The following is a 57333-nucleotide window of genomic DNA, read 5'->3' on the forward strand; positions in this document are numbered from 1 at the left end:
CCGGGAGGACACCGGCTCCGGGGTGGAGCCGGTGGCGGCGGGCGGGGCGGTGAGGGTCATGGCGGCGGTGCCTCCTTCACCCACAATTATAGCCCCAAAAGCACATAAAAACGATAGAATCTCAGTAATTTGCTGATATCAATTTAGATTGAATTCTGCTTTGTAAAGTGCTGCGTGTCGGTGATGAGAACTGGGTGATGAGAACCGGGTGATGAGAACCGTTTGTCGCACGTGCTCATATCTCAACTTCACTTGGTCTAACACCGCTCCACCCTTCCCGCGACCCTGAACCGCCGCTCGAACCAGGATGTCCTGAACCGCCGCTCGCACCAGGATGTCCTGAACGCAGCAAATCGTCGTGTCGCCGCTGGCAACCGTGAAGGAGAACATCCGCCGAGTCGTGCACGGGCAGCCGAAGTCTCGAGGTATGACGTCACCACTTCGCGGATCGCTGCACCACGTTGAACTGCGGGTGACAGACCTCCACACGGCGCTTCCAGCCTGGCAATGGCTCCTGGCCGAGTTCGGTTATGACGAGTTGCAATCCTGGGCTGACGGCACGAGCTGGAAACTTGGCGCCACCTGTATAGTGCTGGAGCGCAGCGCGCATCCGCTCAGACACGATCGACGCCAGGCCGGCCTCAGCCATCTGGCTTTTCACGCCCGGGATCGTCGCCGGGGAATCGTGAGTACACACCGTGGGAGAGCGGATGTCGGCGCGCGCGTAAGGTAGACGGGTGCCTACACGTCTCTCCAACTACTTTCTCCGCACTCTCCGCGAGGACCCCTCCGACGCCGAGGTGACCAGCCACCGTCTGCTCGTGCGGGCCGGCTACATCCGTCGCCAGGCGCCGGGCATTTTCGCCTGGCTGCCGCTCGGCCTGCGGGTGAAGGCCAAAGTGGAGCGCATCATCCGTGAAGAGATGCACGCTGCCGGCGCGCACGAGGTGCACTTTCCGGCCCTGCTGCCGCGCGAACCCTACGAATTGACCGGCCGCTGGGACGAATACGGCGAGGGACTGTTTCGCCTGAAAGATCGTAAGGGCTCCGACATGCTGCTCGCACCGACCCATGAAGAGGTCTTCGCGCTGCTCGTCAAAGACCTCTACAGCAGCTACAAAGACCTTCCGCTGTCGATCTACCAGATTCAGGACAAGTACCGCGATGAGGCCCGCTCGCGCGGCGGACTGTTGCGCGGACGCGAGTTCACCATGAAGGATGCCTACTCCTTCGACTACACCGACGCCGGCCTCGACGTGAGCTACCAGTTGCAGCGCGACGCCTACGAGCGCATCTTCACCCGCTTCGACCTCGACTACGAGATCGTGCAAGCTGATGCCGGCGCGATGGGTGGCTCCAAGAGCGAAGAATTTCTGCACCCCACCCCCGTCGGCGAAGATACTTTTGTGCGCAGTGCCGGCGGCTACGCGGCCAACATTGAGGCGTTCCGCACCCTCGTTCCGGCTGACAAAGATTTCAGCGCACTGCCCGCCGCGCAGGTCTTCGACACCCCGAACACCCCGACCATTCAGACGCTGGTCGACAAGGCCAACTCCGAGCACCCTCGTCCCGATGGCCGCGAGTGGACGGCAGCCGACACGCTCAAGAACGTCGTGCTCGCGGTCACGAGCCCGGGCGGAACGCGTGAGCTCATCGCGATCGGTGTTCCCGGCGACCGGGAGGTTGACCTCAAGCGCGTCGAGGTTGTCTTCGCTCCCGCCGAGGTCGAGGCCGCCAATGAGGGCGACTTCGCCACGAACCCCGGTTTGGTCAAGGGCTACATCGGCCCGTGGAGCGAGAACGGCGCGGTGCTCGGCGCGGGCTCGACCACCGGCATCCGTTTTCTGGTCGACCCGCGTGTGGTCGCCGGCACCGAGTGGATCACCGGCGCCAGCGAAGACAACCGCCACGTGTTCGGCCTCGTCGCCGGCCGTGACTTCGGGGTCGACGATGTGGTCGAGGCCTCCGACGTGCGCGCCGGCGACCCGGCCCCCGACGGCTCCGGCCCGGTCGAACTCATTCGCGGTATGGAGATCGGGCATGTGTTCCAGCTCGGCCGTAAGTACGCCGAGGTGCTCGGCCTCAAAGTGCTCGACGAGAACGGCAAGCTGGTCACGGTCACGATGGGCTCCTACGGCATTGGCGTCACCCGCATCCTCGCGGTCATCGCCGAGCTGAACAACGACGCAAAGGGACTCATCTGGCCCGAATCGGTCACCCCGTTCGACGTGCACGTGATCGCCACCGGCCGTGACGAGATCGTCTTCGACACCGCAGAGGCCGTCGTCGCCGCGATCGAGGCCACCGGCCGCGATGTGCTCTACGATGACCGCCGTAAGGTCTCGCCCGGCGTCAAGTTCGGCGACGCCGAACTCATCGGCGTACCGCGGATCGTCATCGTGGGCCGCGGCGCCGCCGACGGCATCGTCGAACTGTGGAACCGCCGCACCGGCGAGCGCGAGCAGATCGACGTCGCCGACGTTGCCAAGCACTTCGTCTAACCCGATATTTCGAGAGCGGATGCTGCCGACTGGCTGAGCCGGCAGCATCCGTTCTGTGAAGACCCCGCCCATCTTTTCGCGCACAGGCGAGTGGGTGACGGGGCGCCGCAGATTCGGGTACCGTAGTATTCAGCCCGCTGCGCGGTTTCGCGGCGGCAAGATCTGAATAGAGGAGGCCGGCCATGGACATCGACCTCAGTGTTTTGCGGCTACTGGAGCGCGAAAAAGAGATTCCCTTCGAGGAACTCGTGCAAATCATCGAACAGGCGATTCTGACCGCCTATGTCAAGCACATCCAGCAGGACGTCACGAAGCTTGAAGCTTCGAAGATTGCTGACGCCAAGCACGACATCCAGGATGTCCCCGAAGCGCGCGTCGTTCTCGACCGCAAATCCGGGCACGTGGACATTTACATTCCCGAGCACGACGAAGAGGGCAATGTCATCGGCGAAGCCCTCGACAACCCGACCGACTTCGGTCGTATCGCGGCGTTCGCCGCCAAGCAGGTCATTAACCAGCGTCTGCGCGACCTGGCCGACGACGCGGTGCTCGGTCAGTTCAAGGGTCGCGAGGGTGACATCATCGCCGGAATCATTCAGCAGGGTCCCAACCCGCGCATGATTCACGTCGACCTCGGCACCATCGAAGCGATCATGCCCCCCGAGGAGCAGGTTCCCACCGAAAGCTACGTGCACGGCGCGCGCATTCGCGTGTTCGTCACGGCTGTCGGACGTGGACTCAAGGGCCCGCAGATCACCGTGTCGCGCACCCACCCGTCGCTCGTGCGCAAGCTGTTCGCACTCGAGGTGCCCGAGATCGCCAGCGGTGTCGTCGAGATCGTGTCGCTCGCCCGTGAAGCCGGCCACCGCACCAAGATCGCCGTGCGCGCGACCGAACCCGGCGTCAATGCCAAGGGTGCCTGCATCGGCGAACTCGGACAGCGCGTGCGCGCCGTGACCGTTGAACTCAACAATGAGAAGATCGATATCGTCGACTTCTCGCCCGACCTCGCGACCTTCGTCGCAAGCGCCCTGTCGCCGGCCAAGGTGACCAGCGCCTACGTGATCGATCAGTCGATCAAGGCGGTGCGTGCCCTCGTACCCGACTATCAGCTCTCGCTCGCGATCGGTAAAGAGGGCCAGAATGCCCGCCTCGCAGCCAAGTTGACCGGTGCGAAAATCGACATTCAGCCCGACAGTATTCTGGAGGATGCCGAATAGGGGGTACGATGAAGTCCGTAAGAACGTGTATTGGCTGCCGTTCGCGCGCCCCTCGATCCTCACTTTTGCGGATCGTTGCTGGGAAATCAGAAATTGTGGTGGATGAAACCGCCACAATCCCCGGTAGAGGTGCGTGGCTGCATGCCCGCGACTCGTGCTTTCAGGATGCCGTAAGGCGACGCGCTTTCGGGCGTGCCTTTCGCGTGACCAGGTCACTGGACGCGAAACAACTAGAGAACAGGCTGAATTGGCTTATGGATAACTAATGAGCGGCTCGAAATGAGACCCGTCCGTTACTAACGGTCTGCCCCTTTCCGGGTGCAGACCCGGAACAGGAGAATTGTGGCTGCGAAACCACGCGTACACGAGATCGCTACCGAGCTCGGAGTCGACAGCAAGGTAGCCCTTGCTAAATTGAAAGAAATGGGCGAGTTCGTCAAAGGACCGTCCAGTAGCGTTGAACCGCCCGTAGCCCGTCGCCTACGCGCCGCTCTTGAGACGGAAAGTGCCGCCGCGAAGGCTGCAACGCCCGCGCCCACCGCTGGTGCTGCCGTCACGGCACCGCCCGCACGTCCGAGCCACGGCGCCAAACCGGGCGCTCGCCCCAGCCCGAAGCCCGTCGCTGCACCGGTCGCCACCGTTGTTGCCGAGTCTGCACCGACCTCGGCAGTGGATGCCGCGCCGCTTCCGGTCGCACCGCTCACCGTCGCCGAGCGCCAGACCCAGGCCGCCGAGAAGGCTGCCGCTGCACAGAAGGCTGCTGCTGCCGACCGGGCTGCCGCAGCTGATGTCGCCGACAAGCCCAGCACCGACACCCCAGAAGCGAAGACTACGGCAGGATCGGCTACGCCGGTCAAGCCGGGGATGCCTCGCCCGGGAGCAGCACGACCGGGCAACAACCCGTTCGCCAGCAACCAGGGCATGGGCCAGCGACCCGCCCAGCCGCCGCGTCCGGGCAACAACCCGTTCGCGAGCGCGCAGGGCATGGGCCAGCGTCCCGCAACACCCACACCGAGCAACATTCCGCGCCCTCCGGCGCCTCGTCCCGGCGCTCCGCGCCCCGGCGGACCCGGCCAGGCTGCACGCCCAACCGGTTTCGGTCAGCGTCCCGGCGCCTTCCAGCGCCCCGGCGGCGCCCCGGGTGGAGCCGGTGGAGCACGCCCCGGATTCACGCGTCCGGGCGCTCCGGCCGGAGCCCCCGGCTTCGGCCCGCCCCGCCCCGCCGGTGGTGGCGGTGGAGCCGGTCGCGGTCGCGGCCCGGGCGGTGGCACCGCTGGTGCCTTTGGTCGCGGTGGCGGCAAGAACAAGGCGCGCAAGTCGAAGCGCACGAAGAGAGCAGAGTTCGAGCTGCGCGAGGCCCCGTCGTTGGGTGGAGTATCCGTACCCCGCGGCGACGGTGGAACCGTTGTTCGTCTCCGTCGGGGGGCATCCATCACCGACTTCGCCGACAAGATTGACGCGAGCCCCGGAAACCTCGTTACCGTACTGTTTCACCTCGGTGAAATGGCCACGGCAACGGAGTCCCTCGACGAGGCCACGTTCGACGTGCTCGGCAGCGAGCTCGGCTACAAGATTCAGATGGTCTCTCCCGATGACGAAGACCGTGAGCTGCTGCTCGCGTTCGACATCGACATTGACCAGGAACTCGAAGACGAAACCGATGAAGACCTCGAGATTCGTCCTCCCGTCGTCACCGTTATGGGCCACGTCGACCACGGTAAGACCGCGCTTCTTGACGCGATCCGTAACGCCAAGGTCGCCGAGGGTGAGGCCGGTGGAATCACGCAGCACATCGGTGCGTACCAGATCATCACCGAGCACGAGGGTATCGATCGCGCGCTGACATTCATCGACACACCGGGTCACGAGGCGTTCACCGCCATGCGTGCTCGTGGTGCGCAGGTCACCGACATCGCCATTCTTGTGGTAGCTGCCGATGACGGCATCAAGCCGCAGACGATTGAGGCGCTCAACCACGCCCAGGCCGCCAACGTGCCGATCGTGGTCGCAGTCAACAAGATTGACAAGCCCGGGGCCAACCCGCAGAAGGTGCGCCAGCAGCTCACCGAATTCGGCCTCGTCGCCGAAGAGTACGGCGGAGACGTCATGTTCGTCGACGTGTCGGCCAAGAACAGGACCGGCATCAAGGAAATCCTTGACGCCGTGCTCCTGGTCGCTGACGCCGGACTCGACATGCGTTCCAACCCGAACAAGGATGCCCGTGGTGTCGCCATCGAGGCACGCCTCGACAAGGGCCGCGGCGCGGTGGCAACCGTTCTCATCCAGTCCGGAACGCTGCATGTTGGAGACTCCATCGTCGCCGGAACGGCCTACGGCCGCGTTCGTGCGATGGCCGATGAAAACGGTGTTGCCGTTCTCGCCGCCACGCCGTCCCGCGCGGTTCAGGTCCAGGGTCTGTCGAGCGTTCCCCGCGCCGGCGACACCTTCCTCGTCATCGAGGAAGACCGCACCGCACGTCAGATCGCCGAGAAGCGTGAAGCTGCCGAGCGCAACGCCCTGCTGGCCAAGGCCCGCAAGCGCATCAGCCTCGAAGACTTCACCCGTGCACTCGAAGAGGGCAAGGTCGAGTCGCTCAACCTCATCATCAAGGGTGACGTTTCCGGTGCCGTTGAGGCCCTGGAAGAGTCGCTGCTCAAGATCGAGGTCGACGATTCGGTTCAGCTGCGCATCATCCACCGCGGTGTCGGTGCGGTCACGGAGAGCGACGTCAACCTCGCCACCGTCGACAACGCCATCATCATCGGGTTCAACGTTCGTCCCGACACGAAGGCCCGTGAGCGTGCAGCTCGCGAAGGCGTCGACGTGCGGTTCTACTCCGTTATCTACTCCGCCCTCGAGGACATCGAGAATTCCCTCACGGGAATGCTCAAGCCCGAGTACGAAGAGATCCAGAGTGGTATCGCCGAAATTCGCGAGGTCTTCAGTTCGTCGAAGTTCGGAAACGTCGCCGGTGTCATCGTGCGCTCAGGTACCATCACCCGAAATGCCAAGGCTCGCGTTATTCGCGAGGGCATCGTGGTGGGGGACAACCTGGGCATTGAGTCGCTGCGTCGCTTCAAGGACGATGTCACCGAGGTCCGCACGGACTTCGAGTGTGGTATCGGACTGGGCAAGTTCAACGACATCCGGATTGGCGATGAGATTGAAACCATCGAAATGAAGGAGAAGCCGCGCGTCTAACGACTCGCAGGTTTCGGGGTAGTGGGTCTTCGCCAAGCGGGGGCCCACTACCTCATTACCGCCGCACGGGCAGGTAGGCACAATACGAGCGCGAGAGCGTTCTCGATAAGGAGTAAGTCATGGCAGATCCGGAACGCGCGAGAAAGATGGCGGACCGTATTAAGGTCATCATCGCCAAGCGACTGGAACGCGGCCTGCGCGACCCGCGGCTCGGGTTCGTGACCATCACCGATGTGAAGGTGACCGGCGATCTGCAGCACGCATCCGTTTTCTACACGGTCTATGGTTCGATCGAGGAGCGCACCGACAGCGCGGCCGCGCTCAAGGCCGCGACCGGGCTCATGCGCAGCGAGGTCGGCAAGAACATCACCGCACGGCTCACCCCGTCGATTGAGTTCATCGCCGACGGAATCCCCGAGAACGCCGCGCTCATTGATGATCTGCTGCGCGAAGCGCACGATCGCGACAGCGCAACCAACGACAGTAAGGGTGCAGCCACCTACGCCGGCGACGCCGACCCCTACAAGAAACCGCGCGACTACGATCTCGAAGACGACGATTCAGAAGAGTCCGATGGCTCCGATGAGTCCGACGAATCCGACGAGTCCGGCGAATCCAGCACCAAAAACTAACAGCGGTAGCAGTACCTCGCACCGGGCCCGGGCCCGGTGCACTTTGAGGCGCGATTTGCGACTCGGGGTCAGCTGGTGGGGGCCCGCTGGTATCGTACGAAACGGAACGGCAGGCCGGCGCTGGAGCGCAGCCATCCGGTTGTCGAGCCCGTCTCGACGTTGTTCCAACCGGTAGTGATCGTGGGAGCGAAGGTGTCACCGGTAATCACCGCGTCGATCTCCGTCACCTCAAGAATGTCGGCGTAGGGCAACGCGAGCCGATAGATTTCGGCGCCGCCGATCACCCAGACTGGCCCCTCGGTTTGCGAGAGAGCATCTTCCAGGCTGTGCGCAACGGATGCCCCCTCCGCGGCCCAGTCCCGCTGCCGTGTGACCACGACGTTCTGCCGGCCGGGCAGCGGGCGATAGCGCTCCGGAAGTGAATCCCAGGTGCGCCGGCCCATGATGACGGCGCCGCCGTGGGTGACGGAACGAAAATGGGCGAGATCTTCGGGCAGGTGCCAGGGCATGAGCCCGTTGGCACCAATGACGCCGCCCAGGGTCTGGGCCCAGATCAGGCCGATCATCAGACGGCAACCCGGCCGCGGATGGCGGGATGGTGCTGATAGTTCTCCAGCACGAGGTCGTCGTAGTCGTAGTCGAACAGGCTGGTGCGGCCCGGCTTGATGCGCAGGGTGGGGGAGGTGAACGGGGTGCGCGAGAGCTGCTCGGTGACCTGCTCGACGTGATTGTCGTAGATGTGGCAGTCCCCGCCGGTCCAGACGAACTCGCCGAGTTCGAGGCCGGCCTGCTCGGCGACGAGCTGGGTGAGCAGTGCGTAGCTGGCGATATTGAACGGCACGCCGAGAAAGAGGTCGGCGCTGCGTTGATAGAGCTGGCAGGAGAGCTTGCCGTCGGCGACGTAGAACTGAAACAAGGCGTGGCAGGGTGCGAGCGCCATGTTCGGCAGATCGGCCACGTTCCAGGCGGAGACGATCATGCGACGGGAGTCCGGATCGGTGCGCAGGGTGTCGAGCACCTGGCTGATCTGGTCGATGGTGTCGCCACCGGGGGTGGGCCATGAACGCCACTGCACCCCGTAGACGGGGCCGAGCTCGCCGTTCTCGTCGGCCCACTCGTTCCAGATGCGTACGCCCTTCTCTTGGAGCCAGGTCACGTTGGAGTCGCCGCGCAGAAACCAGAGGAGCTCGTAGGCGATCGACGCGAAGTGCACCCGTTTGGTGGTGACGAGCGGAAAACCGGCGGCCAGATCGAAACGCAGCTGGCGGCCGAACACGCTTCGAGTGCCGGTTCCGGTGCGGTCGGCCTTCCTGGTGCCGTTTTCGAGGGTGTCGCGTAGCAACGCCGAGTACTGGCTATCAGCATCGGGTATGGGGGCGAAGGAAGCAGCCGGAGAAGTTGTTGACGTCACCGGTCAATCGTACTCGGCGAAGCCAGCTCGTCCGGCAGGATGTACCCATCGGGCGCCGGTCTGGCCAGTCCATCGGCGATGAGGCTGGCCAGCGCGCGCTGCAGCTGCGCCGCATCCGGCCAGAGCGTGGCGAGCTCGGCATCCGTTACCGAGCGGTGGGTGGAGCGCAGCTCGGCCAAGATCAGGCCGCGCACCTGCCGGTCGCTGCCCGCGAACTTCTTCTGCACGGTCTTGCGCGTTCCGGTGTATTCGGGGTAGCCGGCGGCCCGCCAGGCGCACACATTCCGAATCGGGCATACATCGCAGTGCGGGGTGCGGCTGGTGCAGACGACCGCACCGAGTTCCATGATCGCGGCGTTGAACAGTGCAGCCTCGTGCACGCTCTCCGGCAGCAGCAGGCCCATCGCGTGCAGGTCCCGGCCGCGACTGGGAGGAGACGGTTCACCCGCGCCGGCGATGGCGCGGGCGATCACCCGACGTGTGTTCGTGTCGACGACCGGATGCCGATGGCCGTACGCAAACGCGGCCACCGCCCGCGCGGTGTAGTCACCGATCCCGGTCAATGCCAGCAGATCGTCGATGTCGGAGGGCACGATGCCGCCGTGTAGATCGGTGATCTGTACCGCTGCGGAGTGCAACCACAGCGCGCGTCGCGGGTACCCGAGGCTGGACCAGGCCCGCACCGCCTCGCTCGGCGGCACCGCGGCGAGGTCGGCGGGGGTGGGCCAGCGCGCCAGCCACTCCTCCAACCGGGGAATGACCCGGTTCACCGGTGTCTGCTGCAGCATGAACTCGCTCACCAAAATGCCCCACGCCCCAAAACCGTCGCGGCGCCACGGCAGGTCGCGCGCATTGGCGACGAACCAGGCGTTGAGTGTGGCGGTGACGGTGGTCGCTTGCCTGCGCGCGGCGTGATTGGAGGGTGTGGCGTTCATCTGTTCTAACCTAAGCTCGATTCATGAAGCTGGTCTCCACTTTGCGCATCAACTTTCTGCGCACCCTCGCCGCCGAGATCCTGCACAATTACGGCCGCGGTCGCACGATCGTTGCCATCGATGGAACGGATGCCGCTGGTCGCGCAGCCTTCGCCGACGACCTGGCCGCGGTGTTCCGCGAAGACGAACGGCACGTGTTCCGGGCGAGCCTGCGTTACTTTCAGCGCTCACGCGCCGAACGGCAGCGGCTCGCGCCGGAGCTGCCCGATTCCCGCAGCGCCGATTCAAGAAGCGCCGATTCAAACAGCGCCGATTCAAAGAGCGCCGATTCAAGCGACCATCCGTACCGGGTCGGCTACGACGACTCGGCCCTGCGCCGGGTGCTCGTCGAGCCGTTTCGCATGGGCGGCAGCACCGGATTCGTCACCGAAGAATTTGATCCTGACCGGGACGCCTGGATTCAACCGACCTGGCAGACCGCTCCCGCTGATGCCATTCTGATCATCGACGGCGACTACATCAACCGTCCCGAACTGCACGGACTCTGGCTGTACAGCGTGTTGTTGGAGGGCGCACCCGGAACCGAATCCGATCCGCGCTACCTCGCCGAGGTACACCCACGCGACATCGTGTCGGCCGTTGTCGACACGACGAACCAACAGGCCCCGCGCCGCGTGCTGACCGACCGCTGCTGACCGACCGCTGCTGAGCGAGCGAGCAAGCTGCTGCGCATCCGCTTGGCCGCGCCTGCCGGGCTACCGAAACCGGGCGCAAACCTCGGCCGGTGCGAGAAAAGCACCACTGCGTTCGACCTCGTGCACGAGCTCGGTCAGCAGCGCGTTCACGGGCGCGACCACGCCGGCTGCTGCTGCAGCACGCACGACCGCCCCGTTCAGAAAATCGATCTCGGTGCGCTGGCCACGATGCAGGCTCTGCAGGGTCGAACCCTGGTTCAACACCGTACCCATGCGCGAGCGCATCGACAGTGGCAGCACTTGGCCCGCCCAGATCGGCGCCAGCGCAAAAACACGCAGTCGCCGGTGGGAGAGGCCCTGCAGCGAGCCAAACAGCACCCCCCTGCCGAGGCCGACCCGCACGGTTTCGCGCATACTCCGGGTCATCAACAGGCGCAGGCCCGCCTGCCCGATCACCTCCTGCACGCTGCGCCCGGTGATAGCAGGCAGGGCATTGAGCATGTTGACGACGAGTTTGGTCCACTGGGCGCCGACGAAGTTTTCGAGGGCCAGAGTGGGCGCGGCGGCGCCCAGCACCGCCTGCCAGCGCAGCGTCCCCGCATCGACCGGGCCGATGCCGCGGCCGAGATAGCTGGGCGCCGTCGTCGTCACTCGTACCCGACCGGGCCCCTCATAGTGGGCCGCAATGATCGTGATCAGCCCAAAACACTCGGACTGCGGCAGCAGCCGCTGCGCGGTCGTGACCCCGTCGAGCCCGTTCTGCACGACGATCACCGGGGTGCCATCAAGCACGGCGGCGTTCTCGGCGATCGCGGCGGCAGCATCCTGCGCCTTCGTGCAGATCAGCGCGAGATCGCACGGTTCAATCAGCCGTTCAACGGCCAGCGGCCGCGCGAAGCGGTCACCGTAGCCACCCGTCAAGCGAATACCGTCGGCCAGCACCGTGGGCAGGGCTGCCCCGCGCATCGTCACGACCAGATCGTGCCCCTGCGCAGCGAGCAGGCACGCAAACGTACTGCCCAGGGCGCCCGCACCGATCACCGCGATTCTCACGGCTCACATACTACGGGGCCGCCGTGGGTCCACAGCCCGCACCCGATTCGGACCGCGGCCCCAGTCGCACGCTGGTACCCTCAGGGAGTGACCAGCGGCCTTCTACTCATTGACAAGGCGCAGGGCTGGACCAGTCACGACGCTGTCGCCCGAACCCGGCGTCTGGCCGGAACCCGCAAGGTGGGCCATGCCGGCACCCTCGACCCGATGGCGACGGGGCTGCTCGTGCTCGGCATCAACAGCTCGACCCGGCTGCTCACCTACATCGTCGGCCTCGACAAGGAATACCTCGCGACCATTCGCCTCGGCCAGTCGACCACAACGGATGACGCGGAGGGCGACGAACTCACCCGTGCCACGCCCGAGCAGGTTGCCGCCATCACCCCCGCCGCCGTCACCACCGGGATCGCCGACCTCACCGGCGACATCAGCCAGCAGCCGAGCGCGGTCAGCGCCATCAAGGTCGACGGCAAACGCGCGTACGCCCGGGTGCGCGCCGGTGAAGATGTGCAGTTGCCGTCCCGCCCGGTGACTGTGAGCGAATTCGAACTGCGCTCGAGCACGCACCGTGACGGTTTTCTCGACCTCGATGTGCGCGTGGAGTGCGCCTCCGGCACCTATATTCGGGCCCTGGCCCGAGATCTCGGGTTCTCCCTCGGCGTCGGCGGGCACCTCACCGCACTGCGCCGCACCCGCATCGGCCCGTTCCGCCTCGAGAACGCCGCCACGCTGGGAGAACTCGATGTCGCCGCGCACCTTATTTCACCAGCGGATGCCGCCACCCGGCTGCTCCCACGCCTCGACCTGTCGACAGAGCAGGCGATCGACCTCGGCCATGGCAAACGCATCACCGTGCTGAGCGCCGTGCAGGCGGGTGCCACCGGACCGGTCGCTGCCATTGCACCCAACGGCCGCCTGGTCGGCCTGGTCGAATACCGCGGCGACCAGGCCAGGTCGCTGCTGAACTTTCCGCCAGACGAACCCGAACCGAGCGAATCGACGCCCGCCTCATGATCGACTGGTTCACCTGGCTGCAACTGGCCATCGCCGTGCCCGGCGGACTGCTCAGCGTCTTCCTCGGACTCTTCGGGCGTAAACCCACCGACCTCACGATGGGGGTGACCGCGCTTGTTGAACTGCTGTTGATCGTGCAGCTCGCGGCCGCGATCGCGGCGCCGCTGGCCGGTAACGACGCCACGGGCAGCCTGCTCGAGTTCTACACCTACCTGGTCAGCGCCATTCTGCTGCCGGTCGCGGCTGGATTCTGGGCCCTCGTCGAACGCAGCCGCTGGAGTACAGTCATTCTCGGCGTGACCTGCCTGTCGGTCGCGGTCATGCTGTATCGAATGAACCAGATCTGGAACGTGCAGGGCAGCTGACCCGGTTCCGGGTGCGGTGCGGATGCTGCGATAATTACCGAGCAATGATGATGGCCGAGCTCTAATGAATGCCGAGTGATGACAGATTCCCAGACCCAAGTGCACGCCCCTTCCAGTCGGGTGAGCGGCATCGGCCGACTCCTTATCGCCGTTTACGGTGTGCTGGCCCTCGCGGCCACGGGGCGTTCGTTCGTGCAGATCGTGCGGGCATTCGATGAGGCTCCGCTGGCGTACTCCCTCTCCGCTCTCGCCGCCGTGGTCTACATCGTCGCGACGGCCGCACTGATCAAGCGCAGCGCACGCTGGTATCGCATCGCCTGGGTCACCATCAGCTTCGAACTGCTGGGTGTGCTCGTTGTCGGAACACTGAGCCTCGTCGACCCTGCCCTGTTTCAGCACGCCACCGTGTGGTCGATCTACGGCGTTGGATACATCTTCATACCGCTCGTGCTGCCGTTGCTCGGCATGTGGTGGCTCGCGCGCCACCCGGTGTTGTCCGCCGCATCCCGCACGGCGGCCGGTACGGGCCGCGCATGAACACCCTCTACGGGGTCGACTCGGTACCGAGCGGATGGCCCGCCTCCGCCGTCAGTATCGGCAAGTTCGATGGCGTGCATGCCGGGCATCGGGCGGTCATCACCGAGCTCCAGGCCATTGCCGCGCGAGAGCAGCTCGCGGCCGTCGTCGTCACGTTCGACCGGCATCCGCTTGCCCTGCTCTCGCCGGCCACCTGCCCGGGCACGCTGGTCAGCGCCGAGCAAAAGCTCAAGCTCATCGCCGAGACCGGGGTCGACGCCACCCTGCTGCTCGAATTCAACCACACCCTGTCGAGCCTGCCGCCGCGGGAATTCATCGAGCGCATCTTGGTCACCGCCCTGCATGCCCGCTTCGTGCTGGTCGGTCGCGATTTTCGGTTCGGGGCTGGGGGCGGGGGGGATGTTGCCCTGCTTCGTGATCTCGGCGTCGAGTTCGGCTACGAGGTGCGCATAATCGACGACGTGAAGCCGAACGGCGAACGCCGCGTGTCCTCAACCTGGATTCGCGAGCTTCTGGGAACGGGCGACGTGACCGCGGCGGGAGAACTGCTCGCACACCTGCCGACAGTGCGCGGCCTCGTCGTTCACGGTGCCGCTCGCGGTCGCGAGCTGGGCTTTCCCACTGCCAACCTGTCAGCCGACTCCGAGGGCCTGATTCCCGCCGACGGCGTATATGCGGGCTGGCTGACGGATGCCGGATCTCGCTACCCGGCGGCGATTTCGGTGGGTAACAACCCCACCTTCGACGGCGTCGCCCAGAAGCAGGTGGAAGCGTACGTGCTTGACGAGGTCGACCTGGACCTCTACGACCACGTCGTCGACGTATCGTTCGTGGAACGCATTCGCGGCATGGTCGCCTACTCGGGTATCGACCCGCTGATCGAGCAGATTCGCGATGACGTCGAACGGGTCCGCGCGATCCTGGGTAGTCAGTCGGCACAGTCTTAAACATCTGGTGCTGTTTGCCCATCATGACAGCTACGGTGGTCAGATGCCGCGGCTGGTCCGCACGCTTCTGATTGTGGGAGCCGGCCATGTACTTTGCCGTGACCCCTCGGATCACTGTCTTGGTCTGCGACGCGTTCAACGCGCTCCGGGCCAAGCTCGTGCCCGAAGAGCGCATCCACCGAGTTGATCACTTTCTTTGGCGCTCAACCGTCTTCAACCTGCCTGGGTTGCGCCTTGCCAATCGCATTTTCGAACCGCTGTGAAACAACAATCACATCGAAGGGGTCGATATCGTCTACGACGAGCAGCTCGGCCTGGGTTCGTGCGTGATCCAGAGGAAGAACTATTCTCACTGGGCGACAGTGGGACTGGCGTCTGGTTATGACCAGAATCGAGTCGAGGTGTCCTCGGAACAGATCGGCCAGTCGTGAAGGATGCCGACATTGCCAACGACGGGACGACGTGCAGTCCGGTCGCCAACGACGAGGTGACCGGTCCGGACGGTTTCGTCGATGGCGGTCAGAGCGCCGCAGAGTCACCCGCGGGAACCATCGTTCATTCCACGCCCCGGCGCGGCGCCAGGGTCACTTCGGGATCAACGATCACCACGCAGAATGCTTATTGTATAGCCACAAAGAAGGGGTGCACTCTCCAGCATGTCGGCCCGGGGCAGAGACGCGCACAGGTACGCTGGGATCTGGTTGATTGTCCTGGGGGTTCCATGCCACAACAAGCACGAGCGATAGAAACGCGCGCGGCGATAATTCGCGGCGCTGCGGCGGCCTTTGAACAACGCGGGTATGGGAGTACGTCCCTCGCGCAGGTCAGTGCCGCCGCCGGTGTCACCAAGGGCGCGCTGTACTTTCACTTCGATTCCAAGGAAGCCCTCGCGGTCGCCATTATCGATGCCCAGCACGAGCAATCGGTTGGTGCCGGTCGTCAGCTGCTCGAAAACAATGTGCCCGGGCTGCGTGCCCTCGTCTCGATGTCGTATGAACTGGCTCGCCAGCTGCGCGATGACCTCATCGTCAGTGCCGGGGTGCGCCTGACCATCGAAGCCGTCAACTTCGCAACACCGGTGTCCGCGCCCTATCTGGACTGGATGGTCACCTGCGAGGAATTCCTGCGCCGGGGAATAGCCGACGGCGATGTGGATCCAGCGGTCGACGTGAGCGGTGCGGCACGCTTTTTCACGGCCGCCTTCACGGGAGTACAGGTGGTCTCCGACGTGCTGACCAGACGCGGCGACATCGACCAGCGGCTGACCGAGATGTGGGCGCTGCTGCTCCCCGGCCTCGTCACACCCGGGCGCTGGGACGACCTGAAAAATTTGGCCACCGACGTGCAGCGGGAACGGGTCACGGCTCGGTCCTAGACTGACCGAGTGAATACCGCCGTCTCCCGCCGACTGTGGGCGGGACGAGGCCTCGCGCTTCTGGGAATCATCCTGGTCGCGGCAAACCTGCGCAACGCGGTCGCCGCCCTGTCACCGATCGTGACCGAGATCAACGTCGACATTCCACTCGGCGCAGTGTCCCTCGGGGTGCTCGGCATGCTCCCGCCGGTGTGCTTCGCCGTCTCGGGCATCTTCACCCCCATGATCACGCGCCGCCATGGTCTCGAACAGCCACTCATACTCGCCCTCGTCGCAATCCTGGTCGGTCACGTCACCCGCGGCCTGTCGGGGTCGATCACCATGCTCATCATCGGCAGTGTCATCGCCTTCGCCGGGCTCGGCATCGGCAACGTGTTGCTACCGCCGCTGGTCAAGAAGTACTTCCCCGACCGCGTCGGGCTCGTGACGAGCCTCTACGTCACCGTCGTGTCGCTGAGCACGCTGGTACCACCACTGATCGCGGTTCCGGTAGCGGACGCCGCCGGCTGGCGCGTGTCGCTCGGCATGTGGATGCTGCTCGCCCTGCTCGCTCTCGTACCGTGGATCACCCTGCTCATGCGGCACCGCGCCGTGCGAACACCGAGCCCGGAGGTCGAGGAGGCCGACGCCACGATTCTGGGTCGCCTGTGGACGTCGTCGATTGCCTGGGCGATCACCGGCGTGTTCGCGGCCTCGTCGCTCAACGCCTACGCCATGTTCGCTTGGCTTCCGCGGTTGCTCGTCGACACCGCCGGGGTTACCCCCGCCCAGGCCGGAACGCTCCTGGCTGTCTACGCCGGCATGGGTATTCCCTGTGCACTCACTATTCCGGTGCTCACCGCCCGCATGACCAACGTCGGGCCGCTCGTCTACATCGGTGTGTTCGCGTTCGTGGCCGGCGACCTGGGCTTGCTGTTCGCGCCAGACACCCTGACCTGGCTCTGGGTCAGCCTCGCGGGCCTTGGTCCACTGTTCTTTCCGCTCGCGCTCGTGCTCATCAACCTGCGCACCCGCACCCACGCGGGCGCTGTTGCGCTCAGCAGCTTCGTGCAGAGCATCGGCTATACCCTCGGAGCGCTCGGGCCGCTGGTCTTCGGCTTGGTACATGATCTCACTGGCGGGTGGACCTGGCCGCTCCTCTTTCTGATGGTCATTGCACTGGCCATCGTCATCGCCGGCGCGGTGATCGGGCGTCCGCACATGCTGGAGGACGACCTGGCTCGCTCCCGCTGACTGTCGGTCAGGGCACGAGCTCGGCGCGGTGAATCAGCGCGGCGGCGCCGATCAGCGGGCCGTCGCCCGATAGCGCCGATGGCACCACGCGCACCCGGGTGGCGTAGGCGAACTGCACGCGGTGGGCAATGGTGGCGCGAGCAAAATCAAGCAGATCAGGGGTGACGTTGGAGAATCCGCCGCCGATGGCGACCAGATCGAGGTCGAGCAGGGTCGCCGCGGAGGCGATCGCCTGGCCGAGCGCACGGCCGCTGCGCGCCACGGCCGCCACCGCGATCGGATCCGCGGCCGCATAGGCTGCCGCGAGGTCTTCGCCCGACTCGCCCGTGAATCCCCGTGTACGCGCCCAGGCGACGGTCTTCGGTCCCGAAGCGACCGCTTCAATACAGCCCACCCCGCCGCAGACGCACGGAACGTCAAAACCGCCGACCTCGATGTGCCCGATGTGGCCAGCATTGCCGGTTGGCCCCGACGCAGTGACGCCGCCGAGAATCAGGCCGCCACCAATGCCGGTCGACACGATCATGCCCATCAGATTATCGACGCCCTGCCCGGCCCCCACCCAATGCTCGGCGAGGGTGATACACAGCCCGTCCATGCGCAGGCGCACCGGCAGGTCGGGCACGAGCGCGGCGACCAGATCTTTCAGGGGATACTCGCGCCAGACCGGCAGATTCAGCGGTGATACCGCCCCCTCCTGCAGGTGAATCGGCCCGGCACAGCCGATCCCGACCCCGATCAGGGCCGCGCCGGCGGGCAGACCCGCGCGGGTCTGGGCGACGACCCTGCGGACAGCGGATGCGAGTTGCTCGCTCGAAGCGCTCGCCCCGGTTACCGCTCGGTGCCGGCTGGCCCCGAGCACGACTCCCCGTTCGTCGACGAGGGCGGCCTCAACCTTGGTGCCCCCGACATCAACGGCGAGAACGAAACGGGGCCAGGCAGTGCTGCTCATGAATTGATCGTACTGGTGCACGATTGCACGCCTACCCAATCAGGCTGATCTGCTCATATGAGCAATGATACCCACGGCTGTTGATTCGGATGGTTGGTCGACGTAGGCTGGACCCGAACGATTGGACCGGCCCACCTACATGAGCGACAACGACGAACTCCTGTCCATCCGCGCTGCCGAGCTGTACTACGAAGAAAATCAGACCCAGGACGAGATCGGTGTGATTCTGCGCCTGACCCGCTGGAAGGTCGGCCGCTTGCTTGCGAGCGCCAAGGCCAACGGCTTCATTCGCATCGAGATCGTGCACCCGCGCGCGCGCCGCCTGCCGATCGAACGCCGACTGCGGGAATCGACCGGCCTCACCGACGCGATCGTGGTCTCCTCCGCCGGTGTGTCCAGTGACTCCGAACTGCAGTCGCGCACCGCACAGGCCGCCGCCGACTACCTCACGAGCCTCCGCCCGATTCCGCGCACACTCGGCATCAGCTGGGGTCGCACCCTGCACGACGTCTCCCTGCATCTGAAACAGGGCTGGGCACCGGGGGTGAACGTGGTGCAGATCAACGGCGGCGTCAGCCTGAACCAGCGCACCGGCACCGCGGCATCCACTGCCGTGACCATCGCTCACAAGGCCGACGGTTCGGCCACACTGCTGCCGAGCCCCGCCATCTTCGAACGCCTGGAAACCAAGCAGGCGATGGAAGCCGACCGCACCGTTGCCGGGGTGCTCGCCTTGGCCCGCAACGCGCAGGCCTACGTCTTTAGCGCCGGCCAGGCGGATGCGAATTCCGCCCTCGTCGACAGCGGCTACCTGAGTGTCGCCCAGATCAACGACCTCGTCGCCCGTGGCGCCGTCGGCGACGTCGTCGGCCGCTACATCGACCAGAACGGCCGGATCGTCGATCCGGAACTCAACGAGCGCACCGTCGGCATTCAGATCGACCAGTTGCGCCGCGCCCCACTCACGATCGCCGTGATCTCCGGACCCTCCAAACACGCCATTGCTCGCGCCGTCGTGCGCAACGGGTTATGCACCGTGCTGGTGACCGACGAGGACACCGCGAACGCCCTGCTTCACGACTGAACCCTCCAGTGACTAACAGCGTCAACGCTCAAAAGGACACCCCATGACCAGTAGCCCCTTGGCCACCTACCAGCCCGATCAGCGCGCCCTCGCGCTGATCGGCGGGGAGGCCACCGACGCCAACCTGCGCCGGTACCTGCATGGCATCCCCGGAATCGACGCCGTCGGCCTCGAAGCCCGCGCCGCCGACCTCGGCACTCGTTCGATCAAGACGAGCTCCAAACGCTGGGCCATCGACACCATCATCGGCCTGATCGACCTCACCACCCTCGAGGGAGCTGACACGCCCGGCAAGGTGCGCTCCCTCGTCGCCAAGGCGCTCGTGCCCGACCCGGGCGACCCCGGCTGCCCTCGCGTCGCAGCGGTCTGCGTCTACGGCGACATGGTCGGCGCTGCCGTGACGGCGCTCGGCTCCCTGCACGCCGCCGGCGCCACCGAGGGCGTCAACGTTGCTGCCGTCGCGACCGCCTTTCCGAGCGGCCGTGCCGCACTCGCGATCAAGCTCGCCGACGTGCGCGACGCGGTCACGGCCGGCGCCGACGAGATCGACATGGTCATCGACCGTGGAGCGTTTCTGGCCGGCCGGTTCGGCCAGGTCTACGACGAAATCGTCGCCGTGAAAGAGGCCTGCCGCCGCGCCGACGGTTCGCTCGCCCACCTCAAGGTGATTCTCGAGACCGGCGAACTGAACACCTACGACAACGTGCGACGAGCCTCCTGGCTTGCCATTCTGGCCGGCGGCGACTTCATCAAGACCTCCACCGGCAAGGTCGCGCCCGCCGCGACGCTTCCGGTGACGCTGTCCATGCTTGAGGTCGTGCGCGACTGGCACCGGCTCACCGGCGTGCGTATCGGCGTGAAGCCAGCCGGCGGCATTCGCACCTCCAAGGACGCGATCAAGTATCTCGTCACGGTTGCCGAAACGGTGGGGGAGGAGTGGCTCACACCGCACCTGTTCCGCTTCGGCGCCTCCAGCTTGCTGAACGACGTGTTGCTGCAGCGCCAAAAGATGACGACCGGGCACTACTCCGGCCCCGACTACGTGACGATTGACTAGGGAACGACCATGAAATTTCTCGACTACGCCCCGGCCCCCGAGTCGCAGGCGCTACTGAACCTCAAGAGCGACTACGGCCATTTCATCAACGGCGACTTCACGGCCGGCCGCGGCACACCGTTTCAGACCATCAACCCGGCCACCGAGCAGCCGATCGCGATGATTGCCACCGCCAACGAAGCGGATGTCGACGCCGCCGTGTCTGCCGCCCGTCACGCTTACGACGGGGTCTGGTCCCGGCTATCCGGCAGCGACCGCGGTAAGTACTTGTTTCGCATTGCCCGCCTGGTGCAGGAACGCGCCCGCGAACTCGCCGTCGCCGAAACCCTCGACAACGGCAAGCCGATCAAGGAAACCCGCGACGTCGATATTCCCCTCGTCGCGGCCTGGTTCTTCTACTACGCCGGCTGGGCCGACAAGCTCGACCACGCCGGAGTCGGCCCGAACCCGGCCTCGCTCGGCGTTGCCGCCCAGGTCATCCCGTGGAACTTTCCGCTCATGATGCTGGCCTGGAAGATCGCCCCGGCGCTCGCCGCCGGCAACACCGTCGTGCTCAAGCCCGCCGAAACCACCTCGCTGACCGCGCTGCTGTTCGCCGAGATTCTGCAGCAGGCCGACCTGCCCGCCGGCGTCGTCAACATCATCACGGGCGACGGAAGCACCGGCCAGGCCCTGGTCAACCACCCGGGTGTCAACAAGGTCGCCTTCACCGGCTCGACCTCGGTCGGTCGGTCCATCGCCCGCTCGGTCGCCGGAACCGGCAAGGTGCTCAGCCTCGAACTCGGCGGCAAGGGCGCCAACATCGTCTTCGACGACGCCCCGATCGACCAGGCCGTCGAGGGCATCGTGCGCGGCATCTTCTTCAACCAGGGCCAGGTCTGCTGCGCCGGCAGCCGCCTGATCGTGCAGGAAAGCATTCACGACGACGTCATCGACCGACTCAAGCGTCGCATGCAGACACTGCGCCTGGGCGACCCGCTCGACAAGAACACCGACATCGGCGCGATCAACAGCGCCGAGCAGCTGGCGCGAATTCGGGAACTCTCCGACCTCGGACAGCGAGAGGGTGCCGAACGCTGGAGTGCCGATTGCGTCATTCCGGAGAACGGTTTCTGGTTTGCGCCGACCATCTTCACCAACGTGTCGACCAGCCATCGCATTGCCCGCGACGAGATTTTCGGTCCGGTGCTCTCGGTACTGACCTTTCGTACCCCGGCCGAGGCCATCGCCAAGGCGAACAACACCCCCTACGGTCTTTCCGCCGGAATCTGGAGCGACAAGGGCAGCCGCATTCTCGCCGTCGCCGACAGGCTGCGGGCCGGCGTGATCTGGGCGAACACCTTCAACCAATTCGACCCGTCAAGCCCGTTCGGTGGCTACAAGGAGAGCGGATACGGCCGCGAGGGCGGCCGTCACGGCCTCGCCGCATACCTCAAGCCCGCCGTGAGAAGCGGCTCGCGGTCGATCGCCGCCGCTGACCCGGTGACGACACCCGTCACCAAGAAGTCCGCATCTGCAAAGAAAGCCGCCAAGTGAACCGCCTCGCCATCCCCAAGACCTACAAGCTCTACATCGGCGGCACGTTTCCGCGCAGCGAATCCGGCCGTGTCTACGAGGTGCTCTCGCACAAGGGCGACTTTCTGGCCAACGCCGCACAGGGCAGCCGCAAGGATGCCCGCGACGCCGTCGTGGCCGCCCGCAGCGCCCTCGGCGGCTGGGCCGGCGCCACGGCCTACAACCGCGGACAGGTGCTGTACCGCATTGCCGAACTGCTCGAAGGGCGTCGGGCGCAGTTCATCGACGAAATCATGAGCTGCGAGGGCGTGAATGCCGCCGTAGCAAGCGGCCAGGTCGACGAGGCCATCGACCGCTGGGTCTGGTATGCCGGCTGGGCCGACAAGTACCTGCAGGTCGCCGGAAACGCCAACCCGGTCTCCGGACCGTTCTTCAACCTGTCGGTGCCCGAACCGGCCGGTGTCGTCGCGATCATCGCTCCGCAGGGAAATGAATCGTTGCTCGGGCTGGTCAGCGCGATCGCGCCAGCCCTCGTGGCCGGCAACACGGTCGTCGTCGTCGCCAACGAGAACGCTCCGCTGTCAGCGATCAGCCTCGGCGAGGTGCTCGCCACGAGCGACGTGCCCGGCGGAGTGGTCAACATTTTGACCGGTTCGCCGGCCGAGATCGCCCCGTGGCTCGCCAGCCACGCCGATGTCAACGCCCTCGACCTGGTCGGTGCGGGCGACCTCGACTGGGTGGAGCTGCAGATCAGCGCGGCCGACACGCTCAAGCGGGTACTTCCGCCGGAGTCGGGAGCGGATGCCGCAGCTCCGGCACTCTCGCGCATCCTGGCCTTCACCGAGCTGAAGACGGTCTGGCACACCAAGGCTGTCCTGTGACCTGCCTCGGAGCATCCACTCAGGAGTCCGCCTGGATAAGGGGATAAACTCCGCCGCATGACTTTACGCAGAACACTTGTCACGGGCGCCTCTGGTTACATTGGGGGACGCCTGGTTCCCAGGCTTCTGGAGGCGGGCTTCGAGGTGCGGGTGCTTGTGCGCACCCCGTCGAAGCTGCGCGACGTGCCGTGGGCGGACCAGGTAGAGATCGTGGCGGGAGACCTGGGCGACTTGGCCTCCGTGCAGCGCGCCTGCGCCGACATCGATGTGCTGTACTACCTCGTGCACTCGATGGGCGCAGCCGGCGACTTCGAGAAAATTGAGCACACTGCTGCCGAAAACGTCGCCCGGGCAGCTGCCGCAGCCCACGTGGCTCGCATCGTCTACCTTGGCGGGCTGCACCCCGATACCGATTCGCTCTCCGCCCACCTGCGTTCCCGGATGGAGGTCGGCCGTATTCTTCTCGACAGTGGCGTACCAACGATCGCATTCCAGGCCGGAGTGGTGATCGGCTCCGGCTCGACCTCGTTCGAGATGATCCGCCACCTGACCGACGTGCTGCCCTATATGCCCGCGCCCAAATGGGTGCGCAACCGCATCCAGCCCATCGCCGTGCGCGACGTGCTCTACTACCTGCAGGCCGCGGCTGACCTTGCGCCGGAGGTGAATCGCACCTTCGACATCGGCGGCCCGGACGTGCTGCGATACGGCCAGATGATGAACGGCTACGCTCTCGAGGCCGGCCTCAAACAGCGGGCTATCGCCGCCTTGCCCGTGCTCACTCCGTGGCTTGCCTCCCAGTGGGTGAACCTGGTCACGCCCATTCCGCGCAGTCTTGCCATTCCCATCATCGCCTCGCTGCAGTACGACTGCGTCGTGCACGAGAGCGACATCGACGAGTTCATTCCGAAGCCGAAGGGGGGTCTCACCGGCTACCGTCGTGCGGTGCGCCTGGCGCTCGGCCGCATGCGCGACGGAGACGTGGAGACCAGCTGGCGCAACTCTTCGATCGAAGGCGCGTCGAGCAACCCATTGCCGAGCGACCCGGACTGGGCCGGCCACGCCGTCTACACCGACCTGCGCGAGAAGACCACTCGGGCCGCCCCCGCCGCGCTCTGGCGGGTCATCGAAAGTATTGGCGGCGAAAACGGCTGGTATTCCTTTCCGCTGGCCTGGGCCGCTCGCGGTCTGCTGGACAAGGCGGTCGGCGGCGTGGGCCTGCGCCGCGGCCGCCGCAACCCCGACCACCTGCACAACGGCGAGGTGCTCGACTTCTGGCGAGTGGAACGGATCGACCACGGCAGCTTTCTGCGGCTGCGCGCCGAGATGCGCGTTCCCGGCCGAGCCTGGCTCGAAATGAGCGTCACCCCGACGGATACCGGCGGCTCGATTTACCGGCAGCGCGCGGTGTTCTTTCCGCGCGGTCTCGGTGGTCGGCTGTACTGGGCGGCGATCCTGCCGTTCCACGGCATCATCTTCGAGGGGATGGCCACCCGGATCACGGCGACGGCCGCTGGGGAGGGTGAAGCCCCGGCGCAGGATCCGCTTGCGTCTCTTTCTCGCTCGGACGAGCACTGAGGCTGCGGGTAGAACGTGCGTATAGTCTGAGAATTCTGGCTACTCGGCCCGGTTCGGGGCATGATGGTATAAGAGTAGGAGGACTCCATGTCAGTTTCTCTCGCCTTTCTGGGCGACGGGCTCATTGCGGACGGTCAGTGGGACGAATGGTTTCCCGAGCACGATGTGCACAACCTGGCCGCGAACGGCAACACCACCGACGAGGTCATTTCCCAGCTTGATCGGGTGATCGAGATGCGGCCCGACGCCGTCGTGATCGGGGTCGGCACCAACGACCTCGGCTGGCGCAAGTCCGATGAATACGTTGTTCGCAACCTCGAAACCATCCTGCACACACTGCGGCGCGCGCTGCCGGAGACCCGCATCATGGTGCAGTCAGTACTGCCACGCGACCGGGACTTTGCCGAGACCATCCGCTCCATCAACCGGCACGTCTGGCAGTACGCCCCCACCCAGCACGTGCAGTACCTCGACCTGTGGCCGGCCCTCGCGCTGCCCGACGGCGAGCTCGACCCCACCCTCGGCATCGATCGTCTGCGCCTGAACCCGGCCGGCTATGCGGCCTGGCTGGCGGAACTGAAGCCCGCACTGGAGACGTTGTTCGAACGCCCGCCATCAACGACCTCGATTCCCATCCAGCACGCCTGAGAGGCACGCAGCGCCCGCGCTGCACGCTCGGTAGAGTGGACGCATGCTCCGATCGGTTCGTCTCGCACGTGTCCCGGCTTCCGGTGCGCTGATCGTGGGGAGAGCCGTGCTCGCGGTGGCACCACCCGCGCAGGCCGCGACCGCCCTCTCCAGCAACAGCAGCACCAGCCGCCCCAGCAGCACCGCGCAAGCGGATGCTCCCAGCGTTCAGAGTGTGAAAATCCACCAACGCGTCCGTCCCCTGGCCGTTTTGTTCGGGCCGGAAAAAGACGGGTCGGGCGTGCTCAGCCAGGACTACGCCGAGAGCGGCACCCAGCCCGACTGGCAGTGTGGATCCGGAATGCTCCAGGCAGCCTACTTCGCGAATGCGATCAGCCCATTCTCGACGGCGTCAGGGCCGGGCAGCGCCACGAGCACCTCGAGTTGGGGCGGGCGCGGCGGTTTCTCCGACCGCGGCGAGGGCGTCTGATGGGCACCCCCGCAGCACCGACCTTCACCCGCTCGGCCCTCGCGCCGGGTCTGCTCGGCGCCATCGTGCTGATCGCCGGACTCGCCCTGCTGGACGGCGAGGGTTTCATCATCATCCGCTACGCGGTCAGTATTCTTGCACTCATCATCTGCGTCTTCGTGATTCAGGCGCGTTCCTGGTACTGGCTGATCGGACTCGTTCCGATGGCCATTCTGTGGAACCCGGTTGTGATTCTCGACCTGAGCGGCCAGGGCTGGGTATCGGCACAATTCATCGCGGCAATTGTGTTCATCGTGGTCGGTCTGCGCACCAAGGTACCAATTCGCAAGGATTGAACGTCGGGCGTAGACTACACTCGCGTTGAGGGAACCGGGTCAGGTCTGTGCTGTGCGCTCGCATTCGGTGGCAGCACCCGTCAGATCAGCACCACCGCTGCGACAGCATCCGCTTGACGCCGGGTGTGGCGTCGTGATCGCGATCCGTGCTGTGTTTCGTGAAACGATCGTTTCTGCACACCGCGGAAATGATTTGCGAAATGCAGCGTTCCGGTAACACCAGAATGCCGTGACCGGCGAGGCGTGGTACCCGTACCGTGCTGCTTCGAAGTGGAGAACAATGGCTTATACCCGTACCGATGCCTCGGGCAGCCGGAACAACCTCGGTCGTAATGGAGCCACCCGCAATCGGGCCCACCCGCGTTCGCGTGATGACGACGCGCCCATCATTCCGATTCTCGCCCGCAAGGTTCGCGAGGTCGAGGCAAAGGCGCAGTCTGGCACCAAGCTCGGGCCGACCAACCGCACGAAATACCAGGTCATCGCCCTGCTGATGCGCGAAGAACGTGCCCGCGTCAAAGGTGACAAGGAACTTTCCGACGCGAACCGAGCAGAGCTGCTCAAACGCCTCGACGGCATCGCCCAGATTCTGGCCAAGACCGCGGCCCGTGACACGAGCCTGATCACCCTGCTCGAGCCCGACGCCGGCGTCTCCACGGTTGCCCAGAGGTTTCGCCGTGACTGGCTGCTCGAATCCGGTGCCGAACTGAGCCCCGACGAGCTCATTATCACCCGCGAGCCCGAAGCCGCACCGATCGTGCTGCCGAACCAGGTCATCCCGCAGTCGGTGAAGGCCAGGCAGCTGGCCAACCCGTTCCTCGCGCCGGACTTCAGCGCCGCCGCTCAACCGATCGTGCACCCGCGAAGGCTCGCCAACTGGGAACTTCTCGGCCCCCTCTTCAAATCGTTCGAGTACGGCTCCGGCGGCCAGGCGGCCAGCATGGACATGCCGGAGGCCCCCAAACTGGACCGGCTCTCGCCGAACGGCATGGACCTCATGCGGCACCAGGCCCGCTTTATCGAGAGCGCTCGTCTCGGCCACCGCAGTTATCTGCTCGCTGACGAGCCGGGCCTCGGCAAGACGGCGCAAAGCCTGCTGGCGGCATCCGTTGCCAATGCCTACCCGCTGCTGGCCATCGTGCCCAACGTCGTAAAGATGAACTGGGCCCGTGAAGTGCAACTGTGGACGCCGAACCGGCGCGCCACTGTCATTCACGGTGACGGCGACACGCTCGACGCCTTCGCCGATGTCGTCGTGGTGAACTACGACGTGCTCGACCGGCACCTGGCTTGGCTGGGCACGCTCGGATTCAAGGGAATGGTCGTCGACGAGGCGCACTTCATTAAGAACCTGTCGTCCCAGCGGTCCAAGCACGTGCTTTCGCTCGCCGACCAGATTCGTCGCCGCACCCCGGGCGGCAACCCGCTGCTGATGGCGCTGACCGGAACCCCCCTGATCAACGACGTCGACGATTTTCGCGCTATCTGGCAGTTCCTCGGTTGGATCGACGGTGACAAGCCGGCCCCCGCTCTGCTGAAGCGCCTCGAAGAGACCGGTCTGACCCCGGCCGACATGGGTTTCTACAAGGAGGCCCGCGCGGCCGTCATCGACATGGGCATCGTGCGTCGCCGCAAGGTCGACGTCGCCGCCGATCTGCCAGCCAAGCGCATCGCCGACCTACCGGTCGAACTCGACGACGACCTCGGCCGATCCATCCGGCAGGCCGAGCGCGAACTGGGCGCCCGCCTGGTCACCCGCTATCAGGCGCTCGTCGCGGCCCGGCAGGCCGGCTCGGGCGGTCCCGCCGTTCCTGACGAAGACCAACGGGATGCCTACATTCGCGCCGTCGCCCACGCTGAGCTCGAAGAATCCAAGGGTCAGACCACCGGTGAAAACGTCTTCACCATGGTGCGCAAGATCGGTCAGGCCAAGGCCGGCCTGGCGGCGGACTACGCCGCGCAATTGGCACGCTCGGTCGGCAAGGTCGTGTTCTTCGCCAAGCACATTGACGTGATGGACACCGCCGAGGAGATCTTCGCAAAGCGCGACCTGCGCACGGTGTCGTTGCGCGGCGACCAGACCGCGCTGGCCCGCCAAGCCGCGATCGACTCCTTCAACAATGATCCGGGTGTCGCGATCGCAGTGTGCTCGCTCACCGCGGCCGGCGTCGGCGTCAACCTTCAGGCCGCATCGAACGTCGTGCTCGCCGAACTCAGCTGGACTGCCGCCGAGCAGACCCAGGCCATCGACCGGGTACATCGCATCGGCCAGGACGAGCCGGTCACCGCGTGGCGCATCATCGCCGCGCACACCATTGACGCGCGCATCGCCGATTTGATCGGCAGCAAGCAGGGCCTCGCGGCGCGCGCGTTGGACGGTTCCCAGGCGGAATACACGGCGGCCGATTCGGTGCAGGCGAGTGCGCTCATCTATGTGCTCACCCAGGCCCTGGACGGAAAGCTGTAGGCGGGCAGTCACCTCGGCGGGGCTCGGCCGATTTGAGTCGATCCCGCTTCAGGCACCATGATTGTGGCACAGCGCTTGCAAGCACATGATTGTCACCGATCCTGAGTTACGACATGATCATCACGACCAGACTCGTCCCGCTACCAAGATCGGCCAGCTATGAAGATCGGTATTCTCACCAGCGGAGGCGACTGCCCCGGACTGAACGCGGTCATTCGTGGCGCCGTGCTGAAGGGTGTGCGCACGCACGATTTTGAGTTCATTGGAATTCGCAATGGTTGGCGTGGACTCGTTCAGAACGAGTTCATGCCCCTCGATCGTCACAGTGTGCGCGGCCTGTCCCGTCAGGGCGGTACCATTCTCGGCAGCTCACGCACGAACCCGTTCGAGGGCGAAAACGGCGGCCCGGAGAACATTCAGCGCACCCTCGACGCCAACGGCATCGACGCCGTGATCGCGATCGGCGGCGAGGGCACCCTCACCGCCGCGCACCGCCTCACGGAGGCCGGCCTCAATATTGTGGGGGTGCCCAAGACCATCGACAACGACCTGGAGGCCACGGACTACTCCTTCGGCTTCAACACCGCCGTCGAGATCGCCACCGAGGCCATCGATCGCCTGCGCACCACCGCCGAATCCCACGGCCGCTGCATGGTCGTTGAGGTCATGGGACGCCACGTCGGATGGATTGCGCTGCACTCCGGCATGGCCGGTGGCGCCCACGCCATCCTCATTCCCGAGCAGCCCAAGTCGATCGAGCAGATCTGCGACTGGGTCGAGCACGTGCGTGACCGCGGCCGGGCCCCGGTCATCGTCGTCTCCGAAGGCTTTCTCCTCTCCGGCATGGAGGAGGCTCATTCCACGAAAGGCCTCGACGCCTTTCATCGCCCCCGCCTCGGCGGAATCAGTGAGGTCATCGCCCCGCTCATCGAGGAACGCACCGGAATCGAAAGTCGGGCCACCGTGCTCGGTCACACCCAGCGCGGCGGTGCCCCGTCGGCCTACGACCGGGTGCTCGCCACCCGTCTCGGCATGGCCGCCGTTGACGCGATCCACAACGCGCAGTGGGGATCGATGGTATCGCTGCGCGGCACGGAAATCGACGTCGTGAGCATCGCCTCGGCCACCATCGGCCTCAAGCGGGTGTCACCGGCCCGCTACGACGAGGCCGCCGTACTCTTCGGCTAACCCATGTTGGTCGAGCCTGACAGTGATGACCAGAAAACGGTCCCGACCGGCTCGACCCGCGGTTCGGGTCAGGCGAGTTTGGCCTGCACCTGGGCCAGCGAGGGGTTCGTCGCCGCCGATCCATCGGGGTAGAGAATGGTTGGCACCGTCTGGTTGCCGCCGTTGAGGCTCATCACCAGCTCTGGTGTGCCGTCAACCTGCTCGATGTTCACCTCGGTATAGCCGATTCCGGCGGTGTCGAGCTGCTTCTTCAAACGTTTGCAGTAGCCGCACCAGTCGGTTGTGAACATGGTGATGGTTCCGTTAGCGGGTACAAAGTTCATGTTTGCAGCCTATCCGAGCCGCCTCCAAAACCGCTCCGTGAGGGTTAAGATGACGTAATGACTTTGCCCCAGGTATGCGTGTGCTACCTCACTCGACTATCTCCCGAAGGCAACCGGCAAGTCTTGCTGGGGCGCAAGAAGAAAGGCCTCGGCCTGGGCAACATTGTCGGCCTCGGCGGCAAGCTGGAGGTCGGCGAGAGCGCAGTGGACGCTGCGGTGCGCGAAATCGAAGAAGAATCCGGTCTCGTGGTGGCGGCATCCGCCCTCACCGAAGCTGGGTACCTCACCTATCTCTTTCCGCACCGCGAGGAGTGGAGCCAGGAATCGACCGTGTTCGTCTGCGACGCTTGGTCGGGAACGCCTCGGGAATCGAACGAGCTGAACCCGGTGTGGTTCGACGTCGCGAGCCTGCCGGTCGATGAGATGTGGGACGACGCGCGCCACTGGCTGCCGGGGGTGCTCGCCGGCGTGCCGGTGCGCGCCACGTTCACGTTCGGTGCCGACCTGGAAAGCGTGGTGTCTCGTGCCTGAATTCAGCCTCATCATCGTCTTGGTCATCGCCCTTGCGCTCATTTTTGACTTCACCAATGGTTTTCACGACACGGCGAACGCCATGGCCACCCCGATCGCAACGGGGGCAATGAAGCCCAAGGTCGCCGTTGGTGTTGCCGCCGTTCTCAACCTGGTTGGGGCGTTTCTCTCGACCGAGGTTGCGCGCACCGTGTCGGGCGGCATTGTCAAGGAGGGTAACGGTGGGGTGCTGATCACCCCCGAGCTCATCTTCGCCGGCCTGATCGGCGCAATCGTGTGGAACCTCGTCACCTGGCTGATGGGCCTGCCATCGAGCTCGAGCCACGCCCTGTTCGGCGGGCTGATCGGCGCGACCATCATCGGGGTCGGTTCCCAGGCGGTCGACTACAACGTCGTCGTCGCCAAGGTCATGCTGCCCGCACTGATCGCACCGCTGATCGCCGGAGTCGTCGCACTCGTCGCGACTCGTCTCGCCTACACGATCACCCGTCGCGACGTCGGCAAGCCCGACGGCCGCGGCGGATTTCGTTACGCGCAGATCTTCTCCTCCTCGCTCGTCGCGTTGGCCCACGGCACCAATGATGCGCAGAAGACCATGGGAGTGATCACACTCACGCTCATCGCCGGGGGGTTTCAGGCCGTCGGCAGCGGACCCACCTTCTGGGTGATCGCCGCGTGCGCCCTCGCGATTGCCATCGGCACCTACACCGGCGGCTGGCGCATCATCCGAACCATGGGCTCGGGCTTGACCGAGATCAAGCCGGCGCAGGGCTTCGCCGCCGAAACCAGCACTGCGGCCACGATCCTCGCTTCGAGCCAGCTCGGATTCGCTCTCTCCACCACCCAGGTGGCGTCCGGTTCTGTGATCGGTTCCGGCCTCGGTCGCCGAGGCTCGACCATTCGCTGGGGGATGGCCGGACGCATCGCGCTCGGCTGGGTGATGACGCTGCCGGCCGCGGCCATCGTGGGCGCCTTCGCCGCCGGACTCGCCCTGCTGGGCCCGATCGGTATCGTGCTCGACATGGTGATCGGAACGATCGTGATCATGGCGCTGTTCCGCTGGTCCCGGCGCAACCGGGTCACGCACAACACGCTCCGCAACGACATCGATGACGCTGGACGGGTCGTCAACATCAAGAAGACGCCGCGCCGCCCCACCCGTCGAGACCATAGGAAGGTGTCGCTGTGATCGGCTGGAGCGCATTCCTCATTGTCTCGGCCGCGTCACTGTTCTCGGCCGCTCTGCTCGTGAGCCTCTACTCGCTCGGGCTGCGCCTACTCACCACGGCCGGCCGCATCCCGCTGGTGGAGCCGCGCGAGTTCACCGGCGCGATTACCGTGCTGACCCCGAAGAAGGCCGCAAAACAGCTGAAACGGGCGCGGAAGGCCGCCGCGGCCAACCCGCTGACTCCCGGGTTGAAGAGCCTGGCGTTGAACGCTGGCTACGCCTGTTTTGTGCTCTGCGGCGTCGCCGTGCTCTACGGCGTCTACCTGATCGTGCCTGCCCTGCACCGATAGCGCCCGCCGTGTGTTCCGTGCCCGGGCACGGGTGGCGGTGATGGTGGCGGTGGGGCTACGCGGTCCGGCGCACGCGGCCGAGCCAGGTCATCAGGTGGTAGATCACGATGGCCGCGACCGTGCCGAGCGCGATGCCGTTGAAGCTCAGCGCGCCGGCGTTGAGGGTGAAGTCTGCGATGCCGATGATGAGCGCGGTCGCGGCCGTGAACTGGTTCACCGGCTTGGAGAAGTCGACCTTGTTGTCGAGCCAGATCTTGACGCCGATGACGCCGATCAGCCCGTAGAGCGCCGTGGTGACGCCGCCGAGCACACCGTTGGGAATAGTGAAGATGATCGCACCGACCTTCGGGGAGAGGCCGAGGAGAATCGCGACGATTCCGGCGACCCAGTAGGCGGCCGTGGAGTAGATGCGGGTCGCCGCCATGACGCCGATGTTCTCGCCGTACGTCGTGGTTCCGCTGCCGCCGCCAAAACCGGCGAGCATGGTGGCGAGCCCGTCGGCGAGCAGAGCGCGCCCGGTGAGCCGGTTCACCTTCGCATCCGTCATCTGCGCCACGCCCTTGATGTGGCCAACGTTCTCGGCGATGAGCACGAGCACGACGGGCAGAAAAGCGGGCAGCACACCGAAGACGGCGGCCGGGTTCTCAAACGGGTTGGCCGGCGCGGTGAACGGCGGCAGTCCGATCCAGGCAGCCTCGGCAACCCTGCTGAAGTCGACCTCACCGAAGAAAACCGCCGCGACATAGCCGACGAGCACACCGAGAAAGATCGACAGCCGGCCGAGGATGCCGCGAAACAGCACCGTGCACAGGATTACGGCGACGAGTGTGATGAGCGCGGTTAGCGGTGCCTTGTCGAAGTTCGCCTTGGCCACCGGGGCGAGGTTGAAACCGATCAGCGCGACGATGGCACCCGACACGATCGGCGGCATGAGCCGGTCGATCCAGCCGGTACCGGTGAGCTGCACGATGACGCCGACGAGGGCGAGCAGCACACCGACAGCCATGATGCCGAACAGGGCGCTGCCCATGCCGGCCGAGGCGGTTGCGGCGGTGATCGGTGCGATGAACGCGAACGACGAGCCAAGGTAGCTGGGCAGTCTATTGCCGGTGATCAGAAGAAACAGTAGGGTTCCTACGCCGGAGAACAGCAGCGTCGTGCTCGGGGGAAAGTCGGTGAGCAGCGGCACCAGAAAGGTTGCACCAAACATGGCGACGACGTGCTGCGAGCCGATGCCGATGGTCAGCGGCCAGCTCAGCCGTTCACCCGGGCCGACGACCTCCTGAACCCCGACCGTCTTTCCGTCGCCGTGCAGGGTCCAGGGCAGTTGCATGTGGTTCTCGTCTCGTCTGCTACGTGATCAGTTCTGTTGCGTGATCAGTTCTGTTGCGTGATCACTGTTGAGCGTAGTCGCAGCGGATCCCGCCGTGAGCGAGCGCCGAATATGCAGGAGGGACCCATAGACTCGGGCGCATGAGCCAGCTCGCCGATTCGACCACCACGGAGGGTCTCGAGGTACGAGTGGCCACCGGACTGCTTCGAGGGGTGCGCGAGCGCGGCGTGCTCGCGTGGCGGGGTATTCCCTATGCGGCGGCTCCGGTTGGCGATCGGCGTTTTCGTGCCCCGCAGCCGGCGCCCGCCTGGCACGGCGTGCGCGATGCAAGCCAGTGGGGTCTGATCGCCCCGCAGAGTCACAGGGGCCAGTTTCGCGGCGCTCACCCGCGCATTCCGCAGGGGGAAGACTGCCTCAACCTCAACGTGATCGCGCCCGACGAGAAGATGCGCCCGGGCTGGCAACTGCAGGACGCCCTCCGACCGGTGATGGTGTTCATCCACGGCGGCGCCTACAGCGTCGGCTCCAGCCGCGAGGTTCCCCGCCAGGGGGAGGGGCTGGTGCGGCGGGGCGGCATCGTCTACGTCAGCCTCAACTACCGGCTGGGGGCTCTGGGATACCTGGACTTTTCCCGGTTTGCCACGCCGGAACATCCGTTTGAAAGCAATCTGGGCCTGCGCGATCAGGTCGCCGCCCTGCAGTGGGTGCGGGACAACATTCGCGCCTTCGGAGGGGACCCGGATGCCGTCACCCTGTTTGGTGAGTCGGCCGGCGGCAACGCGGTCACCACGCTGATGACCGTTCCGAGGGCGACCGGCCTGTTTCATCGGGCCATCGCACAGAGTGCGCCGCCGAACGCGGTCTACCCGGGCGACCTCACCGCACGTTGGGCGGGCGAGTTCGTGGACAGCCTGATCGAGGCCGGCGGCCCCGGAGAGTACAGCGACGCTGATGCCGCCCGGCTGCTTTTCGCGGCTGATCCGGCGCGGCTCGCCGCGGCGACGACGGCACTGACCGTGCGCACGCCCGACCAGGACCCGGGAACGATTCCGCTCTGCCCGGTGATCGACGGCGAATTTCTGCCGGAACGCCCGCTCGACGCCTTTCGGGACGGCCGGGCTGCGCGCATCCCGCTGATCATCGGCACCAACGCGCGTGAGGGTTCACTGTTCAGCGGCCGGATCGATATTCTCGCCACGACGCCCGCACGAATCCGGGCGATCTTCAAGAAGACAACGAAGAAGGCGAAGAAAGCTCTCAAAGCGCAGTATCCGGGCATTCCGGCGCTGCGAGCCGCGCTTGATTTCGGCGGCGACTACTCGTTCTGGTACCCGAGCGTCAAGGTCGGCGAACGACACTCGCGGTATGCGCCGGTGTATTTCTACCGGTTCGATGCCGCTCCGCGGCTGTTGCGGCTGATGGGTCTCGATGCCACGCACGGCCTCGAACTGTTTCCGCTGTTCGACCGGCTCGACGGCTGGTTCGGCCGCGGCATGACGGCGCTCGGCGGGCGCCGCTCCTTTCAGAACATCGGAATCCGGATGCAGGGCTGGTGGCTCGGCTTTGTGCAGGGCGGGGTTCCATCGGCCGGGTGGCCGCGCTACGACGAAACCACGCGCGAGACGCTCATCATCGATCAGGCCGACCACGTCGAATCCGACCCGCACCGTGAACGGCGTCTGGCCTGGGGACGGTTCGTGCCCCACGTGTGAGCTGCCTGCCTGGCCGGTCGTAGACTGGAACCTTGCGTTAAGAGCCACGGCAACGGGAGCACACCATTAGCAGCACTGACACACCCACCACCGCGGCCTCGCCGCAGCCGGCAGCACGTGGCCTGAAGGCCCGCGTCGACTCTTACTTCGAGATAACCAGCCGCGGCTCGACCTGGTCTCGAGAATTTCGTGGCGGAGTCGTCACCTTTGTCACGATGGCCTACATCGTTATTCTGAATCCGCTGATTCTCGGCGGGTTCAGCGCCGACCAGGCCGCCGTCGACGTGGAGGGCGGCTGGCTGCCCAACGAGCAGGTTGCAGCCGTCACCGCGCTGACCGCCGGCGTCATGACGATTCTGTTCGGGGTCATCGCCCGCCTGCCCTACGGTTTCGCCGCCGGCCTCGGCATCAACTCGTTCCTCGCCGTGAGCGTCGTCGGCCAGGTCACCTGGGCTGAAGCGATGGGCCTCGTCGTCATAAACGGTCTCATCATCGTGTTGCTCGCCTCGACCGGCCTGCGCGAACTCATCTTCAACGCCATTCCGCGCCCGCTGAAAATTGCCATCACCGTCGGTATCGGCCTGTTCATCGCGTTTATCGGCCTCGTCGACTCCGGCTTTGTGCGGGCCAGCGGCGCGAACTCGCCGCCGGTGCAGCTCGGCGACGCCGGCTCGATCGCCACCCTGCCGACCGCAGTATTCGTGATCGGGCTCATCATCATCGGTGTGCTCCTGGCCCGCAAGGTCAAGGCCGCGCTGCTGATCGGCATCGTCGCAACCACCGTCATTGCCGTGATCCTGGAAGCCATCTTCACGGTTGGCCCCTCGCTCGGCACGAACCCGGACGGTTGGAACCTGAATGCCCCGGTGCTGCCGACGAGCGTCGTCGCCCTGCCCGACCTCGGACTGATCGGCCAGGTCTCCTTCGGTGCCTTCGAGCGCATCGGCATGCTCGCCGCCGTGATGCTCGTCTTCACCCTCGTCTTCACGAACTTCTTTGATGCCATGGGTACGATGACCGGCCTGGCCAGTGAGGCCGGACTTGCCGACCAGGACGGCAAGTTTCCGCGGCTGAAATCCGCACTGATCGTCGAGGGCATCGGCGCCGTCGCCGGCGGTGCGACCAGCGCCTCGTCGAACACGGTGTTCATCGAGTCGGGGGCCGGCATCGGAGAGGGAGCCCGTACCGGCATGGCCAACGTGATCACCGGCATCCTCTTTCTGGCCGCCATGTTCTTCACCCCGCTGACCCAGATCGTGCCGCTCGAAGTGGCCGCCGCCGCACTCGTCATCGTCGGAGCGCTCATGGTGTCGCAGATTCGCCACCTTGACTTCACCGAATTCTCGAGCACGCTGCCGATCTTCTTGACTATCATCGTCATGCCACTGACCTACTCCATCGCCAACGGAATCGGCGCGGGGTTCATCAGCTGGGTACTCGTGCGCAGTCTGTCGGGCAAGGGCCGCGAGATCAGTCCGCTGCTCTGGGTCGTCGCGGTCGGTTTTGTGCTCTACTTCGTGCGCGGCCCGGTCGAGGCGCTGATCGGCTAGGGTTCCCGGCGAGCGCACGCGCCTTTCCGGCCCTGCAGGCCCCGCCATCCTCTTCGATCGCGTCGGCCGTCGGGCTTCCATCGTGACCGCCTGCATTGTGGCGGTGCCGTGGTTTCTCGTGCTGTTTTACGATTCTCGACATCGTCGCCGGATTCTACGGCCCGGTCGGCGCGTTCCTGCCCGAACTGTGCGCGACCGCGCTGAACTGGCCGCTGATTCGTAAGAAAAGCACCGTCGTGTTCGTAGTACGGTGCTTTTCCCACCATTCGGGCACGGCCCCATCGGATGCTGCGGCGCCCGTTGCGAAGGCGGCTAGATTTCGCGACAGTGCGTCGTGAGCATGCCGATCTTGTCGATTGAAATGGTCACGGTCGAGCCATCGCGCAGAAAGATCGGCGGTTTACGGCTGTAGCCGGCGCCGCCCGGGCTGCCGGTGGAAATCAAGGTGCCGGGCATGAGCGTGGACGTCTTCGACAGGTAGGAGATGATCTCCGCCACGGTGCGCACCATGTCCCCGCTCGAGGCGTCCTGCAGAATGCGACCGTCGACATGGGTGGTCAGCCACAGGTTCTGTGGGTCGCCGATCTCATCGGCCGTGACCACGAGCGGGCCGGTCGGGGTGAAGCCGTCGAACGATTTGCAGCGTGACCACTGCGCTTCGGAGAACTGCAGGTCGCGCGCGGTGATGTCGTTCACGACGGTGTAACCGAAAACATAGTCCAGGGCATTGGCGACCGACACATTGCGGGCCGGGCGGCCGATGATGACGCCGAGTTCGGCCTCGTAGTCGACCTGGGTGGTGAGGTCGCGCGGCCAGGTGATAACGGATTCGTGTCCGGTGAGCGAGTTCGGCCAGAGCGAGAACACGGTCGCTGCGGTCTCCAGGCGCAGGCTCAGCTCGGAGGAGTGGGCGGCGTAGTTGGCGCCGATCGCGATGATCTGCGGCGGGCGCAGCACCGCGGAGGAGTGCCGCAGCTCGTCGACCGGGGTCAGGACAGCCCCGTTGGAGACGGCATCGAGGCTGATCGCGCGGGTGCGTTCGTACCCGGCGTCGCCCTGTTCGAGCAGGTCTTGCAGGTCGCGGGGGGCGTCGTCAGTGACGTCGTCGAGAAACAGTGCCGCATCGTCGAAGATCACGGCCAATCGGGGAACGGAGGAGCCGTCAACTCTCAAATGCGCAAATTTCACTCTTCTAGGCTAACTGGCCCTGCCCCGAGCTGCCCTGCGAGGTGCTCCAACCCTCGGTCGGTCTGCTTGGAGGAAACGGGCGAAGTGTTGCCGTAGGCCCGCCACAGGTGCATTCCGGCGTAACTGCGCCACGGAGCCCAGTCCGCCCCGCGGGCGGCCAGCGCCCGCGGTTCAACGGCGAGCCCGAGTCGGCCGGCCCCCTGTCGCAGCGCCAGATCGCTCGTCAGCAGAATGTCAGGGCTGCCAAGCACCCGTATGGCCACGTACCCGGCCGTCCATGGTCCGATTCCGGGCAGGGCGACCAGGCTGGCTTCCAGCTCGGCGCGCGTCTGCCCAAACGACAGCGCCAGATCGCCCACAGCCAGTGCCTGCGCGACCCCGAGGATCGCCTCGACGCGGGCGCCCGGCCCGCGCAGCACCGTCCGACCGCCCGCGGCGATCTGCGCCGCGGTCGGAAAAAGCAGCCGGAGCTCGGGACCGGGCAGGCGCTCGCCGAGCGCGTCGGCCAGCCGGGTCAGCGCGGTGCGGGCGGCGGCGACCGAGATCTGCTGCCCGATCAGCGCCCGAAACAGGGTTTCCTCGGCGTCCATGCTACCCGGCACACGTATGCCAGGGGTCTGCGCGACCGAGGCGGCCAGCGTCGGGTCCGCCGCGAGGTGACGGTCGATCGCCGATGCGTCAGCATCGAGGTCGAACAATCGACGCACGCGGCTGACCAGCGGTGCCAGGTCGGTGAGTTGTGCGAGACGGATGCTGCAGGCCACCGCGGGGGCCGCATCCGTTCCCGACAGGGTCACCTCGACCGTGGCCGTGCCGTGCGGCAACCGCACGGTGCGGGCGTAGCTCGTGTCGGTGGCCGTTTCGACGCCGGGCAGGGCGCGCGTGCCGAGAAAACGCAGCACGCCGACGCCATCGAAGGGCGCCCGTGCCGGCAGTTGCAGCGTAATTTTGGTTTCGGCGTGATCGACGCCTGACACCGCATGCTCAGGCGCTGTGCGCCGGGCGGCGCGCACCTCGGAGGGGGTGCGTTCGTACACGGCGGTGACGGTGTCGTTGAACTGGCGCACACTGCCAAAACCGGCGGCGAAGGCCACGTCGGTGATCTTCAGGTCGGTGCCGAGCAAGAGCAGTCGGGCGGTCTGCGCACGATGGGCTCGGGCGAGTGCGAGCGGACCGGCGCCGAGCTCGGCGACGAGCACCCGGGTCAGGTGCCGGGGCGTGTAACCGAGGCGGGCGGCGAGACCCGGCACACCGTCACGCTCCACGACGCCGTCGGAGATGAGTCGCATCGAGCGGGCGGCGAGATCGTCGCGCATATTCCAGGCCGGTGAGCCGGGCACCGCGTCGGGCAGGCAGCGTTTGCAGGCCCGCAGCCCGGCATCATGGGCGGCTGCAATGGTGAGATAGAACGACACATTGCCGGGCTTGGGCGTGGTCGCCGGGCAGCTCGGCCGGCAGTAGATGCCCGTCGTGTGCACGCCGGTGATGAACTGGCCGTCGAACCGGGTGTCGCGCGCGCACATGATGCGGTAGCGCTCGGCGAAGACCGGGTCGGTCAACCCGGGTGCGGCGGCGGGAGAGAAGGACACCTTTTGAGCCTGCCACGCCTGGCCGCGCGGCGGTAGCGGAAAACAGACCTGGAGCGGCTCGATAGGCTGGGGACATGAACGCACTGACGCGCCTCCAGTCCGAGCTCGGCGACATCGTCAGCGTTGAACCACTCGACCTGGCAGCCAGTCGCACGGACAAGTCCGGCTGGGTGGCCGATGGCACACCGCTGGCTATCGTGCGCGCCACGACGGTCGCGCAGGTTCAAGCCGTGCTGCGCATCGCAACCGAATTTCGGGTGCCGGTGGTGACCCGCGGCGCCGGCACCGGCCTGTCTGGCGGAGCCTGCGGCACCGACGAATCCATTGTGTTGAGCGTTGCCGGGCTCACCCGCATCCTCGAAATCAACCACGATGACGAACTCGCTGTCGTCGAAGCGGGCGTGATCAACCAGCACCTCAACGACGCACTAGCGGAACAGAACCTGTGGTTCGCCCCCGATCCGGCCAGTAAAGCCATCTCCACCGTCGGCGGCAATATCGCCACGAACGCCGGCGGGTTACTCTGCGCCAAATACGGGGTCACCCGGGAGGCGGTGCTCGGCCTGACCGTCGTGCTCGCCGACGGCAGCCTGCTGCGCACCGGGCACCGCACCATCAAGGGCGTCACCGGTTACGATCTGACCGCGCTGCTCACCGGCTCCGAGGGCACGCTCGGCGTCATCGTCGAGGCGACAGTGCGGGTGCGGGCCCGCACGGCGGGCACCGTTGCCACGATCGGTGCGGTTTTTGAGACCGTCACTGCGGCGGCCGCAGCGAGCGCGGCCATCACGGCCGCACGCATCCGCCCTGCCGTGATGGAACTGATCGATCCGGTCGCGCTCGGCCTGGTCGCCGCCTACCTCGGGCCAGAGGGCTCCGCCGGCCTGCCCCTTGGTCGGGGTGCGTTTCTACTCGTGCAGACCGACGGTCCGGCGGCGCTCGCCGAAGCCGAGGCGGCCGTGGAGGTGCTGCGGGCGGGCGGCGGCGAAGCCAGCCTGTCAACGGATGCAGCCTCCGGCGACCGCCTGCTGGCCATCCGCCGCGCCATGCACCCGGCCCTGGAGCAGTTCGGCCGGGTGCTCATTGAAGATGTGTCGGTACCGCGTTCGCGCATGGCGGAGATGTTCGCCGTAATCGACGAGATCAGTGCCCGCACCGGCATCGCTATTCCCACGGTTGCCCACGCCGGCGACGGCAACCTGCACCCCAATTTCGTCATTCCGCGCGGAGGGACCGCGGATGCGGCGGTGCCCGATGAGATCTGGGCGGCCGCCGACGAGATGTTCGAGGCGGCGCTCGCTCTCGGCGGCACGCTCACCGGCGAACACGGCGTGGGCGTGCTGAAACGTCGCTGGCTGCGTGACGAGATCGGCGACACAAGCCTCGCCCTGCAACGTCAACTCAAAGCAGTCTTTGACCCCCTGGGTCTGCTGAACCCGGGCACCATGTTCGACGCCTGAGGCGCGGGACCGACGGATCGCGCCGGTTCGATCTCCAGACGGGTCTGGCACTGGGGCCGGTATTCTCAAGTAATGAGCCTCGATCAGCCGCCAGGCCACCAGCCCGCAAAACCCCGGCCGACCGCACAGCAGCCAGTCCAACAGCTGCCAGTGCAGCCGAGTCCCAACCCGGTACAACAGGTCTGGAGCAGGCCGGTTCCTCCGCGTCGCACCGGCCGAATCGTCGTGGCCTTTGTCGGCATCGTGCTCGCCGGGTTGGCCCTGCTCGCCGTGTTTGCCTACCTGACGACGTTTCTCGGCACCGGGGCGCTGCTGTTCGGACTGCTCCTGGCACTGCTGCCGCTCGCGGTCGTGCTGTTCGCGGTGCGTTGGATGGACCGCTGGGACCCGGAGCCGCGGCCCGCGCTGATCTTCGCGCTGCTCTGGGGCGCTGGCATCTCCATCGTTACCGCGCTGGTATTTGACCTCGGCGTTCAGATCACGATTGCGGCCAGCGCGGGCTCGCTTACCGGGAGTGATTTCGCATCCGCTGTTATTCAAGCCCCAATTGTGGAAGAAGTCGCCAAGGGCTTCGGCGTGCTCGTGCTGTTCTGGGCGGTGCGCCGGCATTTCGACGGACCCCTCGACGGCGTTGTCTACGCCGCGACGATTGCGGCCGGCTTCGCGTTTTCGGAGAATATTCAGTATTTCGGCCTCGCCATGACCGAGGGCAACGCGCAGAGCCTCGGTATCACCTTTCTGCTGCGCGGGGTATTCTCGCCGTTCGCGCACGTCACCTTCACGATCTGCACCGGGCTCGCCCTCGGCCTGGCCGCGCGCCGCAGCGCTACCAAGAGCGGGGTGGTCGGCTACTTTCTGCTCGGCCTGATGCCGGCGATCGCCCTGCACGCGCTCTGGAACGGCTCGACCTTCGTGCTCACCGGCGACGCCTCCGTACTCTTTTATTACGTGATCGTACAGGTACCGTTGTTCGTCGCCGCTGTCCTCATCGTGGTGTTTTTGCGCCGGCAGGAGGCCCGCATCACCCTGCGCCGGCTGCACGAATACTCGCAGGCCGGGTGGTTCACGCCGGCGGAGGTCTCCATGCTCGGCACCGGCGCCGGCCGACGTCAGGCGCTGGCCTGGGGCCGACACCAGGAGCGACCGAAGAAACTCGCGACGCGCCACTTCATAGCGGATGCGACGCGGCTCGCCTTTGTGCGCGACCGCCTCGTTCGGGGGCAGAGCACGCCGGCTCTGCACGCCCTCGAGGCGCGACTGCTCGAGCTGCTGATGAATCACCGGGCCGACATGCTCGGGCACACGCTGCCGGGTTCGGGGCCACCGGAACAATAGTGGCGCTGGGGCTGCGCGATCGCGCCGAAGCGCAGCATCGGAACCAAGTGGCACCGGAACCAAGTGGCACCGGAACCAAGTGGCACCGGTAACAACGAGCACCAACAGAAACTCGCCGCTTCGGTGGTGTGGCAATGCCGACGACTCTACCGATGCGACGAGTTGGTGTACATCAAGGATGCACCCGCCGGCGGCCGGGCGCAAGCATTATTTTCGTAGGTCTTGCTCGGTGTGCATTCCGGTGCCGAATCCGGTTGGATGGGGGTATGACTGATTTGAATTCCAAGCCCGAAATTGATTTCCCCGAGGGCGCTGCGCCCGAACAACTCGAGATCACCGATGTCGTCGAAGGCACCGGCGCCGAGGCGACCGCCGGCGCCACCGTCGACGTGCACTACCTCGGCGTCGAGTTCGCGTCCGGGGACGAGTTCGACTCGTCCTGGAACCGCGGCCAGTCGATCAACTTTCCGCTGCGCTCGCTCATCGCCGGCTGGCAGCAAGGTATCCCCGGAATGAAGGTCGGCGGCCGTCGCAAGCTCGTGGTGCCCCCGCACCTCGCCTACGGACCGGCCGGTTCCGGCCACCGTCTCTCCGGACAGACCCTGATCTTCGTCATCGACCTGCTCGGCGTGAGCTAGGTCAAGGCACACCAGTTTCACACCGATCGGGCTGCGGCTGAGCCAGTCGCAGCCCGGTTTCGGTGAGGTTCACAGATGACTGCGACCGGTGAACACGACGGGCTATGACCGCGGATGATGCTCACGTCGCGCTTGGCCACCTTGAAATGCTTGGCCAAGAGCGCGACCAGGGCATCGTTGGCTGCGCCCTCGATCGCGCGCTGCTGCAGAAAGACCGTCACCGACACGTGATCCGGTGTGCTCTCCGGGTCCTCCACAACGAGTGGGCCTTTTCGACTGTCCGGCTTCACGTGCACCGTCAGGCTGAGCATGGCGGGCACGGCACTCCTGTTTGCCCCGGGTTTGCGGCCACCGGGCAAAATGCAACGGTAGCGCCCCGCCAGCTGCCGGGCAGTACGAGCGCAGGCCAGCATAAGCGCAGGCCGCTACTACAGCAGGGTCGCCGTCGGCTCCGGGCCGAGCGCGAACCGCCGCCCGGTGATCAACTGCGGCACGATCTCGACAAAGATCGGCTTGACCGTGGGAATCAGCGGCCGCAACGGTAATGCGACGGCGTCATCGATCTCACGCTGGGTGTCGAGCGCCTTGGCCGTTCCGTGCACGATGACACTCCACGCCTCGTCGCGACCCACGCCATCCGTTTCGAAAGCGACTCGGTTGTTGACCGTGAGTTCGATCAATTTGGTGCCCGACGCGGTGCGAAACAGCAGGCGTCGGTCGGCCGCCACGAAATTGACCGGAAAAATATCGGGGATGCCGCCGACGGCCACGGCGAGGCGGCCCAGACTGGCCGAAAGCAACGCATCCCAGCACTCCTCTTCGCTGAGAACCTGCACGGGGACTGCAGTCGCGTTTACGTCATCGAAAGTCATGGTCCATCGTCACACGCCCAGCGCCCCACGGCGAGCGGGGTAGACACATTATTACTCCGCCCGCGGCGGACAAATCATGAACGGGTGATCACACGACGAACAAAAAAAGGCATATATATATATTGCTCTCCCCGGCGGTGCGCTTTGCCTGTACACTGTAATGTTGCCCAGCGGGGCACGCACCTGACGGTGCCGAAGCGGTTTCTTATCGTGCTCCGCAATCTAGTCGTTGAGAAAGTTCCACCGTGAGTGCACTACCCGAGATTCCGTCGAAAAAGCCGAAGAGCAGCCCGCCCACATCCCGGCGACTGGTCATTTCGGCACCCCGAGTGTTCTTCCCAGCGCTTGGCATCATCCTGGCCGTCGTCATCATTGCCATCGCTTTCCCGGTACGCACCGGCAGCGTTCTGGCCCTCCTGCAGGGCTGGGTGGTAGCCGGCCTCGGCCCGTACTACATGGTCATCGTGGCGGCGTTCGTGGTGTTCGCGATCTGGATGGGCGCGAGCCGCTTCGGAGACATCAAGCTCGGCCAGGACGACGACAAGCCCGAATTCGGCATCATGAGTTGGTTCGCCATGCTGTTCGCCGCGGGCATGGGCATCGGACTCGTCTTCTGGGGAGCGGCCGAGCCGCTTACCTTCTTCACAAACCCGAAACCCGGTGTGACCGGTGACGCGCAGGAACTCGCCGCTGCCGCCATGTCGCAAACCTTCCTGCACTGGGGCTTCCACGCCTGGGCCATCTATGCCGTGGTCGGGCTCGCGGTGTCCTATTCCATTCACCGCAAGGGCCGCCCGGTATCCATTCGCTGGGCGCTCGAGCCGCTGCTCGGTGACCGGGTCAAAGGTCGTCTCGGTGACGCCATCGACGTCATCGCCATCGTCGGAACGCTGTTCGGCGTGGCGACCTCACTCGGCCTCGGCGTCAAGCAAATTGCCGCTGGGCTGAGCTACCTCGGTGTTGTCGGAGAGGTCAACAACACCCTCCTTGTCGTGCTCATCATCGCGATCACAGCCGTCGCCACCGCCTCTGTGGTCAGCGGTGTCGGCAAGGGCATTAAATGGCTCTCCAACATCAACCTCGGCATGGCTGGCCTGCTGCTGATTGCGGTGCTGGCGCTCGGCCCCACCCTGTACCTGTTGCGCGTGCTCGTCGAGTCCATCGGTGCCTATTTTCAGAACGTCGTCGGACTCACCTTCGATGCCGGTTCCTTCACCGGCCAGGCCGGTATCGACTGGCAGGGCGCCTGGACCGTCTTCTACTGGGGCTGGTGGATCTCGTGGGCGCCGTTCGTCGGTGTTTTCATCGCCCGTATCTCGCGCGGCCGCACCGTACGCGAATTCATCGCCGGCGTGCTGCTCGTTCCCACCCTGGTCACCTTCGTCTGGTTCGCCGTCATGGGTGGCAGCGCCATCCGTCTCGCCTGGGAGGGCGACGGCGGCGGGCTCTTCGACCCTGCGGTCGGGATCATTTCCGAGAACGTGCTGTTCAACTTTCTCGGCCAATTGCCGCTCGGCGGCATCCTCTCGGTGCTAGCGGTTATTGTCGTGGCGATTTTCTTCATAACCTCGGCCGACTCCGGTTCGCTCGTGATCGACATGCTCGCTTCCGGCGGCGACACCAACCCGCCCAAGTGGAGCCGCATCATGTGGGCCAGCCTCGGCGGAATCGTGGCTATCGCCCTGTTGTTGGCTGGTGGACTCGCCGCTCTGCAGACCGGCGCGATTCTGACCGCGATTCCGGTGAGCATCGTCATGATTGGCATGTGTATCGCCACCTACAAGGCGTTCCGCATCGAACACGAGGTTCTGGTCACCGCCGAACGCCGCCAGCGTCGCGAGGAGATGGCCCGCCGCATCGGCAAGACCGTCACCGCGCACCTCGAGGAGAATTTCGACGACCACTTCGGTGACCAGGTCGACGGACACATCGAGGCGGCACTGACCGACGATCCGGCTCGCCGACCACGCTGGGGCCGTCGACCGAAGGTCTAGCACCGCCTGAGACCGCGGTCGAGGCTGCTACATGCCGTTGGCGGCCCTGACCCGGTTGACCAGATCGCGCCACGGACCGTTCACCTCGGGTTCGGCGAGCACCACCTCGTGCGGAGCGCACCGAATGCGATAGGCGAAACGGTCCGGGGTGGCCTCGCTGTCGGTGACGTCGTCCCACGGCAACGAGTTCAAGAACTCGGCCCAGGTATTCGGGTCGGGCTGTTCTTCGACTCGAACTTCCCAGGTGAGGCGGATTCCCGCCATCCCGCCGCTGCGCGAGACGATGACTTTCATACCGTGATATTACTCCGGTGGCAGCGGTGCGGCCGGAAGCGGGGTGGGGCTGCCCGCCATCACCCCCACCGTCGCCCAGGCGCGCATAACCGCGTCGTGGGCGCCCCCGCCGCTGCCGTACAGCCTGGCCGCGGTGTCGGCCGTGGCCGCGGCGAATGCAGCGAAATCGCTCTGGCGGCTGAGCCCGGTGCCGGTCAGCGTGTCAAACCAAATCCGGCCCGGCGTCTCCCAGGCATTGCCGCCGAGGGCGTCGGCGACCAAGTAGAACGCCCGGTTGGGAATGCCCGAATTGAGGTGCACTCCGCCGTTGTCGTCGTCGGTTTCGACGTAGCCGGCCATGCTGTCGGGCTGGGGATCCTTTCCGAGCACGTCGTCGTTATACGCGGTCCCGGGCGCTTTCATCGAGCGCAGTGCTTCGCCCTCGACCTGGTCGGTGAACAGGCCCTCGCCGATCAGCCAACTGGCCTGCGCCGTCGACTGCCCCGTGGCGTACTGCTCGACCAGGGCTCCGAACACGTCGGAGATGGATTCGTTGAGCGCCCCGGACTGGCCCCGATATTCCAGATTGGCCGTGAACTGTGTCACGCCGTGCGTGAGCTCATGCCCGATCACACTGGGCGAGATCGTGAATCGGTTGAAGACCTGCCCATCACCGTCGCCGAACACCATGCGTTCGCCATCCCAAAAGGCGTTGTCGTACTGCCTGCCGTAGTGCACGGTCGCGTCCAGTGGAAGTCCGAAGCCATCGATGCTGTCCCGGCCGAACTGCGTCCAAAACAGGTTCTGTGTGGTGCCCAGACTGTCGTACGCCTCGTTCACGGCCGGATCGCTGCCGGCCGGCTGGCCCTCGGCACGCACCCGGCGACCGGGCAGGCGTTCCTGGCCGCCGGCATCCGAAATGGTGCGATCAGACTCGCCCGGGGTGCGCGCCGGCAGGGTGCGTGCTCCGGAACGGGGAACCGGATGCGCCCCGCCCCGCAGTTGTCGAATTTGCGAGTCCCGCAGCAGCGACGCTCGTGCGGCCGCTGCCGTCTGCGCAAATCGGGGATCGTCGAGTTTCGCCAGTCGCACCAGCAGATACGGCGGAACGATCGTGCAACGGGCGTGGAGCGCCGGGTGCATCTGCGGAGTGTGCATCTGCGGAGTGTGCATCTGCGGAGTGTCTATGTGCGGAGTGTCCATGTGCCGAGTGTCCATGTGCCGAGTGTCCATGTGCAGAGTCTGGCACTGGCCGGCGACATTGCAACCGCGGGTTTTTATCCCACTGAATAGACTCGACTCATGCGCTTTGGAATCGTCATCCTTCCACAGGACCCCTGGCCGATTGCTCGCAGAAAGTGGCTTGGCGCCGAGCAATACGGCTTCGACCACGCCTTCACCTACGACCACCTGTCCTGGCGTTCACTCGCCGACGAGCCGTGGAACGCGACCATCCCCACCCTCACCGCGGCGGCGGTCGTGACCGAGCGCATCACGCTCGGCACCTTTGTCTCGTCACCGAACTTTCGGCATCCGGTGCCCTTTGCCAAGGATGTCGCAACGGCCGACGATGTGTCGGGTGGGCGGTTTCTGCTCGGCATCGGGTCGGGCGGCACCGGTTTTGACGCGAGCGTTCTCGGCCAGGCACAGTTCACGCCTCGACTGCGACACGAACGGTTTGTTGAATTCGTCACCGACCTCGACCTGTTGCTGCGCGGCGAAGAACAGGGCGCCACCGACGGTATCAGTTTCGCCGGCGAGTGGTACACCGCCGATCACGCGCGCATGGTGCAACCAGATATCGGTGACGGAGACCGCCAGCGGGTACCGTTCCTGATCGCCGCCAACGGGCCGAAAGGTCTCGGACTGGCCAGCCGTTTCGGGCAGGGCTGGGTGACGACCGGGCAGGACGGCGCGGAGGGGGAGGACTGGTGGACCAGCGTGCGCGCTCTCACCCTCCGGCTCGACGACGTCGTCAGCGGCGCGGGCCGGGACCCCGCCGCGATCGACCGCTACCTCTCGCTCGACAGTGGCGGAACATATTCCCTGCAGAGCATGAACGCCTTTGAGGATGCCGTCGGCCGGGCCGCTGAGCTCGGCTTCACCGATGTGATCAGCCACTGGCCGCGCGAGCACGGCCTCTACGCGGGCGACGAGGGCATCCTCGACACGGTCGCGGGTGCCCTGCACTGAATCAGTCAAAGAGGCCGGTCGATCGGTGTTTCTGCCCAGCGGATGTCTAGGCTGGGTGCATGCGCGCACAAGACGACCCCACGCCATTGGTACCTCGCACCCCACGGAACGATCGGCTCGGCTGGCTCGGATTGCGCAGCGGCCAGATTCTGCTCGTCATCATTCTCGCTTCCGCGGTCATCTTCGGCCTGGTTCAGCTCAAGCTCGTCGTCATCCCGGTACTGATCGCGATCATCCTCGCCTCGGCGCTGAGCCCGGTCATTAACGGACTGCGCAAGCGCGGCGTCGCCGCCATCCTGGCCACCTGGATCACCCTGCTCGGCGGCATCACCGTCTTCGGCGGCATCATCACCCTCATCGTCTTCGCGGTGCGCGACCAGTGGAACGAACTGTTCTTCTCGGCCTCCACCGGCATCGACCGTCTCCAGCAGTTTCTGATCGACGGGCCGATTCAGGTCGACGCGAAGCAGATCAACGGCGCGCGCACCGCGATCGTGGACTTTCTCACCAGTAGCCAGTTCGGCACCGGGGCGCTCGCCGGAGCATCCGCTGTCTTCGAACTGATAACCGGCACCGTGCTGCTCGTGGTCATTCTGTTCTTCTTTCTCAAAGACGGTGGCCAAATCTGGAACTTCTTCCTGACGCCGTTCACGGGCGAGCGCCTCGCCCGCGGACGCCGAATCGGCCACACCTCGCTGCGGGTGCTCGGCGGCTACGTGCGCGGCACGGCGATCGTTGCTGCCGTCGATGCCACCGCGATCGGCATCGGACTGGCCGTCTTGCAGGTGCCGCTCGCCTTGCCGCTGGCGGTCATCGTGTTCCTCGGTGCGTTCATTCCGCTGATTGGCGCGACCGCAGCCGGTGTGCTCGCGGCGCTGGTCGCCCTCGTCGCGAGTGGGCCGGGCGTCGCGCTCATCGTCATCATCATCGTGATTGCCGTCAACCAGCTCGAGGGCAATTTTCTGCAGCCGGTCGTCATGGCGCAATCGCTCAAGCTGCACCCGCTCGTCATTCTGGTCGGGTTGACCGCCGGAACCATCCTCGGCGGCATCGTCGGCGCCGTGCTCTCGGTGCCGATCGCGGCCGTCGCGTGGGCAATCGCCAAGGCGTGGAACACACCGGAAACCCCGCGCCCCCGTGCCATCCCGCCCAAGCGTCGCATGCGCAAGCGCTGAACCGGCGCATCCGCTTTCCCCTGCCCGTGCCACCGCTGCCACCCGCGTGACTGGAGAACAACTTGACGCAGAGCCTTTTTCACCTGCCCCGCCCGCGCCTGACTCTCGAGCAGGCGACCCAGCTCGCCCGGGACCGGTTCGGCGTCACGGGCACCGTCACCGAGCTCGGCAGCCACCAGGACCGCAATTTTCGCATCGAAACGGATGCCGCCACCGTCGTTCTCAAGGTCTCCAACCCGGCCATCACCACCGTCGAGCTCGAGGCTCAAAACGCCGCCCTGGCGCACCTCGGCGGCCTGGGCCTCGACCTGCCCTCGGCCGTTGCCGGGACCGACGCAGACGAGATTCAGCGCGTCAGCATCGACGGGCAAAACCTTGACCTGCGTTTGCTGACCTACGTCGACGGGCATCCGCTGACCGACTCGCGGCGCCTGTCGACCGGGCAGATGCGTGCGCTCGGTGACGTGGCCGGTCGCATCGTTCGGGGACTCGCCGACTTCGAGCACCCGGGAACCGACCGGTTTCTGCAGTGGGATCTGCGGCGCGGCGGTGAGGTCGTCGACGCGCTCCTGCGGTTTGTCGACGACGGCGACCATCGCGAGCGGCTGCGCACCGTCACTGACCGGGCCCGGCAGCAGCTCGCCCGGGTCGCGGTCGACCTGCGCGTGCAGACCATTCACGGTGACCTGACCGACGACAACGTTGTGAGCCGCGATGACGCTGCCGTCACGATCAGCGGCGACACGATCACCGGCGTAATCGACTTCGGTGATCTGGCGCAGGGCTGGCTCGTCGCCGAACTCGCCGCGACGTGCGCCTGCGTGCTGTACCGGAGCCCCAAGCATCCGCTCGCCATCCTCGACCCGATCGTCGCCTTCACCGGGCTGGTGCCGCTCTCCGACGCCGAACTTGAGGCGCTCTGGCCCCTTATCGTGCTTCGTACGGCGGTGCTCGTTGTGAGCGGTGAACATCAGGTGCACCTCGACGGTGACAACGACTACGCCGACGCGAACCGCGCCCGCGAGTGGCTCGCCTTCGACACGGCGGCCGGCCAGGACGGCGCCGAGCTTGAAGCCCTCATCCGCTTCGCCGTGACCGGCGCGGATGCGCCGATCGGGGCAACCGAACACCCCCTGGCCGGTCCACTGGACCGCGCAGCCATCATCGACCTGTCGGTCACGAGCGCCGTGTTCGACGCCGGCAGCTGGCTCGAACCGGGCATAGACCAGCGGGTGGCAGCGGATGCCGCAGCCCGCCTCGGCCACGCCGTCACCCGCTACGGCGAGTACCGGCTATCGCAGACCCGCCGTGACACAGCCAAGGAGTCGGTCACCCTGGCCCTCGGCGTCGAGGTGTACCTGCCCGCCGAAAGCCCGGTCATGGCGCCGATCGACGGGACCGTCGTTGTGGTTGATGCCGACGCGGTGCGACTTGAAGGTGCCGACCATGACCTGTGGCTGACCGGCGTCGACGCGAGGGCCCTGGACGGTGAGGCGATTGGGGCGGGAACCGTTTTTGGCGCCGTTGTTGGCACGGTCGACGCCGGCTCCGGCGGCGCACGGCACAGCAGCGTCATCGCTCGCGTGACCGTGCAGGCCAGCCGGCTCCGCGGCATCCGTCCCCCGTTTTTCGTCGCACCGTCGAACGCTGCACTGTGGCAGCGGGTGTGCCCCGACCCCTCCGCGCTGCTCGGGCTGGAAACCTTCCGGTCGCTCGACGACCCGGCGGCCCTGTTGCAGCGCCGCGATGCGTCGTTCGCGCGCGTTCAGGAACACTATTATGCGGACCCGCCGCAGATCGAGCGCGGCTGGAAACAGCACCTCATCGACACCCACGGGCAAAGCTACGTCGACATGGTCAACAATGTCACGACCGTTGGACACGGACACCCGCGCATTGCCGAGGCCGCACGCAGCCAGTGGTCGCTGCTCAACACCAACTCCCGTTTTCACTACGAAGAGCTCGTGCGGTTCACCGAACGCCTCGCCGAGCTCGCGCCCGACCCGCTGGACACCGTCTTCCTCGTCAACAGCGGTACCGAAGCCGTCGACTTGGCCCTGCGCCTGGCCCTCACCTACACCGGCCATGACACCGTCTTGTCGGTGCGGGAGGCCTACCACGGCTGGTCGATGGCAGCCGAGGCCGTCTCCTCCTCGGTTGCCGACAACCCCCGGGCGCTCGATACGAGGCCGGACTGGGTGCACCTGGTCGAGGCGCCCAACGCCGTGCGCGGCAAGTATCGGGGCATGCACTCGGCGCCGCACTACCTCGACGATCTCGACGGTGACCTGCAGGCCGTGGCTGACGACGGGCGCACGGTCGCCGCATTCATCGCTGAGCCGGTGTTCGGCAATGCCGGCGGCGTGCTGCTGCCCGATGGCTACCTGACCGGCGTGTACGACAGGGTGCGCGCCCGCGGTGGACTCTGCATCGCCGACGAGGTCCAGGTGAGCTACGCGCGCCTCGGCGAATACTTCTGGGGTGCCGAGCAGCAAAACGTGGTCCCCGACATAATCACCATCGCCAAGGCGATGGGCAACGGTCATCCGCTTGGAGCGGTCATCACTCGCCGCGACATCGCCGAACGATTCGCCGACGACGGACCGTTCTTCTCCTCCGCCGGCGGCAGCCCGCTCAGCTGCCGTATCGGCCTCACCGTGCTCGACATCATGCGTGACGAAGGCCTGCAACAGAACGCGGAGGTCGTCGGTCGTCACCTGAAGCACGGACTCGAACAGCTCGGCGAACGATTCGACCTGATCGGTGCGGTCTACGGCCTGGGTCTCTATCTCGGCGTTGAACTGGTCAGCGATCGGGCCGATTTCACGCCGGCCACCGCCGCCGCCGCCCTGATCTGCACCGAGCTGCTGCTGCGCGGCTGCATCGCACAGCCCACCGGCGATTTCAAAAACGTGCTCAAGATCAAGCCGCCGCTCTGCCTCACCATCGCCAGCGCCGACCATTTTCTACACGCTCTCGAGGACGTGCTCAGCGAAATTTCGGCATGAGGAGTCTCCAACGGTTTCATCTTCATTACCATCGCGTTCGATCTGACGCAGCTGGAGGCCACTGCGCCATCACACCGGGATGCTGCGCGGAGCACCTGAGTGCTCGGCCCAGCGGCGAGGTTTCGACGGCTCTGGTGCGGCGATGAAGACCAGGCCGCCGGCGCTATTGGCCGAGGGCATGAGCGCGTCGATCGTCGAAGATGATCACGGTGCCCGGATTGCCGGAGAGCAACGTACCCATGAGTGCACCTCCTCGATTATTTCCCACGCTGTAGCGGCACACAGGTAGGGGACGGACCGGAAGGGATGCCGCCAAATATGCACCGTGGGACCGCGCCGGTCGCCCGTTCTGCTAAAGTGTTTAGGTTGCCGTTCAACGGCCGCGGATAAAGAGAGCTCAGGCATTCAGCCAGGGGCACCGCGCAGTGAGAGAAAGGGGTTCTACTTTATGGCACTCGAACCAGATGCTAAGAAGGCGATCATCGAAAAGTACGCTACCCACCCAGGCGACACCGGGTCCCCGGAAGTTCAGATTGCAATGCTCACGCAGCGCATTCTCGACCTCACCGAGCACCTGAAAGAGCACAAGCACGACCACCACTCACGTCGTGGCCTGCTTCTTATGGTTGGTCAGCGTCGCCGTCTGCTCGGTTACCTGTCGGACATCGACATTACTCGGTACCGCACACTGATCGGCAGCCTCGGCCTGCGTCGCTAATTTTTCGTAGCGAATGCAGCGTTGATACCGCGAACTTCTTCAGAACGGGCCGTCACCTCGGGGTGGCGGCCCGTTCTGCGTTCCCCAACGTAGACCGAAACGGTGCTCATTCGGGTCTGTCGGCGCTCTGCCCACGCCCGGCCCTTTCTCTCGAATCAGCCCCGCACGGGCCGGCTACAACTGAACGGGGGGAGAACGGGGTTGCTAGCATGGGGAGTTGGCAAAAACGAACGGATACCACTACGCATGAGTCTCTGGCGCACCAAGAGTATTGAAGATTCGATAGCAGACTCGCTGGAGAAGGGCCACAGCCTCAAACGCACCCTCGGCACCTGGGACCTCATGATCATGGGCGTCGCCGTTGCCGTGGGCGCGGGAATCTTCTCGGTCGGTGCCAAGGCCGCCGGCAGCTACGCCGGACCGTCGGTCACCCTCGCCTTTCTCCTGGCCGCGTTTACCTGTGCGCTCGCGATCATGTGTTACGCCGAGTTCGCCTCGGCCGTTCCCGTCGCGGGTTCCGCCTACACCTTCACCTACGCCACCCTCGGCGAACTGCTCGCCTGGATCATCGGCTGGGACCTCATTCTCGAGATGCTCACCGCGGCCGCCGTGATCGCCAAGTACTGGGGCATCTACCTCAGCACCGTGTTCGACCTGGCCGGCTGGAACGTTCCGTCCACGATCAATGTGCTCGGCCTGGACGTGAGCTGGGGTGCCTTCGTCATCGTCGCGATCTTCACCGCGCTGCTCGTGCTCGGCACCCAGCTCTCCGCCCGGGTCGCGAGCGTCTTCACGATCATCAAGGTCGCCATCGTCGTCTTCGTCATCATCGTCGGCGCGTTCTTCATCAACCCGAAGAACTACACCCCGTTCATCCCGGAGTCCGTGCCGTCCAAGCCGGGCGAGGGCGACGTGTGGATGCAGTCACTGTTCTCGTTCATGACCGGCGCGGCGCCCGCCCAGTACGGCCTGTTCGGACTGCTCGCCGGCGCCTCGCTCGTGTTTTTCGCGTTCATCGGGTTCGACGTCGTGGCCACGAGCGCTGAAGAGGTCAAGAACCCGCAGAAGACCCTGCCGCGCGGTATCTTCGCGGGGCTCGCCATCGTCACCGTGCTCTACCTCGGCGTGAGCCTGGTGCTCACCGGCATGGTCCCGTACACGGTGCTCGCCGACGATCCCAATGCCTCGCTCGCGACGGCTTTCGTGGCCGTCGGTGCGGGCTGGGCGGCCCAGATCATTTCCGTGGGTATCCTCGTCGGTCTCACGACCGTCATTATGGTGCTGCTGCTCGGGCTCTCGCGGGTGCTGTTCGCCATGAGCCGTGATGGTCTGCTCCCACGCTGGCTGAGCGTGACGAGTGAGAAGCGCCGCACGCCGGCCCGCATCCAGATCATCGCGGGCACCGCCGTCGCCCTCATCGCCGGATTGACCGACGTCGGCGTACTCGAAGAGATGATCAACATCGGAACCCTCTCGGCCTTTGTGCTCGTGAGCATCGCCGTTGTCGTGCTGCGCAAGAATCGCCCCGACCTGCCGCGCGCGTTCAAGGTGCCGTTCTCTCCCGTGTTGCCGATTCTCTCGGCGGTGCTCTGCACGTGGCTCATGCTCAACCTGACCACGTTGACCTGGGTACGGTTCCTGGTCTGGCTCGCGATCGGGTTCGTCGTGTACTTTTCCTACGGTCGACGCCACTCGGTGCTCGGCATCAAGCAGCGCGCTGCCACAGCGGCGGCTGCGGAGGCAGCCTTCGACCCCAGGTCCGTTGAATCCAGGCCCATCGACTAGCTCTTGCTGTCGGTGAACTCATCGCTTGCCCAACGGCGACCCAATGGGAAACCCCGGATAGAACCGAATCTATCGCGGACCTACAACACAGCGCCTGCCGCGAAATCGATCGTTCACATGGGTATCGCCTACGACAATCGCTCCGAGCTGGAGCCAGGCATCCGTCCCGCGCCGGCTGCACCACGGACTCACACGCGCACAGCGGCTCAGGACCGGCAAAAACCGGCTGTCTGATAAGCTGACACCGGCCCTTCTTCGGAAGTGGCCGAGCAACCGGAGCAGGCTGGCAGGAAGCTGGTCCTCGGTGGTGGTTTCCCAGACGCGTAGCTCCTGGTGAATTTCTACTGGTGGCCAGCAAAGCGTAAGCGTTGACATGCGGCTTAGTCCTGCCTGTTCGGGCTCCTCGTCCCACTCGTGCGCCACATGGGCACGCGAGCCTTCGTCGCCAGAATGGCGAGAAGCATACTTAAAGGAGAAAACCCCCACATGGAGGGTCCAGAGATCACGTTCGCCGAAACCGTTATCGATAACGGCAAGTACGGCACGCGCACCATCCGTTTTGAAACCGGGCGTCTCGCCCAGCAGGCGCAGGGTTCAGCTGCCGCGTACATTGACGAAGAGACGATGCTGCTCTCCGCCACGAGCGTCAGCAAGCAGCCGAAGGACAACTTCGACTTCTTCCCGCTCACCATCGATGTCGAAGAGCGTATGTACGCTGCCGGACGCATCCCGGGCAGCTTCTTTCGTCGCGAAGGTCGTCCCTCGACCGACGCAATCCTCACCTGCCGTCTGATCGACCGGCCGCTGCGCCCGTCGTTCGTTGACGGTCTCCGCAACGAGATCCAGGTTGTCATCACCGTTCTGGCCATCGAGCCCGACGAACTCTACGACGTGCTCGCGATCAACGCGGCCTCCATGTCGACCCAGCTCGCCGGACTGCCGTTCTCCGGACCGATCGGTGGCGTTCGCGTCGCCCTCATTCCCAACGAGAACGGTGGCGGGCAGTGGGTTGCCTTCCCGAAGCACTCGCAGCTCGATGACGCCGTGTTCAGCATGGTCGTCGCCGGCCGCGTCGTCACGGATGCTGCCGGGGCACAGGACGTCGCGATCATGATGATCGAGGCCGAAGCGACCGACGCCGCCTGGAACCTGATCAAGGGTGGCGCCATCGCGCCAAACGAAGAGGTCGTTGCCCAGGGCATCGAGGCCTCCAAGCCGTTCATCAAGCAGCTCGTGTTCGCGCAGCAGCAGGTAGCCGACGCGGCCGCGAAGCCGACCGCCGACTTCGCCCTGTTCCCGCCGTACCAGAGCGCCACCTACGACGCCGTCGCGGCGCTGTCCTACGACCAGCTGAAGGCGGTCTACATGATCGCCGATAAGGTCGAACGTCAGAACGCTGACGACGCTCTCAAGGCATCCGTGAAGACCGCCGTCGCGGCCAAGGTCGACGCCGGCGAGCTCGACTCGAGCGCCAATAACCAGGTCAACGCGGCCTACAAGTCGGTCACTAAGCTCGTCGTGCGTTCACGCGTGCTCGACGAGGGTATCCGTATTGACGGTCGCGGGCTGGCAGACATCCGTCCGCTCGACGCCGAGGTTGCGGTCATCCCGCGCGTGCACGGCTCAGCCATCTTCCAGCGCGGCGAAACCCAGATCCTGGGCGTCACCACCCTGAACATGCTCAAGCTTGAGCAGTCAATCGACTCCCTGAGCCCGGTCACCAAGAAGCGCTACATGCACAACTACAACTTCCCGCCCTACTCGACCGGTGAAACCGGACGCGTCGGTACCCCGAAGCGCCGTGAGATCGGGCACGGAGCCCTCGCTGAGCGTGCCCTGGTTCCCGTGCTGCCCTCGCGAGAGGAATTTCCGTACGCCATCCGTCAGGTCTCCGAAGCGCTCAGCTCCAACGGATCCACCTCGATGGGTTCCGTCTGCGCCTCGACCCTGTCGCTGCTGAACGCCGGAGTGCCGCTGCGCGCCCCGGTGGCGGGTATCGCCATGGGCCTCATCAGCGACACCGTTGACGGCCGGACTCGTTACGCGGCCCTGACCGACATCCTTGGCGCCGAAGATGCCCTCGGCGACATGGACTTCAAGGTTGCCGGTACGAGCGAATTCATCACAGCGATCCAGCTCGACACTAAGCTCGACGGCATCCCCGCCTCGGTCCTGGCCGGCGCGCTGACACAGGCCAAGGATGCCCGCACCACGATCCTGTCCGTGCTGAACGCCGCGATCGACGCCCCCGACGAAATGGCGCCCACCGCGCCCCGCGTCATCAGCGTGCAGATTCCGGTCGACAAGATTGGCGAGCTGATCGGCCCGAAGGGCAAGACGATCAACTCGATCCAGGACACCACCGGTGCCGACATCTCGATCGAGGAAGACGGCACCGTGTACATCGGCGCCGTCGATGGACCGTCGGCCGAGGCCGCTCGCGCCCAGGTCAACGCCATCGCCAACCCCACCAACCCTGAGGTCGGCGAGCAGTTCCTCGGAACCGTCGTGAAGATCGCCGCGTTCGGCGCCTTCGTCTCCCTGCTCCCGGGCAAGGATGGTCTGCTGCACATCTCCGAGGTGCGTAAACTTGCTGGTGGCAAGCGGGTCGAGAACGTCGAAGACGTGCTCGGCGTCGGCCAGAAGGTGCTCGTGGAAATCACGAAGATCGACGACCGTGGCAAGCTGTCGCTCGCCCCGGTTCTCGACGAGGCCGCTGACACCGAAGGTCGCGCTGCGGCCTCCGACAGTGCAGACGCTTCGACCGAGGTTTAATACAGGGGGCCAACCAGCCCCGAAGATCTCCCGATCACCTCTCGCCAGGTCGGTCGGGTAGACGGAAGGC

General features: G+C 65.6%; 52 protein-coding genes. 39 read left to right on the forward strand and 13 right to left on the reverse strand.

Annotated features, from left to right (window positions below; all coding sequences use genetic code 11):
- The first annotated feature begins 427 nt into the window (after positions 1-427).
- The 6 genes from IWX77_RS12575 (at position 428) to rbfA (ending at position 7554) form a co-directional block, all read left to right on the forward strand.
- On the forward strand, positions 428-733 hold the full coding sequence (locus tag IWX77_RS12575; RefSeq protein WP_297414630.1) for a hypothetical protein: 306 nt from the start codon (positions 428-430) through the stop codon (positions 731-733).
- Between the two features lie 4 nt (positions 734-737).
- Entirely contained in the window at positions 738-2501 is a 1764-nt protein-coding gene (locus tag IWX77_RS12580; protein ID WP_196844859.1) for a proline--tRNA ligase, read from the forward strand.
- Positions 2502-2683: 182 nt separating this feature from the next.
- Positions 2684-3721: a transcription termination factor NusA gene (gene nusA / locus IWX77_RS12585; RefSeq protein WP_196844860.1), complete on the forward strand. Its 1038-nt coding sequence runs from the start codon at positions 2684-2686 to the stop codon at positions 3719-3721.
- Between the two features lie 8 nt (positions 3722-3729).
- Complete coding sequence (locus tag IWX77_RS12590) at positions 3730-3987, forward strand: YlxR family protein (RefSeq protein ID WP_196844861.1); 258 nt, start codon at positions 3730-3732, stop codon at positions 3985-3987.
- A 76-nt stretch (positions 3988-4063) separates the two neighbouring features.
- Complete coding sequence (gene infB, locus IWX77_RS12595) at positions 4064-6922, forward strand: translation initiation factor IF-2 (protein ID WP_196844862.1); 2859 nt, start codon at positions 4064-4066, stop codon at positions 6920-6922.
- Positions 6923-7041: 119 nt separating this feature from the next.
- Positions 7042-7554, forward strand: coding sequence for a 30S ribosome-binding factor RbfA (rbfA, locus tag IWX77_RS12600; RefSeq protein WP_196844863.1), 513 nt, complete (start codon positions 7042-7044; stop codon positions 7552-7554).
- 68 nt (positions 7555-7622) lie between these two features.
- Here rbfA and IWX77_RS12605 read toward each other — a convergent pair whose 3' ends face one another.
- From IWX77_RS12605 to IWX77_RS12615, 3 genes are read right to left on the reverse strand one after another with little or no spacing between them, the layout of a single operon-like run.
- Positions 7623-8120 carry a dihydrofolate reductase gene (locus IWX77_RS12605; RefSeq protein ID WP_196844864.1) on the reverse strand — a complete coding sequence of 166 codons (498 nt, stop codon included), beginning with the start codon at positions 8118-8120 and terminating at the stop codon, positions 7623-7625.
- Positions 8120-8965, reverse strand: coding sequence for a thymidylate synthase (locus IWX77_RS12610; RefSeq protein ID WP_442784469.1), 846 nt, complete (start codon positions 8963-8965; stop codon positions 8120-8122). Before IWX77_RS12610 ends, IWX77_RS12605 begins: the two co-directional genes overlap by 1 nt.
- On the reverse strand, positions 8962-9900 hold the full coding sequence (locus IWX77_RS12615) for an A/G-specific adenine glycosylase (protein ID WP_196844865.1): 939 nt from the start codon (positions 9898-9900) through the stop codon (positions 8962-8964). Before IWX77_RS12615 ends, IWX77_RS12610 begins: the two co-directional genes overlap by 4 nt.
- Positions 9901-9923: 23 nt before the next feature.
- Here IWX77_RS12615 and IWX77_RS12620 point away from each other — a divergent pair, with 23 nt between their 5' ends.
- Positions 9924-10595: a hypothetical protein gene (locus tag IWX77_RS12620; protein WP_196844866.1), complete on the forward strand. Its 672-nt coding sequence runs from the start codon at positions 9924-9926 to the stop codon at positions 10593-10595.
- 60 nt (positions 10596-10655) lie between these two features.
- Here the strand turns inward: IWX77_RS12620 and IWX77_RS12625 are convergent, their stop codons facing one another.
- Entirely contained in the window at positions 10656-11648 is a 993-nt protein-coding gene (locus tag IWX77_RS12625; RefSeq protein ID WP_196844867.1) for a ketopantoate reductase family protein, read from the reverse strand.
- Between the two features lie 87 nt (positions 11649-11735).
- On the opposite strand from IWX77_RS12625, the gene truB reads away from it, so the two are divergent.
- From truB to IWX77_RS12660, 7 genes are all read left to right on the forward strand, one after another.
- Positions 11736-12662 carry a tRNA pseudouridine(55) synthase TruB gene (truB, locus tag IWX77_RS12630; protein ID WP_196844868.1) on the forward strand — a complete coding sequence of 309 codons (927 nt, stop codon included), beginning with the start codon at positions 11736-11738 and terminating at the stop codon, positions 12660-12662.
- Positions 12659-13027 (forward strand): hypothetical protein, encoded by a 369-nt coding sequence (locus IWX77_RS12635; RefSeq protein ID WP_196844869.1) that lies wholly within the window; start codon positions 12659-12661, stop codon positions 13025-13027. The genes truB and IWX77_RS12635 overlap by 4 nt, the downstream gene beginning before the upstream one ends.
- Positions 13028-13105: 78 nt before the next feature.
- The gene (locus tag IWX77_RS12640; protein ID WP_196844870.1) at positions 13106-13564 is read left to right on the forward strand and encodes a hypothetical protein; all 459 of its coding nucleotides are present in this window, start codon (positions 13106-13108) and stop codon (positions 13562-13564) included.
- Entirely contained in the window at positions 13561-14511 is a 951-nt protein-coding gene (locus tag IWX77_RS12645) for a bifunctional riboflavin kinase/FAD synthetase (RefSeq protein WP_196844871.1), read from the forward strand. Before IWX77_RS12640 ends, IWX77_RS12645 begins: the two co-directional genes overlap by 4 nt.
- Before the next feature lie 86 nt (positions 14512-14597).
- Entirely contained in the window at positions 14598-14774 is a 177-nt protein-coding gene (locus IWX77_RS12650; protein ID WP_196844942.1) for a hypothetical protein, read from the forward strand.
- A gap of 458 nt (positions 14775-15232) precedes the next feature.
- On the forward strand, positions 15233-15886 hold the full coding sequence (locus IWX77_RS12655) for a ScbR family autoregulator-binding transcription factor (protein ID WP_196844872.1): 654 nt from the start codon (positions 15233-15235) through the stop codon (positions 15884-15886).
- A 9-nt stretch (positions 15887-15895) separates the two neighbouring features.
- Positions 15896-17119, forward strand: coding sequence for an MFS transporter (locus IWX77_RS12660; protein WP_196844873.1), 1224 nt, complete (start codon positions 15896-15898; stop codon positions 17117-17119).
- 7 nt (positions 17120-17126) lie between these two features.
- On the opposite strand, the gene IWX77_RS12665 is transcribed toward IWX77_RS12660, so the two are convergent.
- Complete coding sequence (locus IWX77_RS12665) at positions 17127-18071, reverse strand: ROK family protein (protein ID WP_196844874.1); 945 nt, start codon at positions 18069-18071, stop codon at positions 17127-17129.
- 139 nt (positions 18072-18210) lie between these two features.
- On the opposite strand from IWX77_RS12665, the gene IWX77_RS12670 reads away from it, so the two are divergent.
- The 10 genes from IWX77_RS12670 to IWX77_RS12715 all read left to right on the forward strand — a co-directional run bounded on the left by IWX77_RS12670 (position 18211) and on the right by IWX77_RS12715 (position 29293).
- Positions 18211-19155: a sugar-binding transcriptional regulator gene (locus IWX77_RS12670; RefSeq protein WP_196844875.1), complete on the forward strand. Its 945-nt coding sequence runs from the start codon at positions 18211-18213 to the stop codon at positions 19153-19155.
- A gap of 43 nt (positions 19156-19198) precedes the next feature.
- On the forward strand, positions 19199-20212 hold the full coding sequence (gene deoC, locus IWX77_RS12675) for a deoxyribose-phosphate aldolase (RefSeq protein WP_196844876.1): 1014 nt from the start codon (positions 19199-19201) through the stop codon (positions 20210-20212).
- 9 nt (positions 20213-20221) lie between these two features.
- A complete protein-coding gene (locus IWX77_RS12680; protein WP_196844877.1) occupies positions 20222-21748 on the forward strand; it encodes an aldehyde dehydrogenase family protein in 1527 nt (508 codons plus the stop codon).
- Positions 21745-22608, forward strand: a complete 864-nt coding sequence (locus IWX77_RS12685) for an aldehyde dehydrogenase family protein (protein ID WP_196844878.1) — start codon at positions 21745-21747, stop codon at positions 22606-22608. Before IWX77_RS12680 ends, IWX77_RS12685 begins: the two co-directional genes overlap by 4 nt.
- A 57-nt stretch (positions 22609-22665) precedes the next feature.
- On the forward strand, positions 22666-24186 hold the full coding sequence (locus IWX77_RS12690; protein ID WP_196844879.1) for an SDR family oxidoreductase: 1521 nt from the start codon (positions 22666-22668) through the stop codon (positions 24184-24186).
- An 87-nt stretch (positions 24187-24273) separates the two neighbouring features.
- Entirely contained in the window at positions 24274-24834 is a 561-nt protein-coding gene (locus tag IWX77_RS12695; protein WP_196844880.1) for a GDSL-type esterase/lipase family protein, read from the forward strand.
- Positions 24835-24877: 43 nt separating this feature from the next.
- Positions 24878-25303: a hypothetical protein gene (locus IWX77_RS12700; RefSeq protein ID WP_196844881.1), complete on the forward strand. Its 426-nt coding sequence runs from the start codon at positions 24878-24880 to the stop codon at positions 25301-25303.
- Positions 25303-25638: a DUF6804 family protein gene (locus tag IWX77_RS12705; protein ID WP_297414642.1), complete on the forward strand. Its 336-nt coding sequence runs from the start codon at positions 25303-25305 to the stop codon at positions 25636-25638. The genes IWX77_RS12700 and IWX77_RS12705 overlap by 1 nt, the downstream gene beginning before the upstream one ends.
- A gap of 280 nt (positions 25639-25918) precedes the next feature.
- On the forward strand, positions 25919-28105 hold the full coding sequence (locus tag IWX77_RS12710; RefSeq protein WP_196844882.1) for a DEAD/DEAH box helicase: 2187 nt from the start codon (positions 25919-25921) through the stop codon (positions 28103-28105).
- 159 nt (positions 28106-28264) lie between these two features.
- The gene (locus IWX77_RS12715; protein ID WP_196844883.1) at positions 28265-29293 is read left to right on the forward strand and encodes a 6-phosphofructokinase; all 1029 of its coding nucleotides are present in this window, start codon (positions 28265-28267) and stop codon (positions 29291-29293) included.
- Positions 29294-29361: 68 nt separating this feature from the next.
- Here IWX77_RS12715 and IWX77_RS12720 read toward each other — a convergent pair whose 3' ends face one another.
- A complete protein-coding gene (locus IWX77_RS12720; RefSeq protein ID WP_196844884.1) occupies positions 29362-29616 on the reverse strand; it encodes a mycoredoxin in 255 nt (84 codons plus the stop codon).
- 57 nt (positions 29617-29673) lie between these two features.
- On the opposite strand from IWX77_RS12720, the gene IWX77_RS12725 reads away from it, so the two are divergent.
- The 3 genes from IWX77_RS12725 to IWX77_RS12735 are packed head-to-tail and all read left to right on the forward strand — an operon-like array spanning position 29674 to position 31665.
- Positions 29674-30147: an 8-oxo-dGTP diphosphatase gene (locus IWX77_RS12725; RefSeq protein ID WP_196844885.1), complete on the forward strand. Its 474-nt coding sequence runs from the start codon at positions 29674-29676 to the stop codon at positions 30145-30147.
- The gene (locus IWX77_RS12730; RefSeq protein ID WP_196844886.1) at positions 30140-31336 is read left to right on the forward strand and encodes an inorganic phosphate transporter; all 1197 of its coding nucleotides are present in this window, start codon (positions 30140-30142) and stop codon (positions 31334-31336) included. Before IWX77_RS12725 ends, IWX77_RS12730 begins: the two co-directional genes overlap by 8 nt.
- Positions 31333-31665 (forward strand): peptidase, encoded by a 333-nt coding sequence (locus tag IWX77_RS12735; protein WP_196844887.1) that lies wholly within the window; start codon positions 31333-31335, stop codon positions 31663-31665. The genes IWX77_RS12730 and IWX77_RS12735 overlap by 4 nt, the downstream gene beginning before the upstream one ends.
- Positions 31666-31720: 55 nt before the next feature.
- Here the strand turns inward: IWX77_RS12735 and IWX77_RS12740 are convergent, their stop codons facing one another.
- Entirely contained in the window at positions 31721-32998 is a 1278-nt protein-coding gene (locus IWX77_RS12740; RefSeq protein WP_196844888.1) for a uracil-xanthine permease family protein, read from the reverse strand.
- 140 nt (positions 32999-33138) lie between these two features.
- Between IWX77_RS12740 and IWX77_RS12745 the strand changes: the two genes are divergently transcribed.
- Together IWX77_RS12745 and IWX77_RS12750 are read left to right on the forward strand one after the other, a co-directional pair.
- Entirely contained in the window at positions 33139-34710 is a 1572-nt protein-coding gene (locus tag IWX77_RS12745; RefSeq protein WP_196844889.1) for a carboxylesterase/lipase family protein, read from the forward strand.
- Positions 34711-34832: 122 nt separating this feature from the next.
- The gene (locus tag IWX77_RS12750; RefSeq protein ID WP_442784470.1) at positions 34833-36260 is read left to right on the forward strand and encodes an NCS2 family permease; all 1428 of its coding nucleotides are present in this window, start codon (positions 34833-34835) and stop codon (positions 36258-36260) included.
- A 312-nt stretch (positions 36261-36572) separates the two neighbouring features.
- On the opposite strand, the gene IWX77_RS12755 is transcribed toward IWX77_RS12750, so the two are convergent.
- Together IWX77_RS12755 and IWX77_RS12760 are read right to left on the reverse strand one after the other, a co-directional pair.
- Entirely contained in the window at positions 36573-37448 is an 876-nt protein-coding gene (locus IWX77_RS12755; protein ID WP_196844890.1) for a fumarylacetoacetate hydrolase family protein, read from the reverse strand.
- Positions 37445-38971 (reverse strand): AlkA N-terminal domain-containing protein, encoded by a 1527-nt coding sequence (locus tag IWX77_RS12760; RefSeq protein WP_196844934.1) that lies wholly within the window; start codon positions 38969-38971, stop codon positions 37445-37447. The genes IWX77_RS12755 and IWX77_RS12760 overlap by 4 nt, the downstream gene beginning before the upstream one ends.
- Positions 38972-39111: 140 nt before the next feature.
- On the opposite strand from IWX77_RS12760, the gene IWX77_RS12765 reads away from it, so the two are divergent.
- From IWX77_RS12765 to IWX77_RS12775, 3 genes are all read left to right on the forward strand, one after another.
- Complete coding sequence (locus IWX77_RS12765; protein ID WP_196844891.1) at positions 39112-40497, forward strand: FAD-binding oxidoreductase; 1386 nt, start codon at positions 39112-39114, stop codon at positions 40495-40497.
- A 150-nt stretch (positions 40498-40647) separates the two neighbouring features.
- Positions 40648-41832, forward strand: coding sequence for a PrsW family intramembrane metalloprotease (locus IWX77_RS12770; protein ID WP_297414651.1), 1185 nt, complete (start codon positions 40648-40650; stop codon positions 41830-41832).
- A 266-nt stretch (positions 41833-42098) separates the two neighbouring features.
- Positions 42099-42470 (forward strand): FKBP-type peptidyl-prolyl cis-trans isomerase, encoded by a 372-nt coding sequence (locus IWX77_RS12775; protein WP_196844893.1) that lies wholly within the window; start codon positions 42099-42101, stop codon positions 42468-42470.
- Between the two features lie 17 nt (positions 42471-42487).
- Here IWX77_RS12775 and IWX77_RS12780 read toward each other — a convergent pair whose 3' ends face one another.
- Positions 42488-42781 carry a DUF167 domain-containing protein gene (locus IWX77_RS12780; RefSeq protein ID WP_196844935.1) on the reverse strand — a complete coding sequence of 98 codons (294 nt, stop codon included), beginning with the start codon at positions 42779-42781 and terminating at the stop codon, positions 42488-42490.
- A gap of 117 nt (positions 42782-42898) precedes the next feature.
- Positions 42899-43342, reverse strand: coding sequence for a pyridoxamine 5'-phosphate oxidase family protein (locus tag IWX77_RS12785; RefSeq protein ID WP_196844894.1), 444 nt, complete (start codon positions 43340-43342; stop codon positions 42899-42901).
- A 245-nt stretch (positions 43343-43587) separates the two neighbouring features.
- On the opposite strand from IWX77_RS12785, the gene IWX77_RS12790 reads away from it, so the two are divergent.
- A complete protein-coding gene (locus tag IWX77_RS12790) occupies positions 43588-45336 on the forward strand; it encodes a BCCT family transporter (protein ID WP_297414654.1) in 1749 nt (582 codons plus the stop codon).
- A 27-nt stretch (positions 45337-45363) separates the two neighbouring features.
- On the opposite strand, the gene IWX77_RS12795 is transcribed toward IWX77_RS12790, so the two are convergent.
- Together IWX77_RS12795 and IWX77_RS12800 are read right to left on the reverse strand one after the other, a co-directional pair.
- Entirely contained in the window at positions 45364-45630 is a 267-nt protein-coding gene (locus IWX77_RS12795) for a protealysin inhibitor emfourin (RefSeq protein ID WP_196844895.1), read from the reverse strand.
- A gap of 9 nt (positions 45631-45639) precedes the next feature.
- Complete coding sequence (locus IWX77_RS12800) at positions 45640-46752, reverse strand: M4 family metallopeptidase (protein WP_196844937.1); 1113 nt, start codon at positions 46750-46752, stop codon at positions 45640-45642.
- 159 nt (positions 46753-46911) lie between these two features.
- Between IWX77_RS12800 and IWX77_RS12805 the strand changes: the two genes are divergently transcribed.
- From IWX77_RS12805 to IWX77_RS12830, 6 genes are all read left to right on the forward strand, one after another.
- Entirely contained in the window at positions 46912-47802 is an 891-nt protein-coding gene (locus IWX77_RS12805) for an LLM class flavin-dependent oxidoreductase (protein ID WP_196844896.1), read from the forward strand.
- 59 nt (positions 47803-47861) lie between these two features.
- A complete protein-coding gene (locus IWX77_RS12810; RefSeq protein ID WP_196844897.1) occupies positions 47862-48977 on the forward strand; it encodes an AI-2E family transporter in 1116 nt (371 codons plus the stop codon).
- A gap of 62 nt (positions 48978-49039) precedes the next feature.
- Positions 49040-51985 carry an aminotransferase gene (locus IWX77_RS12815; RefSeq protein ID WP_327012189.1) on the forward strand — a complete coding sequence of 982 codons (2946 nt, stop codon included), beginning with the start codon at positions 49040-49042 and terminating at the stop codon, positions 51983-51985.
- 448 nt (positions 51986-52433) lie between these two features.
- Positions 52434-52703 (forward strand): 30S ribosomal protein S15, encoded by a 270-nt coding sequence (gene rpsO, locus IWX77_RS12820; protein WP_092112143.1) that lies wholly within the window; start codon positions 52434-52436, stop codon positions 52701-52703.
- Positions 52704-52949: 246 nt separating this feature from the next.
- On the forward strand, positions 52950-54488 hold the full coding sequence (locus IWX77_RS12825; protein WP_196844898.1) for an amino acid permease: 1539 nt from the start codon (positions 52950-52952) through the stop codon (positions 54486-54488).
- Between the two features lie 486 nt (positions 54489-54974).
- On the forward strand, positions 54975-57263 hold the full coding sequence (locus IWX77_RS12830) for a polyribonucleotide nucleotidyltransferase (protein WP_196844899.1): 2289 nt from the start codon (positions 54975-54977) through the stop codon (positions 57261-57263).
- Positions 57264-57333 lie beyond the last annotated feature (70 nt).

It is taken from the genome of Cryobacterium sp. CAN_C2, from assembly GCF_015751745.1.
GTDB lineage: Bacteria > Actinomycetota > Actinomycetes > Actinomycetales > Microbacteriaceae > Cryobacterium.

Bases quoted from the DNA above. Each gene is read 5' to 3' on its own strand.
- IWX77_RS12665 (WP_196844874.1), bottom strand. From the start codon at position 18,071: ATGAGCAGCACTGCCTGGCCCCGTTTCGTTCTCGCCGTTGATGTCGGG.
- IWX77_RS12810 (WP_196844897.1), top strand. From the start codon at position 47,862: ATGCGCGCACAAGACGACCCCACGCCATTGGTACCTCGCACCCCACGG.
- IWX77_RS12795 (WP_196844895.1), bottom strand. From the start codon at position 45,630: ATGAAAGTCATCGTCTCGCGCAGCGGCGGGATGGCGGGAATCCGCCTC.
- IWX77_RS12635 (WP_196844869.1), top strand. From the start codon at position 12,659: ATGATCGACTGGTTCACCTGGCTGCAACTGGCCATCGCCGTGCCCGGC.
- nusA (WP_196844860.1), top strand. From the start codon at position 2,684: ATGGACATCGACCTCAGTGTTTTGCGGCTACTGGAGCGCGAAAAAGAG.
- IWX77_RS12605 (WP_196844864.1), bottom strand. From the start codon at position 8,120: ATGATCGGCCTGATCTGGGCCCAGACCCTGGGCGGCGTCATTGGTGCC.
- IWX77_RS12710 (WP_196844882.1), top strand. From the start codon at position 25,919: ATGGCTTATACCCGTACCGATGCCTCGGGCAGCCGGAACAACCTCGGT.
- IWX77_RS12715 (WP_196844883.1), top strand. From the start codon at position 28,265: ATGAAGATCGGTATTCTCACCAGCGGAGGCGACTGCCCCGGACTGAAC.
- IWX77_RS12645 (WP_196844871.1), top strand. From the start codon at position 13,561: ATGAACACCCTCTACGGGGTCGACTCGGTACCGAGCGGATGGCCCGCC.
- IWX77_RS12830 (WP_196844899.1), top strand. From the start codon at position 54,975: ATGGAGGGTCCAGAGATCACGTTCGCCGAAACCGTTATCGATAACGGC.
- IWX77_RS12760 (WP_196844934.1), bottom strand. From the start codon at position 38,971: ATGTGCGCGCGCGACACCCGGTTCGACGGCCAGTTCATCACCGGCGTG.
- deoC (WP_196844876.1), top strand. From the start codon at position 19,199: ATGACCAGTAGCCCCTTGGCCACCTACCAGCCCGATCAGCGCGCCCTC.
- IWX77_RS12765 (WP_196844891.1), top strand. From the start codon at position 39,112: ATGAACGCACTGACGCGCCTCCAGTCCGAGCTCGGCGACATCGTCAGC.
- IWX77_RS12740 (WP_196844888.1), bottom strand. From the start codon at position 32,998: ATGCAACTGCCCTGGACCCTGCACGGCGACGGAAAGACGGTCGGGGTT.
- IWX77_RS12775 (WP_196844893.1), top strand. From the start codon at position 42,099: ATGACTGATTTGAATTCCAAGCCCGAAATTGATTTCCCCGAGGGCGCT.
- rbfA (WP_196844863.1), top strand. From the start codon at position 7,042: ATGGCAGATCCGGAACGCGCGAGAAAGATGGCGGACCGTATTAAGGTC.
- IWX77_RS12780 (WP_196844935.1), bottom strand. From the start codon at position 42,781: ATGCTCAGCCTGACGGTGCACGTGAAGCCGGACAGTCGAAAAGGCCCA.
- IWX77_RS12575 (WP_297414630.1), top strand. From the start codon at position 428: ATGACGTCACCACTTCGCGGATCGCTGCACCACGTTGAACTGCGGGTG.
- IWX77_RS12650 (WP_196844942.1), top strand. From the start codon at position 14,598: ATGTACTTTGCCGTGACCCCTCGGATCACTGTCTTGGTCTGCGACGCG.
- IWX77_RS12785 (WP_196844894.1), bottom strand. From the start codon at position 43,342: ATGACTTTCGATGACGTAAACGCGACTGCAGTCCCCGTGCAGGTTCTC.
- IWX77_RS12705 (WP_297414642.1), top strand. From the start codon at position 25,303: ATGGGCACCCCCGCAGCACCGACCTTCACCCGCTCGGCCCTCGCGCCG.
- IWX77_RS12655 (WP_196844872.1), top strand. From the start codon at position 15,233: ATGCCACAACAAGCACGAGCGATAGAAACGCGCGCGGCGATAATTCGC.
- IWX77_RS12615 (WP_196844865.1), bottom strand. From the start codon at position 9,900: ATGAACGCCACACCCTCCAATCACGCCGCGCGCAGGCAAGCGACCACC.
- IWX77_RS12670 (WP_196844875.1), top strand. From the start codon at position 18,211: ATGAGCGACAACGACGAACTCCTGTCCATCCGCGCTGCCGAGCTGTAC.
- IWX77_RS12690 (WP_196844879.1), top strand. From the start codon at position 22,666: ATGACTTTACGCAGAACACTTGTCACGGGCGCCTCTGGTTACATTGGG.
- IWX77_RS12725 (WP_196844885.1), top strand. From the start codon at position 29,674: ATGACTTTGCCCCAGGTATGCGTGTGCTACCTCACTCGACTATCTCCC.
- IWX77_RS12695 (WP_196844880.1), top strand. From the start codon at position 24,274: ATGTCAGTTTCTCTCGCCTTTCTGGGCGACGGGCTCATTGCGGACGGT.
- IWX77_RS12805 (WP_196844896.1), top strand. From the start codon at position 46,912: ATGCGCTTTGGAATCGTCATCCTTCCACAGGACCCCTGGCCGATTGCT.
- IWX77_RS12590 (WP_196844861.1), top strand. From the start codon at position 3,730: ATGAAGTCCGTAAGAACGTGTATTGGCTGCCGTTCGCGCGCCCCTCGA.
- IWX77_RS12620 (WP_196844866.1), top strand. From the start codon at position 9,924: ATGAAGCTGGTCTCCACTTTGCGCATCAACTTTCTGCGCACCCTCGCC.
- IWX77_RS12825 (WP_196844898.1), top strand. From the start codon at position 52,950: ATGAGTCTCTGGCGCACCAAGAGTATTGAAGATTCGATAGCAGACTCG.
- IWX77_RS12800 (WP_196844937.1), bottom strand. From the start codon at position 46,752: ATGCACCCGGCGCTCCACGCCCGTTGCACGATCGTTCCGCCGTATCTG.
- IWX77_RS12640 (WP_196844870.1), top strand. From the start codon at position 13,106: ATGACAGATTCCCAGACCCAAGTGCACGCCCCTTCCAGTCGGGTGAGC.
- IWX77_RS12700 (WP_196844881.1), top strand. From the start codon at position 24,878: ATGCTCCGATCGGTTCGTCTCGCACGTGTCCCGGCTTCCGGTGCGCTG.
- IWX77_RS12680 (WP_196844877.1), top strand. From the start codon at position 20,222: ATGAAATTTCTCGACTACGCCCCGGCCCCCGAGTCGCAGGCGCTACTG.
- IWX77_RS12720 (WP_196844884.1), bottom strand. From the start codon at position 29,616: ATGAACTTTGTACCCGCTAACGGAACCATCACCATGTTCACAACCGAC.
- IWX77_RS12745 (WP_196844889.1), top strand. From the start codon at position 33,139: ATGAGCCAGCTCGCCGATTCGACCACCACGGAGGGTCTCGAGGTACGA.
- rpsO (WP_092112143.1), top strand. From the start codon at position 52,434: ATGGCACTCGAACCAGATGCTAAGAAGGCGATCATCGAAAAGTACGCT.